Raw genomic sequence first — 54838 nt, 5'->3', positions numbered from 1 at the left:
GGGCTGCGGCCGAGTAGCGCAGCAGCCGCGGGTCCAGGGGCTTCACGGCGCGCTAGTGGGCGGCCTGCGTGATCACGGCGCGCGTGATGCGCTTCCGGAACACCCAGTACGTCCACGCCTGGTACGCGAGGATCAGCGGCAGGGCGAAGCCCGCGGCCCACGTCATGATCGTGAGCGTGTACGGCGACGACGACGCGTTCTCCAGCGTCAGGCCGTTCGCGGGGTCGTTCGAGGCCGGCATCACGAACGGGTGCAGCGCCGCGAACAGGCTGGCGACGGCCAGCGCGATGGTCGCCGCCACGAGCCCGAAGGCCCACCGCTCGCGTCCTCGCGCGTTGGCGAGGTACGACGCGACGAGCGCGACGGCCGCGAGGGCCGAGACGAGCCCCGACAGCGCCGACCCGTGCGCGAGCGTCGTCCAGAGGAGGAAGGCGGCCGCGATCACGATGGTCGCCGCCCCGACCCGCATGGACAGCAGGCGGGCGCGCGCCCGGATCGGCCCGTCCGTCTTGAGCGCCGCGAACTGGAGGCCGTTGACGAGGAACAGCGACAGCGTGGTGAGCCCGCCGAGGAGCGCGTACGGGTTCAGCAGGTCGAGGGTGGACCCCGTGTAGTCGTGGTCCGCGTCCATCGGCACGCCGCGCACCACGTTGGCGAACACGACCCCCCAGAGGAACGACGGCACGACGGAGCCGACGACGATCATCAGGTCGAAGGACCCGCGCCAGCGGTCCGAGGCGCCCTGGTGCCGGTACTCGAACGAGACGCCGCGGAGGATGAGCGTGATGAGGATCGCGAGCAGCAGCAGGTAGGAGCCGCTGAACAGCGTCGCGTACCACTCGGGGAACGCCGCGAACAGCGCGGCACCCGCGACGATGAGCCACGTCTCGTTGAGGTCCCACACGGGCCCGATGGTGTTGATGAGCACGCGCCGGTCGGTGTCGTCCTTCGCGAGGAACGGCAGGCTCATGCCCACCCCGAAGTCGAAGCCGTCGAGCACGAAGTAGCCGACGAAGAGGAAGGCGATGACGCCGAACCAGAGGAGGGGGAGGTCCATGGTCAGTACACGCTCGCTTCCCGCACGAGCTCGCCCGTCTCCGGGTCGGGCGCCTGCTCCGGCTCCGGTCCCCGCTGGGCGGCCTTCAGGATGAGCCGGAGCTCCACCACCGCGAGCGAGCCGTAGACGAGGGTGAAGGCGATGAGCGAGATGAGCACTTGGACCCCGGTGACGTTCGGGGACACCGCGGACGCGGTCTGCAGCAGGCTGAACACGATCCAGGGCTGGCGGCCCATCTCGGTGAAGATCCACCCGACGGTCATGGCGAGCAGCGGCAGCGGGGCCGCCCAGATGGCGACCCGCCACATCCACGGCCGCGTGATGGCCCGGCCGCGGCGCGTGAGCCACAGGCCCGCGACCGCCACGCCGATGGCGGCCATGCCGAAGCCGATCATCCAGCGGAACGCCCAGTAGGTGACCCAGATGGTGGGCGTGTAGTCGCCGGGGCCGTAGCTCGCGACGTACTGCGCCTGCAGGTCGTTGATGCCCTCGACCGTGCCGTCGAGCGTGTGGGTCGAGAGGAACGAGAGCAGGTACGGGATGCGGATGGAGAACAGCTCGCTCGAGCCGTCCGGCGTCCCCCAGGTGAAGACGGAGAACGACGCGGCGGCGCCCGAGGACGTGTCGTAGTGCGCCTCCGCCGCGGCCATCTTCATGGGCTGCGTCTGCACCATCGCGAGGCCGAGCTGGTCGCCGGAGAGGATGGTCAGCGCGCCCGACACGACCATGAACCACATGCCGAAGCGCATCGCCGGCATCATCGTGTCGAGGTGCTGGTTGCGGGACAGGTGCCAGGCGGCGACGGAGATGATGACCGCGGCCGCGCACATGAAGCTCGCGAAGATCGTGTGCGGGAACGCGGCGAGGGCGACCTTGTTGGTGAGCAGCGCCCAGATGTCGGTGAGCTCCGCCCTTCCCCGCTCCTCGTCGATGCGGTAGCCCACCGGGTTCTGCATGAAGGCGTTCGCGGCGAGGATGAAGTACGCCGAGAGGATCGACGCGATCGACACCACCCAGATGGTCGCCAGGTGGAGGCGCTTCGGCAGCTTGTCCCAGCCGAAGATCCACAGGCCGATGAAGGAGGCCTCCAGGAAGAAGGCGAGGAGGCCCTCGAGCGCGAGCGGCGCACCGAAGACGTCGCCGACGAAGCGGCTGTACTCCGACCAGTTCATGCCGAACTGGAACTCCTGCACGATGCCGGTGACGGTGCCCATGGCGAAGTTGATGAGGAAGATCCGGCCGAGGAAGCGCGTGAGCCGCAGGTAGTGCTGCCGACCCGTGCGCACCCACGCCGTCTGGTAGATCGCGCAGACGAAGGCCATGCCGATCGTGAGCGGGACGAAGAGGAAGTGGTAGACGGTCGTCAGGCCGAACTGCCAGCGGGAGAGGACGAGCGGGTCCAGCAGCTCGTTCACCGGGGGGCCCCGCTCGCGCCGGCGCCCGGGCGGCGGCTGTCGGGATGCGGGTGTTCGACGGGGGCGGGGTGCGGTGTCATGGCGACCGGCTGCGCTTCCTGTGGAGGGCGGATCGTGCGGTTCGAGGCTCCATCGCGACGCCTCCATTCTACGACTTGTAGACGATCCGCGCGAGTGCCCGCCGACGATCCGCGGCGCTTCCCCGCCGGGTCGCGGCGCTTCCCCGCCGGGTCGCGTTGGCCGGGAGGCGGGATGCGCGACACCGGTCGTTCACCTGGTCGGGTGACGCTCGGGGCACGCACCGGATCGGCGTCGACCCGGTGCGCCCGCCACCCGCGGAGCCGCCCGCCGGCCCCGTCGCCCGCCGGCCGCCCGGATCCCCCGGACCGCCGCACCCGCACCGCGCACGTCGACCGAAGGGCCGCCGCCATGACCTCCTCCGCACCCGCCTCCCCGGCCTCCGACCTCGGCCCACGACCCGCGGGGGCCGCGCCCGCGTCCCCGTCGGGCCAGCCGGCCTCCGGCGCTCCCGCGTCCGCCTTCGTCGGCCTCCTCGCCGCCGACGGCGCTCGGCTCACCGGGCGGGTCGCCGAGGCCGCGGACCGACTCGACGCGGGGATCCCGGCGGCGCGCTTCGACGCCCGCACCGCGTCCGTCGAGGACGCCCTCGTCGTCGCCCTGGCGCTCGTGGCGGGCGGCCTCGACGTGCGCGACGCCGCGCAGCACGCCGCGGCCGGGGATCCCGCGCCCGTCATCCAGTCGCTGCACTCCCTCGCCGGCCGCGGCGGCGTGGAGCCCTACCTCCTCCGCAACGGCCTGACCGTCGAGCAGTTCCACGCCCTCCGGGACGCCGTCGTCGCCGTCGGCGGCCGCGAGCTCGACGAGTCGCACGACTGACGCGCGCCCCTCTTTCTGGGGCCATCCCCCGGTGTCCGCATTATGGGGGACCCGGGTAGGGTTCATATCGAGCGCACGGCCCTTACCCCCCCCCTTGGGCCAGGTGCTCGCAACCCGACGAGCCCGTCCGTCCACCCCCCCGGACTGGACGGCTCCCGGACCACGGCGATCTCCCCGTCCCCCCGAAGGGCCGAGGTCACCGGAGAGGCCCGGCACCCGTGGCGTTCCCGCGCCCCGTGCCGGGCCTCTCGACCGTCCGCCCCGTGCCGTCCGAGCGTGCCGGGCCTCTCGACCGTCCGCGCCTCCCGCCGTCGTCTACGCGTGCCGGGCCCCTCGACCGTCCGCGCCTCCCGCCGTCGTCTACGCGTGCCGGGCCCCTCGACGGTCTACCGCTCGTCTCAGTCGCGCTCCGCCTCCACGGCCGTCGCGTCGTCGACGAGCGGCAGGTGCAGGATCGCGAGGTCCAGCGACCGCCCGAACTTCCAGCCGATGCCGGGCAGGAGCCCCACCTGGCGGAAGCCCAGGCGCTCGTGCAGCCGGATGGATCCCGCGTTCCCCGCCTCGATGTCCGCGAAGACCGCGTGCTTGCCGGCCTGCCGCGCGTGCTCGACGACCGCCTCCACGAGCGCCCGGCCGATGCCCCGGCCGTGGAACGCGTCGCGCACGTACACCGAGTCCTCCACGGAGAACCGGTAGCCGGACATCCGCCGCCACGGCCCGTAGGTGCCGTAGCCCGCGAACTCGCCTTCGACCTCCGCGACGAGGATCGGGTCGCCCGCCTCCGTCGTCTCCCGGAACCACGACTCGCGCTCCGCGCGGTCCACCGGCTCGTCGGTCCAGAGCGCCGTGGAGCGGAGGATGGCGTCGTTGCGGATCGCGAGCAGGTCGTCGATGTCGCGGGGCTCGGCGGGGCGGATCCTCATCCCGGAAGGCTATCGGCCGCGGTCGGGCGGACCCGGCCGGTGCGGCAGGATCGACGCATGGACTGCACCATCTCCCGGGTCGACTGGGACGACGAGGACGCGACCCTCCTCCGCGCCGCCCAGCGCGTCGAGCTCGACGTCCGCTACGGCGGCGACACCGAGCCCGGCACGAAGCCGACCGCCGCCGACGTGGCCGCGTTCCTCGTGGCCCGCGACGCGACCGGCGCTCCCGTCGGCTGCGGCGGGATCCGGCTGCTCGGCGAGCGCTCCCCCGGCGTCCCGTGGGCGGAGCTGAAGCGCATGTACGTCGTGCCGTCGGCGCGCGGCACCGGGGTGGCCACCGCCCTCCTGCGCGCCCTCGAGGCGGCGGCCCGCGACCTCGGGGTGGTCGACCTGGTGCTCGAGACCGGATCCGAGCAGCCGGACGCCATGCGGTTCTACCGCCGCGAGGGCTGGGCGGAGATCCCCCGCTTCGGCGCCTACGCCGACTCCGAGGGCTCGCGCTGCTACGGGCTGACGCTCGCGTGATCCGGCGGCTGCGGCTCCTCGCCCTCTCCTCCCACCCGGGACCCACCGCCACCGTCACGGTGCTGGCGGCCGGTCTCGCCGTCGCCCTCGGCTACGGGGCGGGGCGCGTGGTCGCGGTCGCGGTCGCGGTGCTCCTCGGGCAGCTGTCCATCGGGCTCTCCAACGACTGGATCGACGCCGAGCGCGACCGCAGCGTCGCCCGCGCCGACAAGCCCGTCGCGCGCGGGGAGGTCACGGTCGGCCAGGTGCGGGCGGCGGCGCTCGGCACCGCGGCGGCGTGCCTGGTCGCGTCCGCCGCGCTCGGCCCGGCGTTCCTCCTCGCGCACGTCGTGCTCGTGGGATCCGGGTGGGCCTACAACGCGGGCCTCAAGCGCACGGCCCTCAGCGTGGTCCCGTTCCTCGTCGCCTTCGGCATCCTGCCGACGGTCGTGGCGCTGGGCGCGGAGGATCCGGTGCCGGCGGCCGCGTGGGCGGTGGCCACCGGGGCGGTGCTCGGCGTCTCCATCCACTTCACCAACGTGCTGCCCGACCTCGACGACGACGCCCGCACGGGCGTCCGCGGACTCCCGCACCGCCTCGGCCGGGTGCCCTCGGGGCTCGTCGCGTTCGGGGCGCTCGCCCTCGGCGCGGTCGTCGCGGCCGCCGGGCCGGTGATCGCGGATCCGGCGCACGCCGTCACCCCGCTCGCCGTGGCGGGTCTCGTCGTCACGCTCGGCATCGCGGCGGCGGGCGCGGTGCGCGTCGTCACCCGGCCGCCCGGCCGCCTGCTGTTCCAGCTCATCATGGCGGCGTCGCTGCTGCTCGTCGCCCAGGTCGCGGTGAACGCCACCCGCCTCACCTGACGCGCGCGGCCCTGTCCCGCCCCATGGCGTAGACGGAGGCGAGCGCCCCCGCGGCGGGCGAGGCGAGCACGGCGCGGAGCCCCGCATCGCGGACGCGCCGCGTGAGACCGCGCACCGGCCGGCCGAGCGCCGTGTTGATCTCGGACTGCACGGCCGCACGCCGCGCGCTCGCCCGGCGGTCCCGTTCCCAGGCCGCGACCCGGCGCCTGTCGAGGAGGCCGCCACGGTGCCGGACGGCGTCCACGAGGAGGGGCGCGAGGGCGTCGGCGTCGAGCCAGCCGAGGTTCATCCCCTGCCCGCCGATGGGGCTGATCTCGTGGGCGGCGTCCCCGATCAGCAGGGCGCGCCCGGAGGCCATGCGCCGCGCGAGCCGCCGACGGACGCCGAACGCGCTGACGGTCTCGAGCGTCGCCGGGTCCACCGTGTGCCCGGTGCGGTCGCGGACGATGCGGGCGAGGTCCTCCGCGGTGCCCGGAGCGCCCTGCCCGTCGCGGATCCCGACGACCCAGCGGCGCCGGAGGCCCGGCAGCGGGAACGACTCGACGACGCCGTCCGGGTGCAGCGTGACCACCGCGTCGTCCCCCGAGCCCGTGGCGTCCGGGGCGTCGCCCATGAGGAAGCGGTCCGGCAGGTCGCGCCCGTCGACCCCGATCCCGAGGAGCCCGCGCACCGGGCCGCGCGTGCCGTCCGCCCCGACGACCACGGCCGCGGACACCTCGACGGCCGCGCCGTCGCCGTCCCAGCCCGTCGCGCGGACCCGCCCGCCCGGGGCGTCGACGGGGTCGGCGTCGAGGCCCGTGAGCGTCACGCCCCGGTGGACGGCCCCCGGTGCGAGCTCGGCGAGGCGTCGGGCCAGGATCGCCTCGGTGCGCCACTGCGGCAGCGCGGCCACGTACGGATGCGCGGTGGACACCCGGTCGAACGCGACCCGCCCGAGCTCCCGGTCGCGCCCGCGGGCGATCCCGCGCCGGACGAGCACGGCCTCGGCGACCACCTCGTCGGCCACGCCCAGGCGGGCGAACGCGGCGAGCGACGGCGCGTGGATCCCGATGGCGCGCGACAGCGCCGCCGGACGCCCCCGCGCCTCCCACACGCGCACGTCGAGCCCGGCCTGCGCGAGGAGCGCCGCGAGGTGGATCCCCACGGGGCCGCCGCCCACGACCAGGACGTCGACGCGGCTCACGGGCGCGCGCGCCCGGCGGCGGGGTCGCGCACGAGCAGCACCCGGAAGGGCACGGCGCCCTCGACGCGCCACCCGGGCGGCACGCGCAGGGCGAGCTCCGCGGGGGTCCAGCTGCGGCGGATGGAGCGGAGCCCGTCGACGTGCACGAAGGACCCGCGCGCGACGAGCCGGGACGCCGGACCGTAGACCGCGTAGGCGAGACGGCCCCGCGCGATGTCGTTGTGCAGCGCCCTCGGGGCGAGGGCGGCGGAGTCGGCGAGGAGGGCGTCGAGCGCGTCGTCGTCGAGGTGGTGCAGCACGTGGTTGCTCGTCACGAGGTCGAACCGGCGGCCGTCCGCCACGAGGTCCGCGCTCGACGCCGCGACGAAGGTCACATCTGGATCCGCCGGTCGGGCGCGCGCGAACGCGGTCGCCCGGGGGTCCGGGTCGATGCCGGTGACGGTCAGCCGCAGCCCGTCGCGCCGCGCCCACCGCGCGAGCGCGAGCGGCACGTCGCCCCCGCCCGAGCCGATGTCGAGGAGCGCGGTGTCCCGCTCCGCCGACAGCGTCGGGCGGATCCGCGACCGGTACACGCCCCGCCACCCCGCCACCACGCGGTTCACCGACCCGAACCGCGCGTAGGTCCGCGCGAGGGCGTCGGGGTCGCAGTCCGGGTCGTCCATGAGCTCGGTGAGCTCCGCGTCGCGGCGGGAGAGGTCCATCAGGCGGTCCGGCGCGTCATCAGCGCCGTCTCGACCGTGAGGCCGGGGCCGAACGCCATGGCGCACACGCGGCCCGTGCCCGGTCCCTCGACGGGCGCGGCGTCGCGCTCGACGAGCCGCTCCGCCGCGACGCCCGGCACGTCGGCCGGCGGCGTGGCGTGCAGGATCCTCCGCAGCACGAACAGCACCGTGGCGCTCGACATGTTGCCGACCTCGGCGAGCGTCGACCGCGACGGCTCCAGCTGAGCGGGCGTGAGAGAGAGCCGGTCCTCGACGCGGTCGAGGATGCTCCGCCCGCCCGGGTGGATCGCCCACCGCTCGATGCCCGCCGGCGCGACGCCGGCCAGCTCGGGGACCTGGGCCCACAGCGGCTCGAGCGCGCCGGTGATGTGGTCGTCGATGATCCGCGGCACGTAGCTGGAGAGGATCATGTCGAAGCCCTGGTCGCCGATGGTCCACGCCATGTCCTCCTCGCCGACGGGCGTGAGGACGGTCTCGAACGCGTCGAGGTCGAGCACGGTGGACCCCGCCGGGGCGGTCCGCGCCGTCACGACCACGGCGGCGGCGCCGTCGCCGAACACCGACGACGCGACGATGGTGTCGGCGTCGCCCGAGGAGTGCAGGTGCAGCGAGCACAGCTCGACGCACACGACGAGGACGACGGCGTCCTCGTCGGCGGCGCAGAACTGGGAGGCCATGCGGAGCGCGGGGAAGGCGCCGTAGCAGCCCATGAACCCGAGGTGGAAGCGCTGGGTGGAGGCGCGGAGGCCGAGCCCGCGCACCACGTCGTAGTCGGGACCGGGCGCGTAGAACCCGGTGCAGGACACGGTGACCACGTGGGTGACGTCGTCAGCCTCGATGCCCGCGGCCTCGGCGACGGCACCGCGCGCCGCCTCGAGCAGCAGCGGGCGCGCCGCGCGGATGTACGCGTCGTTGCGGGCGCCGGTTCCCGGGGTCAGGATCCGGCCGCTCGCGCGGTCGTAGAAGACGGGCTCGGCCGCATCGGCGTCCGCGGGGAGGGACGAGTCGGTCGCGGCACCCTCGGCCATGCCGGGGGCCGTGCCGAGCTCCCGGATCACCGTGCGGCGCGTGGTGATTCCGGACGCCCCGAACGCCGCGGACACCAGCCGGGTGCCCAGGCGCCCGAGCTCCGGCTGGCTGCCGAAGAGGTCCCGCACGCCGTCCTGCGGGAGCACGGTCGGCGGCACCGCCGTGGCGATGGAGCGGATCGAGGCGGTCAGCGTCGGCCGCCGGACACGACGGCGGCGCCCACCGCGAGCACGACGGCGACGGCGCCCGCGCCGATCGACGCGGCGAGGGCGGGGTCCTTGCGGGTGAACTCCCGCGTGCGCCGCGAGACGTCGTCGGCGGTGGAGCGGACGCGCGCGGTGACGTCATCGCGGACGGCCCGGGCGCGGCCGGCAGCGTCGGCCTTCAGCTCGGAGGCGCGGGCGGGCACGTCGAGGGCGGTCTCGAGCTCGCGGACGGTGCGGGCGAGCTCGTCGCGTCCGGCCTGGATGTCGCGCTTCAGCTCCTCGGGGCTCCGCTTGGGGGCGGGCGGGATGTTCGCGCCCTCGCCGCGCGGCGCGGACTCGGCGACCGTCTTGTGCTTGCGCACCTCGCGGGCCACGGTGGTCACGGCGCCGAGGACGCTCACCTCGCCGGTCGGGGACTTCTTCTTCGCCATGCGCGGGCTCCTTCGTCGGTCGGACAGCGGTAGGTCCATCATGCTCCGTCCGCCCGGGCGGGCTGCGACGGCGCGAGGGGCCGGCGCTCGCGCGACGGCCCCTCGCGGGTGTCCCGGGCGTCGCCGCCCGGCCGGCTCCCCTTAGAAGAGGGCCTTGTCCTTCAGCCAGTCGGCGGCGATGGCGGCGGGCTCCGCCTTCTCGTCGCCCTGGTTGCGGCGGTTCATCTCGGTGAGGTCCTCGGTGGTCAGCGCGGCCGACACCTCGTCGAGGATCGCCGTGACGTCCGGGTTCATCTTCGCCGTGTTGACGAGCGGCACGACGTTCTGCGCCTTGATGAGGTTCTCCGGGTCCTCCAAGGTGACGAACCCGTTGTCGAGGATCGACGGGGTGGTGGAGTAGATGTTCGCGATCTGCACCTGGCCGTCGAGGAGCGCCTTGACGGTGTTGGGGCCGCCCTGGTCCTCGATGGTGACGAGGGTCGCGTCGATGCCGTAGACGTCGGTGAGGCCGGGGATGCCGTACTCGCGCTCGCCCAGGACGGCGCCGCCGCCGACGTTGATGGCGCCCTTGTCCGCGAGGTCCGCGAGGCTGGTCACGCCGTTCGTCTCGGAGTACTCCTTGGTGACGTTGTAGGAGTCCTTGTCCTCGGCGGGCGACTCGTCGAGCACCTCGAAGCCGTCGGGCAGGGCGTCGCCGAGCGCGGAGTAGACGTCGTCGCTGGACGTGGCCGTGGACTCCGCGTCGTAGGCGGAGAGCAGGTTGCCCGTGTACTCGGGGATGAGGTCGATGGACCCCTCCTCGAGCGCCTTGAGGTAGACCTCGCGCTCGCCGATCTGCAGGTTGCGGGTGACCTTCACGTCGTTGGCCTCGAGGGCCTGGGCGTAGATCTCGGCGAGGATGACGTTCTCGCCGAACGCGGCGGAGCCGACGGAGATGGTGTCGCTCGGGGCGGTCGAGGCCGCCTCGCCCGAGGTGTCGAGGGGGTCGCCGGACGCGCAGCCGGCGAGGGCCATCGCGGTGCCCAGCGCGACGGTGCCGACGAGGAGCCGGCGGGAGATGCTGTGGGACATTGCTGTGTTCCTTTCAGGAGGTGGTGCTGACCGCCGGCCTCGACGAGGTCCGGGCGGAGTCGGGGGTGCGTCCGGCGGCGGCGACGACGCCCCGCGGGATCACGAGGCGCTGCACGACGGCGAAGACGCCGTCGACGACGAGCGCGAGGGCGGTGACGAGGATCGCGCCGCTGAGCATGAGCGGGAAGTTCCGCGTCGTGAGGCCGGTGAAGATGTACGGCCCGAGGCCGCCGAGGCCGAGGTAGGCCCCGAGCGTGACGGTGCTGATGACCTGCAGGGTCGACGCCCGGAACCCGCTGATGATGAGCGGCAGCGCGAGCGGGATCTCGACGCGGCCGAGGATCTGCCACTCGGTGAGCCCCACCGCGCGCGCCGCGTCGATCGTGGCCCGGTCGACGGCGAGCACGCCGGCGTAGACGCCCGCCAGGAGCGGCGGGATGCCGAGGATCGCGAAGGTGACGATGGGCCCGGTGAGCCCGATCCCGAAGTACAGCCCGAGGAGGACGAGCACGCCGAGCGTCGGCAGGGCGCGGAGACCGCCGGACAGGCCCACCGCGACGTTCCGGCCGCGGCCGGTGTGCCCGATGTAGAGCCCCGCGGGGACGGCGACCACGGAGGCCAGCGCGATGGCGAGGAACGTGTACCAGAGGTGGTCGCGTAGCCCGAGGGCGTAGCCGCCCGTCCCGGTCCACCGGGAGGGGTCGAGGAGGAGCTGGAAGGCCTCGGCGAACTGGTTCACAGGGAGCTCCCTCGGGCCACGAGCGCGCGGCGGCGGGCGCGACGCCCGCGCGGGGTGGAGGCGACGGACGACCAGGGCATCAGGAGCCGGCCGGCCAGGAGCAGCAGCAGGTCGAACGCCAGCGCGATGAGCAGGATGCCGACCACGCCGGTGAGGATCTCCGTGTAGAACGAGCGGCGGTACCCGTTGAGGATGATCGTCCCGAGGCTCTGGATGCCGGTCAGCGCGCCGACGGTCACCATGCTCACCGTGCTGACGGAGATGACCCGGAGCCCCGCGAGGAGCACGGGCCCCGCGAGCGGCAGCTCCACGCGCCAGAAGCGGGCCCAGCCGGAGTACCCCATGGCCGTGGCGGACTGCTTGACGTCCTCGGGGACGGCCGCCAGCGCGTCCGACGTGATGCGCACGAGGAGCGCGAGGGCGTAGACGGTGAGCGCGACGACGACGTTCCGGGGGTCGATGATCGTCGTGCCGATGATGGCCGGGATGGCGATGAGCAGCGGCAGCGACGGGATCGTGTACAGGATGCCGCCGAGCGTGAGCAGCGGCCCGCGGACCGGCCGGTAGCGGTTCGCCAGCCAGCCGAACGGGAGCGAGAGCAGGAGCCCGATGAGGATGGGCGGGGCGGCCAGCGCGATGTGCGCGACGGCCAGGTCGAGCACCGTCTGGATGTTCGTGAGGACCCAGTTCACGCGGGTCCCGCACCCTGCGCCGGAGCACCGGGGGCGTGCGCGGCCCCCGCCTCGGTCGCGGCGGCTGCGGACGCCCGGGCGGTGCGCTCCGCGTCGTCGAGGACGCCGACCAGCCGGCCGTCGCGGTCGACGAGGACGCGGCCCGTGCCGGTGTCCTCGAGGTGGAGCGCGCGCTTGCCCTTGTCGGCGCCCACGAAGTCGCGCACGAAGTCGTTCGCGGGGTTCGAGAGGATCTCCTGCGGCGTGCCCTGCTGGGCGATGCGGCCGCCCTTCTCGAGGATCACGACCTGGTCGCCGAGCAGGAACGCCTCGTCGATGTCGTGCGTCACGAAGACGACGGTCTTGTCGAGCTGCGTGCGCAGTCGGATGAGCTCCTGCTGCAGGTCGTCGCGCACGAGCGGGTCGACGGCGCCGAACGGCTCGTCCATGAGGAGGATGTTCGGGTCGACCGCCAGGCCGCGGGCGACGCCCACGCGCTGCTGCTGGCCGCCGGAGAGCTGCGACGGGTAGCGGTCGGCCATCGAGCGGTCGAGGCCCACCGTGTCCATGAGCGCGAGGGCGTCCTCGCGGGCCTTCCGCTTGTCGACGCCCGTGAGGCGCGGGACGGTCGCGATGTTGTCGACGACCTTGCGGTGCGGCAGCAGGCCGGAGTTCTGCATGACGTAGCCGATGCTGCGCCGCAGCTTCACGGCGTCCTGCGTGGCGATGTCCGTGCCGTCGATCTCGATGCGGCCGGACGAGGGGTCGACCATCCGGTTGATCATGCGCATGAGGGTGGTCTTGCCGCAGCCGGAGGAGCCGACGAGGACCGTTGTGGTCTGCGAGGGGACGACGAGGCTGAAGTCCTCGATCGCGAGAGTGCCGTCCGGGTACTGCTTGCGGACGTGGTGGAACTCGATCATGGGTGGCTCATTCCTCGTAGGCACTACGAATCGACACTTGCCAGGCACACCAGGGAACCACGTCGCCCGCAGATCGTTCGTACCCGCACGATGGATGACGCCACTTCGTAACATCTGGGCCCTTCCGCGGATAGTGCGCGGGAGGGCGCCCGCGCACGGCGGCGTCGGGCGTCTCGGCCAGGATGGAGGGCATGACGCGCATCCTCGCCCGGGCCACCGACACCGCCGACCTCGTGGACCTGCTCGACGTCGACCACGCCGGCGCGGACGTCCCCGCCCCGTCCTGGCGCATCGCGCCCGGACAGCGCGTGGCGGTCGTCGTCGACACGCTCCCGCGCCGCGCGGAGGGCGACACGGAGGACCAGGTGCCCGTCCGACGCCTGGAGTCCGCGCGCCTCGGGCTCGTCCCTGCGGGATCCCCGGGCCCGGATCAGGGCCCGCCGCTCGCCGAGGTGCCCGCGGAGTCGCTCGCGTCCCGCCCGGAGCTGCTGCAGGCACTCGTGTCGCGGCGCGCGGCCGTCCCCGTCTCGGGCTACTACGAGTGGCACGAGACGGACGACGGCCTCCGCACCCCGTACCTCGTCGGGGCCGGCGACGGCGTGGTCCTGCTGGCCGCGCTGTACGAGTGGTGGCGCGACCCGGCGCGGGCCGCCGACGACCCGGCCCGCTGGGTCCTCAGCTGCGCGGTCCTCACCCGCCCGTCGGCCGGCACGGTGGAGGCTCTCGCCGAGCGCATGCCCGTCGTGCTGTCGCCCGACGTGGTCGAGGAGTGGCTCGACCCCACGGCCGAGGGGACGCCCGACCTGCTGCGCGCCGTCGCCGCCCAGGCGGAGGACGTGGTCGAGGAGCTCGCCATGGACGAGGTGGGCCCCGGGATCGACCAGGGCGCGCCCGACACCGCCGAGCTCGCCCGGCCGGTGTGAGGCCCGCGCCGGGCACGGCGTCCGGCGCCTGCCCGGGTCTGGTTGACTGAGGCCGTGGCCCCCTCCTCGAAGAAGAAGAAGAAGCACGCGACCCGCACGCTCCTCGAGTCGCCGGCCGCCGCACCCGTGCTGCACCGCGCGGCGCGCATCGAGGACCGCATCCACGAGATCCGGGAGGGGCGGGCCCGCAAGCGCGGCCTGCACCCGACCGTCATCCCCTACGCGGGGTACGGATCCGTGCGCTGGGTGCGCGTGCTCTGCCGCGTCCTCCTCACCGACCCGAAGAGCAAGCGCGCCCTGGCCGGCGACAAGGTCGTCCGCGGCTGGCGCAGCTTCACGAGCGTGCCGCTCACCGACGTCGACGTCGTGGTGGAGATCGACGGCACCGAGCACCACGTCCGGGCGGACCGCGGCGGGGTCGTCGACACCGTCGTGGAGGCGAGCCTGACGAGCGGATGGCACACCATCCGCATCCGGTCGGAGGGGTCGGAGACCGTCGAGGCGCCCGTGTTCATCGTGGGCGACGACGTGCGCACCGGGATCCTCAGCGACATCGACGACACGGTCATGGTCACGGCGCTCCCCCGTCCGTTCCTCGCCGCCTGGAACACCTTCGTCCTCGACGAGCACGCGCGCACGCCCACGCCCGGCATGGCCGTGCTCTACGAGCGGCTGCGGGTGCGGCACGCCGGCGCGCCCGTGCTCTACCTGTCCACCGGCGCGTGGAACGTGGCGCCCACGCTCACCCGGTTCCTGTCGCGGAACCTGTACCCGCCGGGCCCGATCCTCCTCACCGACTGGGGTCCCACCGTCGACCGGTGGTTCCGCAGCGGCATGGAGCACAAGCGGCTCAACCTGGAGCGGCTCGCCGAGGAGTTCCCGCGCGTGCGATGGATCCTCGCCGGCGACGACGGCCAGCACGACGAGCTCCTGTACGGCGAGATGACGGAACGGCACCCCGACAACGTCAAGGTCGTGCTCATCCGCCAGCTCAGCGCCGGCGAGGCCGTCCTCGCGGGCGGCCGCGCCAAGGCGGAGCGCCGCGCGCTCGACAGCTCCGTGCCGTGGGTCTACGCCCCGGACGGCGCGAGCCTCCTCGCGCAGCTGGACGACCTGGGCCTCGCCGACGACTCGGGGACGCGCATCGGGTCGTAGCCGCGCTACCGGACGCACGAGGGCCCCGCAGGACGCGTCCTGCGGGGCCCTCGTGCGTGCGCGGGGGGATCAGACGGCGTCGGTGAGCGCCTGGAACTCGTCGTCCGTGAGCTCGATGCCCGCGGCGGCGATGTTGTCCTCGACGTGCGCGAGCGACTTCGTGCCGGGGATGGGCAGCATGACGGGCGAGCGGCGGAGGAGCCACGCGAGCGCGAGCTGCGACGGGGTGGCGTCGTGCTGCTGCGCGAGCGCGTCGAGCGGGCCGCCGTCCTTCGCGAGCTCGCCGGTCGCGAGCGGGAACCACGGGATGAACGCGATGCCCTCCGCCTCGGCGTAGTCGAGCAGCGGCTCGGCGTCGCGCTTCGCGAGGTTGAAGAGGTTCTGCACGGACACGATCTCGGCGATCTCGCGGGCAGCCCTCACGTCCTCCACCTGGACCTCGGACAGGCCGATGTGGCGGATCTTGCCCTCGGTCTGCAGCTCCTTCAGCACGCCGATCTGGTCGGCGAGCGGGACGGCCGGGTCGATGCGGTGCAGCTGGTACAGGTCGATCCGCTCGAGCCCCAGGTGGCGGAGGCTCAGCTCGGCCTGCTGGCGCAGGTACTCGGGACGGCCGACGGGACGCCAGTCGCCCGGGCCGGGACGCGTGAGCCCGCCCTTGGTGGCGACGACCACGTCGTCCGCGTAGGGGTGGAGCGCCTCCTTGAGGAGCTCCTCGGCGACGAACGGGCCGTAGGAGTCGGCGGTGTCGAAGAACGTGACGCCCAGCTCGGCAGCGCGGCGGATGACGCGGACGGCCTCCTGCGGGTCGGCGGGGGCGCCCCAGACGCCGTCGCCCGTGAGCTGCATGGTGCCGTAGCCCAGCCGGACGACGGGCAGGTCGCCGCCGATGGAGAACGTGCCGGAGGCGCCGGCGGGGCGCGTGGTGGTGTCGGTCATGTGGACCCTCCTCGGGTGTCGACGACGAGGCCGGCGTCTGCCGTCCTCGGGACTCCAGGGTCAACGCGCGCGTCCGCCGATCCATGCCCGACGGACGGGATGCGCACCCGACCCTCAGCCTCCGGTCGAGGGTGAGGTGGATCCGCCCGCTCCCCTCCCGGATGTCGGCACCCGTTCCTACACTCGAGGAAGAGGTTCGAACACCCGTTCGAACGACGAGGCGCGGCCGGCGCGACGACGGGAGGAGCGGAATGATGCGGATCGACGAGGACGTGGAGGTCGAGCTCTCCGGGGACGGCTCGCCGCTGCGGTTCACCTGGCGGGGCGTGGTCTACGGGGTGGTCAGCTCGCCCGAGCGGTGGATCGCGCGGGTCGACTGGTGGCAGCGCACGGGCCGCGCGCCCCGCGGCGCGAGCGCCCACCTGCTGGAGATGCGGATGTGGCGCGTCGAGGCCGTGCCGCTCACCACCGGCGCGCGCCGGGTGGACGGCTCGTTCGACCTGAGCGTCGACACGCGCGGCAGGTGGTCCCTCGTGACGGCGTCGGACGACGAGCTCGACACGCGGCTGTTCGCCTGACCGCGCAGCCGCGCGCGCGGCCGGGCGCCGGCCGCGGGACGTCGCACGGCGACGCACGGCGGTCCTCGGGGAATAGCACGGCGCGCCCGCGCCTTCACCCTTGCGGCGCCGCACGCGGCGCTCCCCGCACGCGATCACCCGGACCGCGGCGCACGGAGGAGGACCCGCATGGCGGCACTCGAGTGGCTGTTCGACGCGCAGCTCCGCATCGGCGACCAGACGGTGCTCTGGCGCGAGATCGTCGGCAACCTCTTCGGCCTCGCCAGCGCGCTCGGCGGCATGCGCCGGAAGGTCTGGGCGTGGCCCGTCGGCATCGTCGGCAACGTGCTGCTGTTCACCGTGTTCCTCGGCGCCGTGTTCGGCACGCCCAACCCCGTCAACCTGCTCGGCCAGGCGGGACGCCAGGTCATGTTCATCGCCGTGTCCGTCTACGGCTGGCACCGCTGGCGCCAGGCCCGGCACGGCGGCGCGCCGGTCGTCCCGCAGTGGGCCTCGGGCCGGCAGCGGGTCCTGCTGGTGGTGGCACTGGTGGGCGGGACCGCGATCCTCACGCCCGTCTTCCGCGCCCTCGGCTCCTACGAGCCCGTCTGGGCCGACGCCTGGATCTTCGTCGGCTCGCTCCTCGCGACGTACGGCATGGCCAAGGGCTGGGTCGAGTTCTGGCTGATCTGGGTGGCCGTCGACCTCGTGGGCGTGCCGCTGCTCGTGAGCGCGGGCTACTACGCGTCCGCCTTCATGTACGTCTTCTACGGCGCCTTCACCCTCGTGGGCTTCTTCGTCTGGATGCGGGCGCGCGGCGGCGACGCCCCCGCGGTGGAGACCGCCTTCCCGGATCCGCGCGTCGTCGAGGCGCCGACCGACCGGTAGGCCGGGATCGCGCGGCCGCGGATCAGCCCTGGCCGTTGGAGCAGGTGTTCTGCGCCGCGGTCTGCCCGGTGATGCTCGCGTCGAGGACCTCCGAGGTGGAGGACGGCGTCGGCGTCGGCGTCGAGCCGTCCGTCGGGGGCTCCTCCGTCGCGGGCGGCGTGGTCGCGCCGTCGGCGGGGACGCTGCCGGACTCGTCGGACGGCGCGGCCTGGCCGAGGGAGAAGTCCGCGTCCGAGGCGAGCAGGCTCACCAGCTGCGCGGCGGCCGCCTCGTCGGGCTGCACGCGGCCGTTGGCGAGCACCGTGCCCGGGTACTGCAGGAACACGACGTCGTCGAGCGGGATGTCCTTGAAGGTGAGCGCCACCGAGACGAGCGTGTCGAGGTCCGCGAGCGAGGTGGACAGCTGCATGTTGTCGACCACGGCGCGCGCGATGCCGTAGAGCTTCGCCGGGTTCGTCAGCGTGTCCGTGCTCTTGATGGTCCGCACGAGCGCGCTGAGGAACACCTGCTGGTTGCCGATCCGCGAGATGTCGCTGCCGTCGCCCACGCCGTAGCGGGTGCGGAGGAACTGCACGGCGTCCTTGCCCTTGAGGCTGTGGAGGCCCGGGTCCAGCGACAGGTCGGTCTTGGGGTCGTAGATGCCGTTGGCCACGCACACCTCGACGCCGCCCACGGCGTTGGACATCTCGACCACGCCGTTGAACTGCACGACGCCGCCGTACGGGATGTCGAGGCCCGTGAGGCCCTCGACCATGCGCACGGTGCAGTCGAAGCCGCCGCGGGACAGCGACTCGTTGAGCTGGGCGCGCGTCGAGGCCGCGTACTGGGTGCCGTCGGGACCCTCGCAGGCGGGGATCGGGACGAGCATGTCGCGCGGGAACGAGACGACCGTGGCACGGGTGCTGTCCTCGCTGATGTGGAGCAGCATCGTCACGTCGTTGAGCGTCGCCGTGCCCACGTCCGCCGCCGCGCCGTACCCGTCGCCCTGGCCCTCGCGGCTGTCGCTGCCGACGATGAGGATGTTCGCGCCGCCGTCGATGCCGCCGAGCGACGGCGGAAGGGACTGCCCGCCGGAGATGTCGACCTGGTTCGCGGCGACGGTGCGGGAGAGGTCCCAGGCCGCGATGGCGACGACGGAGACCGTCGCGACGAGCGAGACCGCGGCGACCGCGGCGACGGCCTTCGCCACCGCGCGTCCGGCGCTCGGGGCGCGGAGTCGTCCGTGGCGGGCGATGCCGCTGACGCGGGCCCGATCGGCGCGGGTCCTCTGGGGGGCATGCTGCATGGTGGGTCTCTCGTCGCCGGGCGGGGAGGCTCGGGCGTGGCCGCCCGGATCCCCACAGGGTAACCGAGGCCGGTGGAGCGTCTCCTCGGCACGCGGCCGGATGCGCTAGGAGCCTGCCGCACCCGCCGGGGCGCCGTCCCGGTGGCCGGCGCGGAGGTGCGCGTCGAGGAACGCGTCGATGCGGCGCCACGCGTCCGCCGCGGAGGCGGGCTCGGGTCCCATGCCGACGGCCCGCAGCACGGGACGCAGCGCGCGCGGACCCGTCTCGGCGTCGTTGAGGAACGCGTGACCGGCGTCCGGGTACTCGCGCACGTCGTGCGGGATCCCGTGCACGGCGAGGGCGGCCTCGAGCCGGTCGGCGGATCCCGCCAGCTGCCGGTCGCGCCCGCCGTAGCTGGCGACGATCGGGCAGGCGCCGTCGAGCACGCCGTCGAGGTCCTCCGGGAGCATGCCGTAGTTGACGCTCGACGCGTCGAAGCCGCGGGAGGCCGCCGCGAGGGCGAAGCCGCCGCCCATGCAGAAGCCGATGACGCCCACGCGGCCGGTGCAGTCGGACCGGCCGACGAGCAGCCGGCGGGCGGACTCGACGTCGACGAACGCGCGCCCCTCCCCCGCCGCGAGCGTGCGGAACGTGGACGCCAGGCAGCGGCGCGCGCCGCCGGCGGAGAAGAGGTCGGGCATGAGCGCGAGGAACCCGGCCTCCGCCAGTCGCTCGGCCTGGCGGCGCATGACCGCGGTCACGCCGAACGCCTCGTGCACGACCACGACCGCCGGCCACGGCCCCTCGCCCTCGGGCACGGCGAGCACGCCGTGGAGGCCTGGGGACGCCCCGGGGCCGGCGGCGGGCAGCGGGATATCGGTGAGCGTCACGGGCATGCCCTCACGCTAGGGCGCGACCGGGCCGCAGCCCCGGCGGGGCCACGACCCCCAGCGAGCCGTCAGGCGACCCCGGCCGCCTCGTCCCGCGCGGGTCCGCGCGGGTCCGCGCCGATCAGCGCCAGGCGGTCGGGCCCACGGAGCCGGCGCGGTACTCGGCCATGGGCACGCGGTCGCCCTTCCAGGCGCGCATGACGGGCGCGACGATGCGCCAGCAGCGCTCGGCCACGTCGCCGCGGACCGACAGGCGCGGATCGCCCGCGAGGATGCCGTCGAGCACCTCGCCGTACGGCGTGAGCTCCGGCTGCGCGAACTGCGTGCGGAACGTGGCCTGGGTGAGCGTGAAGGGCTCCCCCGTGCCGTCCATGGTGACCTCGAGCGAGATGCTGTCGGGCTTCAGGTCGATGACGAGCCGATCGGGCCGGGCGGACCCGTGGAGCCCCCGGGGCAGGTGCGCCACGGGCTTGAACGTGACGACGATGCGCTTGGACGACTCCTTGAGGGCCTTGCCGGAGCGCAGGCGGAAGGGGACGCCGGCCCAGCGCGCGTTCGCGATGCCGAAGGTGACCTCGGCGAGCGTCTCCGTCTGGTTCGCGGGATCCACCCCCTCCTCCTTGGCGTAGGCGGGGACCTTGGCGCCCTCGACCGAGCCCGCGGTGTAGCGGGCGCGGCGGCTGTGGGCCACGGGGTCGCCGTCCCACACCTCCGTGGCGCGGAGGACCGAGGCGATGTTCGAGCGCAGGTCGTCCGGGTCGATGCTGGCGGGCGGCTCCATGGCGAACACCGCGAGCACCTGCAGCAGGTGGCTCTGGATCATGTCGACGAGCGCGCCCGACTTGTCGTAGTACGCGGCGCGGCCCTCAAGCGCCAGGGTCTCGTCGTAGAGGATCTCGACCTTCTCGATGTCGCGCGCGCTCCACACCGACTCGAAGAACCGGTTGGCGAAGCGCAGCGAGACGAGGTTGAGCACGGTGGAGAGGCCGAGGAAGTGGTCGGTGCGGTGGATGCGGTCCTCCGGCACGAGCTTCAGCAGCTGTCGGTTCAGCTGGGCCGCGCTCCGGCTGTTCGACCCGAACGGCTTCTCGAGCGCCAGCGTCGTGCCCTCCGGCAGGTCGATCCTCTCCAGCTGCTCGCACACCTTGATGGAGATGGCCGGCGGGAGCGCGAAGTAGAGGGCGGGGGCACCCTCGCACGCCTCCAGGATGCGCTTCAGGTCGTCGAGGTCGGTGGGGTCGGCCTGGACGTACCTGGTGGACGAGACGATGCCCGCCGCCCGGCGCCCCGTGGCGTCCACGGAGTCGAACGCGGCCTTGACCGTGCCCGTCCACTCCTCCGGCGTCCGCTCGCTCCGGCCGGTGCCGATGAGCTGGATGCGGCGCCCCCGATCGCTCGCCACGAGGCTGCCGAGACCCGGCAGGAGGAGGCGTTCCGTGAGGTCGCCGCTGGCGCCGAGGATGACGAGGGTGGAGGGTTCGCTGGTCATCCTCCGAGACTACGGGTCGCGACCGCGCGGGAGCCGACCTAGACTGGGCGAGTCGAACATCCGTTCGAACGCCGCGTCCGGGGAGGACGCGAGGGGACACCGCCGGGAGGTGCGCGTGAGCTTCACCCACCTGCACGTCGCGTCCGCCTTCTCCGCCCACTTCGGCACCACGGCGCCCGAGGCGCTGGTCGACCGGGTCGCCGAGCGCGGCGCGTCGGCCGCGGCCGTCACCGACCGGGACGGGCTCTACGGGGCCGTCCGCCACATCCGTCGCTCCATCGCGGCCGGCGTCTCCCCCGTGGTCGGCGCGGAGCTCGGCCTCACGGGCGAGCACCCGGGCCGCGTCACCGTGCTCGCCCACGGCGGCGTCCAGGGGCAGGGCTGGGCGGCGCTCAGCCGTCTCATCAGCGCGAGCCACGGACGCGGGACGGCGCGGAGCACCGCCCGCAGCGCGCAGGCGGGGATCCCGCGCAGCCGTCCGCCCGCGTTCCTCCTCGGCGAGGACGGGCCCGTCGGCACGGTCATGCTGGGGCCGGACTCCGACGTCGGCCGCGCCGTCGCGGCGGGCGACCACGCGCTCGCGTCCCGCCACCTGGCCGAGTGGTCACGGCTCCTGCCCGGCGCGGTCGTCGTCGAGGTGGTGTGCCACTACACGGAGCCCGGCGAGTCCGCGAGCCTCCGCCACGCCGCGCGGATGATGGAGCTCGCCGAGGCCCACCGCGTCCCCGCGGTGCTCACCAACGCCGTCCGCTACCTGGAGCCCGACGACGCCCTCACGGGCGACGTGCTCGACGCCGCGGGCACGCTCCGGCCGCTCGGATCGTTCCGCCTCCAGCCCAACGGCCAGGCGTGGCTCAAGCCGCCGGCCGAGATGCAGGGCATCGCGCGGGAGATCGCGGGCGCGTCGTCGCTCGACCGGCGGGCGGGCGAGGCGCTCCTGCGCGCCACCGAGGAGCTCGCCGACCGCTGCCGCCTCGACCCGGACTCGGACCTCGCCTGGCGGAAGCCGAAGCTCCCGGAGAAGTCGGTCATCGGCGTCACGGGCGACCCGGACGAGGCGCTCTGGCGGAAGGCGGAGGCGGGCGTCACCGAGAGGTTCGGGCACGTCGACGAGTCGATGCGGCAGCGCGTGCTCGCCCGCATGCGCACCGAGCTGCAGACCATCACGGGCTTCGGCTTCGCCACCTACTTCCTCACCGTCGCCGACGTGTGCTCCCTCATGCGCGACATGGGCGTGCGCAACCAGGCGCGGGGATCCGGCGCCGGCAGCCTCGTCAACTACCTCCTGCGCATCTCCAACGTCGACCCGCTCGAGCACGACCTCCTCTTCGAGCGCTTCCTCGGCAAGGTGCGCTCGACGCTGCCCGACATCGACATCGACGTGGAGTCCGCCCGGCGGCACGAGGTGTACCACCGGGTGTTCGAGAGGTACGGCAGCAACCGGGTCACGCTGCTGTCGATGCAGAACACCTACCGGGCGCGCGGCGCCGCGCGCGACGCGGGGCTCGCGCTCGACCTCGACGAGCAGCAGATCGACTTCATCGCCAAGAACATCTGGCGCTTCAACGCGCGGGAGTTCCGCGAGGTGCTCGAGACGAAGCCGGAGCTCAAGCCCATCGCCGACCTCGTGCGCGACAACCCGAGCATCGACCTGCTGGTCGATCTCACGGAGCGGCTCGACCGCCTCCCCCGGCACATCTCCATGCACCCGTGCGGCGTGATCCTCGGCGACTCCGACCTCCTCAGCACGAGCCCCGTGCAGCCGAGCGGCATGGGCCTGCCCATGAGCCAGTTCGACAAGGACGACATCGACGACATGGGGCTCCTGAAGCTCGACATCCTGGGCGTCCGGATGCAGAGCACGATGGCCTACGCGCTGGAGGAGATCCACCGCGTCCACGGCACGCGCTCGGCCGTCGCGGGCGGCGTCCCGGTGGACGCGCGCTACGTGCACCGCGACGGGCGCATCGAGCTCGACGAGATCCCGCACGACGACGAGGAGACGTTCCAGGCCATCCGCACCACCCATACGCTCGGGATGTTCCAGATCGAGTCGCCCGGGCAGCGGGAGCTCATCGGCAAGATGCAGCCCGACGTGTACGAGGACCTCATCGCCGACATCTCGCTGTTCCGGCCGGGTCCCATGAAGGGCAACATGGTCGCGCCGTTCCTCGACACGAAGCACGGCATCACCCGGCCCGACTACCTGCACCCCCGGTTCGCGCCGTTCCTCGCGCCCACCTTCGGCGTGGTCATCTACCACGAGCAGGTCATCCGGATCTTCGCGGACTGCATGCAGGTCTCCCTCGCCGAGGCCGACGAGCTCCGCCGCAACATGGAGCGGCAGGACACCGTGGTCGAGGCCGCCTTCCGGGAGCGCACGGCCCGGCACGTGGACGGGCGCACGGGAGTGCGCCCGTTCTCGGACGCCGACGTCGAGCGCATCTGGAAGGCGCTGAAGGGCTTCGGGTCGTTCGGGTTCTGCAAGGCGCACGGCGCGGCCTTCGCGCTGCCCACCTGGCAGAGCGCGTGGCTGAAGACCCACTACCCGGCCGAGTTCCTCGCGGGGATCCTCACCCACGACCCCGGCATGTACCCCAAGCGCCTGCTCCTCACCGAGGCCCGGCGCATGGGGGTGCCCGTGCTGCCGCTCGACGTGAACCTGTCGCGGGGCGTATACCGCGTGGAGCGCGTGGAGGGCGAGGCGACCACGGGACGCACGCGGATCGGCGAGCTGGGGATCCGGCTGTCGCTGCAGGACGTGCACGGCATGAGCGCGGCCGAGATGGAGCGCATCGAGCGGGGGCAGCCGTACGACTCCATCACCGACTTCTACGCGAAGGCGCAGCCGTCGCGCGCGCTCCTCGAGCGGCTGGCGGCGGTGGGCGCGCTCGACTCGCTCGCGACGTCCGCCGACGACCTCGCCGCCCGCGGGCCGGCGTCCCGCGGCGACGTCATGGCGTTCGTCCGGCGGCTCACGGCGCGCGCGGCGCGGCCCGCGGATCCGGCGGGGCAGCTGCCGCTGTTCGTCGACGACCGCGACCTCATCCCGCGCGGCTCGCCCGACCCGGACGGCCGCGAGCGGGTCGTGGCCGAGCTCGACATCCTGCAGATGGAGGTCACCGAGCACGTGCTGGAGAGCTACCGGCCGATGCTCGACGAGCTCGGGGTCGTCCCGGCGGGCGACCTGCTGGGGATGCGCAGCGGATCCGAGGTGGTCGTCGCGGGGATCCGCATCGCCACCCAGACCCCGCCCATGCGCAGCGGCAAGCGCGTGGTGTTCATCAGCCTCGACGACGGCACCGGCTGCTCCGACTCCACCTTCTTCGACGAGGCGCAGCAGAGGGCGGGGCCCATGCTGTTCGGCACGCGCCTGCTCGTCATCCGGGGGCGCACGCGGCGCACGGGCGAGCGCGGCGTCTCCATCCAGGCGGAGGACGCGTGGGACCTGAAGGAGATGTGGGCACGCTGGCAGGACGCCCGTCGGCAGCGCGCGGCCGCGGGCGGCGGCGACGGCGTCGAGGGCGACGAGGCCCGGGTCGCCTGACCGGTCCCGCTCCGGGATGATGGAGGCACCCGAGACCGCCGCCGGAGGCCGCACGTGCGCATCACCACGACCGTCCGCACCACCACGCGGATCCCGTTCGTCCAGGTGGTCAAGACCTCGGTCGCCGCGGTCATCGCGTGGTTCGCCTGCATCGCCCTGCTGCCCGCGCAGCTGCCCATCTTCGCGACCATCGCCGCGCTGCTGGTCGTGCAGCCGAGCATCAACCAGACCTTCGGGAAGGCGGTCGAGCGGAGCCTGGGCGTCATCACCGGGGTGGTGCTCGCGCTGGTCCTCGGCCTCGCGTTCGGCACCTCGAGCGGGGTGGTGCTCGCCGCGGTCGTCGTGGCGGTGCTCGTGGGATGGGTCTTCCGGCTGACGCCCGGGTCGAGCACGCAGATCCCGATCAGCGCCATGCTCGTGCTCGCGATCGGCCAGCTCTCGCCGGTCTACGCGGTCGACCGCATCGTGGAGACGATCCTCGGCGCCGCCATCGGCGTCGTCGTCAACCTCGCGATCGCGCCGCCCGTGCTGCACGAGGCGAGCCGACGCGCCGTGGTGGGCCTCGCGGGCGACTGCGCTGCCGCCCTCGACCGCCTGGCCGGCGCGCTGGCGGAGCCCGTCGACCGGGAGGAGCTGCACCGCATGCTGGTCGTCGCCCGCGAGCTGCGGCCGCGGCACACGCAGGCCGTCGCCGAGGTCGACCGGGGGCTCGAGAGCCTGACGCTCAACCCGCTCCGACGGCGGCACCGGACGCTCCTGGAGGCCGACCGGGAGCTGCTCGCGACGCTCACCGTGCTGGTGAACCGGATCGTCGGCATGACCCGCGCCGTGCACGACCGCTACGACCCGTCCCTCGCCGAGGAGCCGGTGGTGCGCGGCATCGCGACCGAGCTCACGCGGGCCGCCCACGACGTCCGACTCCTGGCCGAGCACGCCGTCCCCGTCGAGGGCGGGGCCGGCGCGCCCCCGCACGAGGAGCCGGCCCTCACCGCGCCCCTCGTGGTGCTGCAGCCGAGCGAGGAGCACTGGATCCTCATCGGCTCGCTCCTGGAGGACATCCGCCGCATCCGCTCGGAGATCATCGGCGGAGCGGAGTGACGCGGGCGCTCCCCGGCTACAGCCCCCTCGAGCTCGACCCGGATCCCCGCGCGTCGGGCCTGGTGCCGGGCACCACGCCGACGGGCCTCGGCACCGTGCGCCACCACCACGCGGAGCGCCGCCGCTCCGACACGGCGACCGTGATGCTGCACGGGGCCGCCGGGTCCTGGACCACGTGGACGCCCCTGCTCCGCACCGCCCGGGAGGCGGGCGCGCCCTTCTCGGACGTGGTGGCGATCGACCTGCCGGGCTGGGGCGGCTCCGAGCTCGACGCGACGGACGAGGAGGCCACCGTCGACGCCATCGCCGACGCCGTCCGCGCGGTGGTCGACGGCCTCGGCTACGCGCGCTGGCGCCTCGTCGGGCACTCGATGGGCGGCTTCATCGCCCTGCACCTGGCGGCCCGGGAACCGGGTCGCGCGGTCTCCGTGGAGCTCGTCTCCCCCACCACGTACTCGGTCATCGAGAGCGTCGCGCATCCCGTCCGCGCGTTCCGCGTCATCCCCGGCTTCACGATGATGCTCGGCGTGATGCGCACGATGCGCCGCCTCGGGCGCCCGGGCACGGCGCTCATCCGCGGGGTCGGCCGCGTCCGGCTCATGCGGCCCGTCGCCCTGCCGCTCTTCGCGCACGGCTGGCGCGTGCGCGCCTCCGTCGTCGCGGCCATCGCGACCGAGGCCCGCCCGCGCGCGTTCTCCCTCGCCGCGGAGGTCACGCGCGGCTACGACGCCGACGGGCTCTGGGCGCGCATCGCCTGCCCGGTCGTCGCCGTGCGCGGCGACGACGACGTCTTCGTCTCCCCGGCCGACCTCGGGCTCCTCGCGCGCGCGATCCCCGCGCTCCGGTCGTCCGTCGTCCCGGACGCCGGGCACTTCGCGCACGTCGAGCGCCCCACCGAGACGCTGCGCGCGCTCGGCCGCCTCGGCTGAGCCGGGCCGCGGGAACGACGACGCCCCCTGTACCGGAGGACAGGGGGCGTCGGATCCGCGGAGCGCGGACGGGGCGGGGCCGGGGCCCCGCGGGGTGGCTAGGCCGCGGGGGTCGCGAGGACCGCCTGGATGTCCAGCGTGATGGTGACCTTCTCGCCGAGCAGCACGCCGCCGGTCTCGAGGGCCGCGTTGTAGGTGAGGCCGAAGTCCTCGCGGTTGACGACCGTGGTCGCCGTCGCGCCGAACTTCGTGTTTCCGTACGCGTCCTTGCCGAAGCCGCCGAACTCGACGTCGAAGGTGACGGGCTTGGTGACGCCGCGCATCGTGAAGTCGCCGTCGATCTTCGCGTCGCCGTCCGCATCCACGCGCACGGCGGTGGAGACGAAGTCGATGGTGGGGTTGTTCTCGGCGTCGAAGAAGTCGTTGGTGCGGAGGTGCTGGTCGCGGTTCGGCTCGTTGGTGTCGATCGAGACGATGGTCGCGTGGGCCTTCACCGAGCTCTGCTCGGGGGTGGCGCCGGTGACGATCTCGGCGTCGAAGTCCTTGAACGTGCCCTTGACCTTGCTGATCATGATGTGGCGGATGCTGAACCCGACCGAGCTGTGGGTCTTGTCCATGGTCCAGGTGCCGGCGATGTATCCGGGGACGGTGGTGGTGTCGCTCATGTTCGTGCCTCTCGTACGGGGTCATGGGTCGGGCCGACGGCCTCGAGGGTATGCAAGCGCATGGATCCGTGATCCATTCCCGATTCATTTGCGAGTTCACGTACTTTTCGGGCGGCGTCGTCCGGCGCGTACCGTGGCGGGATGCGCGCGATCACCTTCCCCGCCCCCGGCGGCCCCGACGTCCTCTCCCTCACCGAGCTCCCCGACCCGGTCGCCGGGCCCGGCGAGGTCCTGATCCGCGTGGCCGCCACGGGCGTCAACCACGCCGACCTCAGCCAGCGCGAGGGCGCGTACCCGCCGCCCGCGGGCGCGCCGACGCACCTCGGCCTCGAGGTGTCGGGCACCGTGGCCGCCGTGGGCGCGGGCGCGACGCGCTGGGGCGTCGGCGACCGCGTGTGCGCCCTGCTCGCGGGCGGCGGGTACGCGGAGCTCGTCGCCGTCGACGAGCGCCACGTCCTGCCGGTGCCCGACGGGCTCGACCTCGTGGAGGCGGCCGGCCTGCCCGAGGTGGTGGCGACCGTGTGGTCGAACGTCGTGCTCGACGCCCGGCTGCAGCCGGGCGAGACCCTCCTCGTCCACGGCGGGTCGAGCGGCATCGGCACCATGGCGATCCAGCTGGCGACGCGCCTCGGCGCCCGCGTGGCCGTGACCGCCGGCAGCCCGGCGAAGCTCGAGGCGTGCCGCGCGCTCGGCGCCGGCATCCTCATCGACTACCGCCAGGAGGACTTCGTCGCGGCGCTCCTCGCGGCGACCGACGGGCACGGCGCCGACGTCGTGCTCGACGCGATCGGCGGCGACTACGTCGACCGCGACATCCGGGCGCTCGCCCGCGACGGGCGGATCATGGTGATCGGCGCGCAGAGCGGGGCCCCGACGAGCATCGCGCTCGGACAGCTGATGGCGCGTCGCGGGCGCGTCTGGGGCACGACGCTCCGCGCTCGGGACGCCGACGACAAGGCGCGGATCATCGACGCGATCCGCGCGGACGTATGGCCGGCGGTCGCCGACGGCTCCGTGCGCCCGGTCGTCGACCGGGTCTACCCGCTCGCCGACGCGGCGGACGCCCACGCCCGCGTGGCGTCCTCGGCGCACGTCGGGAAGGTGCTGCTCGCGGTCCCGGCCGCCGACGCCGCGCTCGTCAGCGGTGGTACTCCGTCATGACGGGCTCCTGCCGGGGGTAGTCGATGGAGGGCACGGCGCGGTAGATCACGTTGGTCGCCATCCCCTCGCACGGGTCGACGGGGACCTCGAGGTGCGGGACCCGCGGGCTCCGGTGCGTGGGCTCCCGCAGCTCCTCGCCCACGTGCTCGCAGGTCTCCATCCGCCAGAAGCCGGAGGCCAGGCCCCTGCCCTCCTGCATGGCGCGCTGGATGAAGGCGTCCTTCGCCGCGCAGGTGGTGCTCCCCTCCTTCCGCACCTTCACGACGTACGCCTCGGTGACCGCGCCGTTCGGCATGATCCGGTAGCCCCCGCAGACGCGGTACCCCGCCTGCGCCGCGGCGGGCGCCGCGGGGACGAGCGCGGCCGTCACCGGCAGCACGGCGAGGACCAGCGCGAGGCCGAGGGCGCGACCGGTCCGCCGGGCGGGGGCGGTGATCGGGATGGTGCGCGGTGCGGGCATGGTCGTCCTGTCGGGTGGCGGGGCGGTCGGGCGGCGGGGCTCCGACGGCACCGACCGGGGCGGTCGATGCGCGGGGGCCCGGACATCCTGGCGGTACCGGACCCCGGCGCGCGGCGGTTCTCCCCACCGCTCAGGCGGCTCCGCCCGAGGGCTCCCGTCCGGCCACGGGCTCCGCGGGGGTCCCCGCCCCGCGCCGGGAGCGGATCCCGACGAGCGAGACCAGCCCGCCCGCGATGAGCAGCGCCGCGGTGACGAGCACGACCCGGTGGAAGGCGGCGACGTCGAGCACGGGGCCGGCGACGACGCCGATGGCGGCGATGGCGACGAGGCCGGCCACGCGGCTGACGGCGTTGTTGACGGCCGACGCGATGCCGGCCTGCGCCGACGGCACGGCCTCGAGGATCGTCGCCGTGAGCGGGGCGACCGTCATCGACAGGCCCAGGCCGAACACGAGGATGCCGGGGAGCAGCTGCCCCCGGTAGTCGACGGGCTCGTCGACGCGGAGCATGAGCAGGTAGCCCGCTCCCGCCACGATCGGCCCGACGCCCATGAGCAGGCGCGGCCCGATGCGTCCCGCCAGCGCGCCGAAGCGCGTCGACAGCAGCAGCATGATCACCGTCGTGGGCACCAGCGCGAACCCGGCGGACGTGGCCGAGAGGCCGCCGGTCTGCTGGAGGAACACGGCGATGACGAAGCCGCCGAGCGACAGCGCCCCGTAGATGCCGACCGTCGCGATGTTGCCGACGAGGAAGTCCCGCTCGCGGAAGAGGGAGAGCGGCAGCATCGGGTGCGGGGTCCGCCGCTCCCGCACGACGAAGAGCACCAGGCACGCGACCCCGACGACGAGGCTCCCCACCACGAGCGGATGCCCGAGGCCCAGCCGGGACTGCTCGATGAGCGCGAAGACCGGCCCGCCGATGCCGAGGGCGCCGAGCACCGCGCCCGGCGCGTCCACGCGGGTGCCGTCCGCGACCGGGGCATCGTGCGGCAGCCGGGCCAGGAGGACCAGGGTCACGGCGATGGGCAGCACGTTGATCCCGAAGACGAGCCGCCAGTCGAGCGCGTCCACCAGCACGCCGCCGAGGACGGGGCCGACCAGCATGGCGGTGCCCGTCCACGCCGTCCACGAGCCGATGGCGCGCGCCTGCGCCGGGCCCCGGAAGGCCTGCGCGATGAGCGCCAGCGAGCTCGGCACGAGGAGGGCCCCGGCCGCACCCTGGGCGGCGCGCGCCGCGATGAGGATCCCCGCCGTCGGGGCGACCGCGCAGACGAGGGACGTCACGCCGAAGCCGACGAGTCCCCAGCGGAGCACCCGCACGCGGCCGAAGGCGTCCGACAGGGAGCCGGCGAGGAGGATCAGGGCCCCGAGCGTGATGAGGTACGCGTCCACCACCCACTGCTGCACGACGAGTCCGCCGCCGAGGTCGTCGCCGATGGCGGGGAGCGCGACGTTCACGACGGTGCCGTCGAGGAACGCGACGAAGGACGCGAGGACCGCCACCACCAGCACGGTGCGCCCGCGGCCGTCCGCCGGGTCCCCGGACCTCCCCTCCGCCGGGCCGTCGGGACGGGCGGACGGGGCGGCGGCACGGGGCATGCGCTCAGTATGCGCCGTGGCGGTGCCGGGTCAGGAGGGCGGGTCGCCCGGGGATCCCGCGCGGTCGATCGCGGCCTCCACGCGCCGCAGCACGTCCTCGTCGCCCATGATCCGGAAGTGGCCGGACGCCGCGACGCGCTCGTCGACGGCGCCCTCGAGCGCGCTCCCGCCGGGGATGTGCGGGTCGAACCGCGCGAAGACGCTCGTGATGCGCGCGTTGACCTCGCGCGAGCGGCCGAGCTCCACGAGCGCGGCGTTCCGCGGCGAGAAGTCGCGGATGCTGCGGACCGGGAACAGGCGCGCGTAGGAGGAGCCGAGGAACGGCGCGTTGATCGCCACCATCGCCCGGATCCGCCGGTCGGGGTCCCCGAACGCCATCAGGTGCTTGCCGATGAGCCCGCCCTTGCTGTGCGCGACGATCACGACGTCGTGGATGTCCTCGGCCTCGAGGTAGGCGCGGGCGCGCCGCGACATCTCCGCGACCCGACCCGTGTTCGCGCCCAGCGCGCCGACGACGTGCACGCCGTGGCCGCGCGCGTGCAGCCGGCGGATGATCGGCAGCATGAACTGCCAGCGCTCGTAGACGCCCGGCAGCACGAGGATCGTCGGCCGGTCGTCACGGCCGTCCTCGAACGCGTGCGCGTCGTCGCGCGACAGGGTCGCCGCGACCTGCCAGCGGAGGACGTAGGCGTAGTCGAGCGCCCAGTCCCACGCCTTCCGGAGCGCCGACAGCGGGGCGGGGGCGCCGGGTCCGTCGGGGGTCACCGCTCCATCCTGCCCGGGGCGGATCGGGGTGGGCGGGTCGGTCGCGCTCCGCGGACCGGCCGGGTCAGCCGACGCGGGCATGCTCGACGATGGCCCGGGCGACGCCCACGGGATCCGTGAACATGACGACATGCGGTCCGTTCGCGACCTGCAGGCTGCCGCGCGGGATCGCGGAGGCGAGGGCGCGCGCGAAGGAGCGGTCGACGACGGCGTCGCGGTGCCCGACGATCACGAGGGTGCGGGCGCGGATGCGGCCGGCGCGCTCCTCGACGCGGTCGCCGATGAGGTGCGGCAGCTGCCGGAGGTAGTAGCGGATGCCGCAGCGCAGGAAGTAGTCGCCGAGCACCACCGCGTTCGACAGCAGCGGCTCCCGCAGCGTGTCGTGCGCGAGGGCGAGCCCGGCGCGGACGACGCCGCGCTTGCGGGGGTCGAGCGTCGGCGCGATGAGCACGATGCGGTCGGCGATCCCCGGCTGGTCGACGGCGAGCCGGGCGACGATCTGCGACCCCATCGAGTGGCCCACGACCACGGGGTCGACGAGGCCGTGCATGCGCACCACCTCCGCGACGACGGCCGCGTGGTCGGCGAGCGTCACGTCGCGCCGCACGCGCGGCGACTCGCCGTAGCCGGGCAGGTCGACGGCGTACACGTCGCCGTGCTCGGCGAGGAGGGCGGCGACCGGGTGGAAGTAGCGGGACGAGACGCCGATCCCGTGGACGAGGACGAAGGACGGGCGGGGCGGCACGGTGCCCACGCTCCCCGCGCTCCCCGCGGGCCCCGCCGACCCGACGCCCGCCGGGGCGGACGACCGGGTGCGCCCGGCGTTGGCGCCCGGGGAGCGGAACACCTTGATCGCGACGCGGAAGCCGAGCACCGTCCGGCGCTCGAGGTCGTGGTCCACGGGGATGGCCCGGGACCCGTAGCGACGGGAGAGGAGGAGCCAGCGCGGCGGCGACGACTCGGTGCGGTGCACGTCCCCCGGTCGCCGGACGCGGGTGAGCCGGGCGAGGGGGGAGCGCATCCTCAGCACCCTAGCGGGCCGCCGCCGGGGGTCCGCCGTGGCCGCGACCGCGCGCGCCCGGGCGATGGGAAGATGGACACCCGCCCACCCCGAGGAGACCCGATGAGCCCCGACTGGTCGAGGACCACCCTCGCCGACCTGCCCCTCCGCGACGGCCTCCGCGGCGAGGAGCCGTACGGCGCCCCGCAGCTCGACGTGCCCGTGCTCCTCAACGTCAACGAGAACCCGTACCCGCTGCCGGACGAGGTGGCCCGCGCCATCAGCCAGGCGGTGCTCGAGGCCGCCGGCGGCCTCAACCGCTACCCGGACCGCGAGTTCCTCGAGCTCCGCACCGAGCTCGCCGACTACCTCACCGCCGACAGCGGGCTCCCGCTCGGGCCGGAGAACGTGTGGGCGGCCAACGGGTCCAACGAGGTCCTGCAGCAGGTCCTCCAGGCGTTCGGCGGCACCGACCGCGTCGCGCTCTCCTTCGCGCCGCACTACGCGATGTACCCCGAGTACGCGCGCAACACCCTGACGACGTGGGTGTCGGGCCGCCGCCAGGAGGACTTCACGCTCGACCTGGCGGACGTGACCGCGCTCGTGGAGCAGCACCGGCCCGCCGTCGTCTTCCTCACCTCGCCCAACAACCCCACGGGCACGGCGCTCACCACGCGCGAGATCGAGCACGTCCTGTCGGTGGCGCCGGGCGTGGTCGTGATCGACGAGGCCTACGCCGAGTTCCGGCGCGCGGGCGTGCCCACGGCGGTCTCGCTGCTGCCGGACCACCCGCGGCTCATCGTGTCGCGCACCATGAGCAAGGCGTTCGCGTTCGCGGGCGGGCGGCTCGGGTACCTGGCGGCGTCGCCCGCCGTGGTCGACGCGCTCCGCATCGTCCGCCTGCCGTACCACCTCTCGCGCATCACGCAGGTGAGCGCGACGGCGGCCCTCCGCCACAGCGGCGTGCTCCTGGCGCAGGTCGCGTCCCTCCGCGCGGAGCGGGACGCCCTCGTCGACTGGCTCCGCGGACGCGGCTTCGAGGTCGCGCCGTCGGATGCCAACTTCGTGCTCTTCGGGCGCTTCCCCGACCGCCACGCGGTCTGGCAGGGCCTGCTCGACCGCGGCGTGCTGATCCGCGAGACCGGACCGGAGGGCTGGCTGCGCGTCTCGGTCGGCACGCCCGAGGAGACGGCGGCGTTCCGCGACGCCCTCGACGACGTGCTCGGGACGCCGCGCGACGCCTGACCGGTCGACCGCGGGACCTCGGCATCGCGGCGACGGCTGCCGGCCCGCGGCCGCGCGCGAGTCAGGGCCGGAAGCGGATCCCGGTCGCGTCCTCGGCGGCGGCCCACAGCTGCTCCGCCACGGCGGCCGAGCGCGCGTGCTGCGCGACGAAGGCGGGCGCCGGCGTGCCCCGCAGCTCGGACGGCCCGGACGGCCCCCAGGAGGACCCGCCCGTGACGCCATCCGCGACGGCCGCGTGGACGACGGGCCAGGCACCGGCGTCCTTGCCCTGGACGAGCACGCGGGCGGGAGCGGCGACGCGTCGGCGGGCGGCGGCGGCCCCCGTCGCCCGTGCGCCCGGATCCTGCGGCGGAGTCAGCGCGTCGACCGCGTACCCGGGATGCGCCGAGACGGCGATCCGGTCCGATCCCGCGGCGCGCCAGCGGCGGTCGAGCTCGGCGGCGAGCATCATGCACGCGGTCTTCGAGCGCCCGTAGCGGACGAGCGCCGGCATGCGGCCCTCCCCCGCCAGGTCGCCGAGGTCGAGGGGCGAGAATCGGTGCGCGAGGGAGCCGAGCATCACGACCCGTCCCCCGGCGCGCAGGCGCGGCGCGAGCCCGGCGACGAGCGCGAGGTGCCCGAGGGCGTTGGTGCCCATCATCTCCTCGAAGCCGTCGACCGTCGTCCGGCGGTGCCGGGCGCGGCCCCCCGCGGGGGTGACGCCGGCGTTGGCCACGATGGCGTCGAGGTCCTCGCGGACGGCGGAGACGCACGCGTCCACGCCGTCGAGGCGGGCGAGGTCGAGCGGCACGACCTCGACGTCCGCCCCCGGGACGCGCGCCTGGACGGCCCTGGCGGCGGCGTCCCCGCGCTCGGCCGAGCGGCACGCGAGGAGCACCCGGGCCCCCGCGGCGGCGAGCTGCACGGACGTCCAGAAGCCGACGCCGCCGTTGGCGCCCGTGACGAGCGCGGTCCGCCCGGCGAGGTCCGGCAGCGCCGGCGCCCCTGCCGCCCCCGTGGCGCCGGTCGCTCCGGCGCTCACGAGAGCGTGCCCACGCGGGTCACGCGCACGACGGCCTCGCCGGCCTCGTTCGACGCGTCGAGGTCGACGACCGCCTCGATCCCCCAGTCGTGGTCGCCCTCGGGGTCGTGCAGCGCCTGGCGCACCCGCCACTCGGTCGCGTGCTCGGTGATGGTCACGAGCGCCTGGCTGCGCGCGTCGCCGTCCGTGAGGATGCGATCGTACTCGCCGAAGTAGGCGTCGAGCGCGTCGCCCCAGGCGTCCGCGTCGAAGCCGGACTGCGCGTCCAGCTCGCCGAGGGCGGCCAGGTCCTCCCGCGCCGCCAGCTGCACGCGGCGGAACATCTCGTTGCGCACGAGGATCCGGAAGGCCCGCGTGTTCGCCGTGAGCAGCTTCGGCGCGGGCGGCAGCACGGGCGCGTCGCCGGGCGCGGTGGTCGGGTGCGACAGCTCCTCCCACTCGTCCAGGAGGCTCGAGTCGACCTGGCGCACGAGCTCGCCGAGCCACTCGATGACGTCGAGCAGCTCCTCGGTCTTCGCCTCGTCCGGGATGGTCTGGCGCAGCGCCCGGAACGCGTCCGAGAGGTAGCGCAGCACCAGCCCCTCGGAGCGCATGAGCCCGTAGAACGAGATCAGCTCGCTGAAGCTCATCGCGCGCTCGTACATGTCGCGGACCACCGACTTGGGGCTGAGCGCGAAGTCGCCGATCCACGGCTGGCTCGCCGCGTACGTCGTGAACGACTGGTCGAGCAGCTCCTCGAGCGGCTTCGGGTGCGTGACGGACTCGAGCAGCTCCATGCGCTCGTCGTACTCGATGCCGTCCGCCTTCATCGCCTGCACGGCCTCGCCGCGGGCCCTGAACTGCTGCTGGGCGAGGATCGGCCGCGGGTCGTCGAGCGTCGCCTCGACCACGCTCACCATGTCGAGCGCGTAGGTCGGGGACTCGCGGTCCAGGATCTCGAACACCGCGACCGCGAACGGCGACAGCGGCTGGTTGAGCGCGAAGTCGGCCTGCAGGTCGACCGTGAGGGTGATGCGCGTGGGCCCGCCGTGGGGGTCCGCCTCCTGCTCGACGATGCCCGCGGTGCGCAGGGTCCGGTAGATCGCGAGGGCGCGGCGGGCGAGCGCGAGCTGGCGGATCCGCGGCTCGTGGTTGTCCTCGACGAGAGCCCGCATGCTCTGGAAGACGTCGCCGCCGCGCGCGATGACGTTGAGCATCATCGCGTGACTCACCTGCATGCTCGAGGTCAGGCGCTCCGGCTCGGCGTCGATGAGCTTGCGGAAGCTCGGCTCGCCCCAGGACACGAAGCCCTCGGGCGCCTTCTTGCGCACGAGCTTGCGGCGCTTCTTCACGTCGTCGCCCGCGCGCTCCAGCATCTTCAGGTTCTCGGTCTCGTGCTCGGGCGCCTGCGCCACCACGGTGCCGGCGGTGTCGTAGCCGGCCCGGCCCGCGCGGCCTGCGATCTGGTGGAACTCGCGGGCGTTCAGCTGCCGCATCCGGGTGCCGTCGTACTTGGTGAGGCCGGTGAACAGCACCGTGCGGATGGGGACGTTGATGCCGACGCCGAGCGTGTCCGTGCCGCAGATGACCCGGAGGAGGCCCTGCTGCGCGAGCTGCTCCACGAGCCGCCGGTACTTGGGCAGCATGCCCGCGTGGTGGACGCCGATCCCCGCGCGCACGAGCCGCGAGAGGGTCTTCCCGAAGGCCGTGCTGAAGCGGAACGCGCCGATCAGCTCGGCGATCTCGTCGCGCTGCTCGCGCGTGACGATCCTGATGCTGGACAGGGCCTGCGCCCGCTCCAGGGCCGCCGCCTGCGCGAAGTGCACGATGTAGACGGGCGCCTGCTTCGTGTCGAGGAGCTCCTCGACGGTCTCCTGCACGGGCGTCACCGCGTAGTGGAAGGAGAGGGGGACGGGACGCTCGATGCCCGTGATCCGGGCGGTCGGGCGGCCGGTGCGCCGCGTGAGGTCGTCGGCGAGGTCGGTCACGTCGCCGAGGGTCGCCGACATGAGCACGAACTGCGCGTGCGGGAGCAGCAGGAGCGGCACCTGCCACGCCCAGCCGCGCTGCGGATCCGCGTAGAAGTGGAACTCGTCCATCACGACCTGGTCGACGGGGGTGTCCGCGCCGCCGCGGAGCGCGCGGTTCGCGAGGATCTCGGCCGTGCAGCAGATGATCGGCGCGTCCGGGTTCACCGACGAGTCGCCCGTGACCATGCCCACCTGCGCCGCGCCGAAGAGCTCGACCAGCGCGAAGAACTTCTCGGAGACGAGCGCCTTGATGGGCGCCGTGTAGTACGAGCGGCGGCCGCGGGCGAGCGCCGCGAAGTGCGCGGCGACCGCGACGAGCGACTTCCCCGTCCCGGTCGGCGTCGAGAGGATGAGGTGGGCGCCGGACGCGATCTCGAGGGCCGCCTCGTCCTGCGCCGGGTACAGCTCGATGCCCCGCCCGAGCGCCCAGTCCGCGAACGCGTCGTAGATCGCGTCGTCGGTGGCCCCGTCCACGGCGAGGCGCGCCGCCTCCTCGGTGAGCGTGGGGGCGAGGGCGGTGTCGGGCATGATGCGTCCATCCTCCCCTACCCGTCCACGGGCGGCGTCGCGCCCGGCCGCCACCCGGCCGCGCACCGTCACGGCGGCCGCCGCGGGTTCTCCACAGGACGCAGGGCGGGCCGGGTGGCAGCGCCTAGGTTCGCCGGATGCCGTCCCTCCCGCTCGACCCGCGCCCGGAGCGCGCTCCCGCCGACCGCACGGACGCCGCTCCCGACGGCCGCGTCGCGGGAGCGGCGCCCGCTCACCGCGTCACGGAGCACGCGCCCGTGGACCCGGATGCCGAGCGGGCGCGGCGGCGGGACCGCCGCACGGGGATCGTCGCGCTCGTCGTCGCCAGCGTCGTGCTCTGGGCCCTCATCGCCGCCGCGGTCGCGTTCGCCGTCACCCGCTGACGGCCCGCGACGCGGGCCGCCCTCCCCCGGAGGTCTCCGCACCGCCCGGGTATGATCTCCTGTGCCCTCCGACGCCCTGCCCGACGACCCCGCCCCGATCGTCGAACCCGCCCTCCCCGTCGATCCCGCCGCTCCGGCCACGGGCGCCACCGGCGCCATCGACCCCGCCGACCTCGCCATCACGCTCCGCGTCCTCGGCTCCCTCGCCGACATCGACGAGGAGCACCCCGACTTCGTCGCCGTGCGCCGCGCCACCGCGTCCATGTTCAAGTCGGTGAAGAAGGCCCGGCGGCTGGAGAAGCGCGAGGCCGTCGCCACCGCCGACCGCGCCGTCGTCGCCGCCACCGCGACGGGCGCTCCCGACCGCATCGACGACGAGACCCGCGGCATCCCGCTCGCCATCACCACGGCCGCCCCCTCCGCCGGCACGCTGCTCCGCTCGCGTCCCTGCTACATCTGCAAGCAGCACTACACGCAGGTCGACGCGTTCTACCACCAGCTCTGCCCCGACTGCGCCCGCGTCAACCACGCCAAGCGCGAGGCGCGCACCGACCTCACCGGCATGCGCGCGCTGCTCACCGGCGGCCGCGCGAAGATCGGCATGCACATCGCCCTGCGGCTCCTCCGCGACGGCGCGCACACCACCATCACCACGCGGTTCCCCCGCGACGCCGTGCGCCGGTTCGCCGGACTGCCGGACGCGCACGAGTGGGTGCACCGCCTCCGCGTCGTCGGGCTCGACCTCCGCGACCCGGCCCAGGTCATCGGCCTCGCCGACGCGGTCGCCGCCGCCGGGCCCCTCGACATCCTCATCAACAACGCGGCGCAGACCGTGCGCCGCTCCCCCGGCTCCTACGCGCCCCTCTCGGAGGCGGAGGCCGCGCCCCTGCCCGACGGCCCGATCCCGGAGCTCCTCACGTTCGGGCACACGGCCGACGCGCACCCCGCGGCCCTCGCCGCCAGCGTCGCCGCGCACCCCATCCTCTCCACCGCCACGGGCATCACGGCAGCCGAGGTCACCGAGCTCGCCATGACGGCCGGATCCTCGTCCCTGGCGCGCCTCGCGGCCGGGACGGCCATCGACGCGGGCGGCCTCGTGCCGGACCTGCACGACGCGAACAGCTGGACGCAGGTGGTGCACGAGGTGGATCCGCTGGAGATGCTCGAGGTGCAGCTCGCCAACGTGACGGCGCCGTTCCTGCTCGTCAGCCGCCTCCGCCCCGCCATGGCGGCGTCGACGGCACGGCGCAAGTACGTGGTCAACGTCAGCGCCATGGAGGGCCAGTTCGCCCGCGCGTACAAGGGCCCCGGCCACCCGCACACCAACATGGCGAAGGCGGCGCTGAACATGATGACGCGCACGTCGGCCCGCGAGATGCGGGAGACCGACGGGATCCTCATGACGAGCGTCGACACCGGCTGGATCACCGACGAGCGCCCCCACCCCACGAAGGTCCGCCTCGCCGAGGAGGGCTTCCACGCCCCGCTCGACCTCGTCGACGGCGCCGCGCGCGTGTACGACCCCATCGTCATGGGCCAGGCGGGCGAGGACATCTCCGGGGTGTTCCTGAAGGACTACCGCGTCGCCGAGTGGTGACGCTCCCCGCGCCGCGCGGGGACGACGAGAGGCCCGGACCCGCGCTGCGGTGTCCGGGCCTCTCGGCGTGGGGCGGCTACTCGACGGCGTCGAGGTCGCTCTCGAGCAGCGCCGCGAGCTCGTCGAGCGCGGCGTCGGCCCCGTCGCCCTCGGCGGTGAGCACGACCTGGTCGCCGTTGGCGGCGCCGAGGCTCATGAGGGACAGGATGCTCGTCGCGTCGAGCGGCGTGCCGCCCGGCTTGCTGATCCGGACGGGCATCCCCTGGCGCCGGACGGCCTCGATGAACAGGGACGCGGGTCGTGCGTGCAGGCCCACGCGGCTGCCGATGGTGGCGGTGCGCTCGGTCATGGACGTTCTCCTTCTGGTGGGGCGGATGGGACGGGGACGTGATCGATCGGGGACGTGATCCGGAGGGAGCCGTCCGACGGGCGGCCGTCAGGCGGCGACGGGGACGCCCTGGTCGACGGGCGCGGTGGCGACCGCCTCGGGCCGCTTCGCCGTGAAGCGCTTGAGCAGCACCACGAGGAACGCGGAGACGACCGTGCCGACGGCGACCGAGGCCAGGAACCCGAGGAACGTGCCGTTCATCGCGAAGAGCACGAAGACGCCGCCGTGCGGGGCCTGCGAGACGACGCCGAGGCCCATGACCATGGCGCCCGTGATGCCGCCGCCCACGATGCTCGCGGGGATGACGCGCAGCGGGTCGACCGCGGCGAACGGGATGGCGCCCTCCGAGATGAACGCGGCGCCGAGGAGCCACGCGGCCTTGCCGTTCTCGCGCTCCGCCGGGCTGAACAGCCGGCGGTCGATGACGGTGGAGGCGAGCGCCAGGGCGAGCGGGGGCACCATGCCGGCGGCCATGACCGCGGCCATGATCTGCCAGGGCGCCTGGTTGTCGAGCGCCCCGGCGCCGAGGCCGGCGACGGCGAAGGAGTACGCGACCTTGTTGATGGGGCCGCCGAGGTCGATGCACATCATGACGCCGAGGATGATCCCCAGCAGGATCGCGGAGGCGCCGGTGAGGCCCGAGAGGAAGTCGTTCAGGCCGCGCGTGAGTGCGGCGATGGGGCCGCCGAGGACCATGACCATGAGGCCGGACGCGACGATGGAGGCGAGCAGCGGGATGATCACGACGGGCATGAGGCCCCGCAGCCAGCGCGGCACGTCGATGCGGCCGATGGCGTAGGCGATGCCGCCCGCGAGGAGGCCGCCCACCAGGCCGCCGAGGAAGCCGGCGCCCATGATCACGGAGATGGACCCCGCGACGAAGCCCGGCGCGATGCCCGGCCGGTCGGCGATGGCGTAGGCGATGTACCCGGCGAGGGCGGGCACGAGGAACGCCATCGAAGCGCCGCCGATGACGAAGGCCACGGCGCCGAGGTACTGGGCGAGGCCGCCCGCCGGGAGGTCGGCGAGCGAGTTCTGCAGCACGACGTCGGACGCGGTCTCGGTGATGCGGTAGCCGCCGAGCAGGAACCCGAGCGCGATGAGGAGGCCGCCGCCCGCGACGAACGGGATCATGTAGCTGACGCCCGTGAGGAGCCAGCGCTTGAGCCGCGCGCCGACGCTCTGCGACGACTGCGGCGAGGCCTGCTCGGATCCGGCCGTCGCGCCGACCGCGCCCGGCACGCGCGGTGCGCTCGGGTCCTTCGCGGCCGCGACGGCCTCGGCGACCATCTGGTCGGGCTGGTCGATGCCGCGCTTGACGGGCGACTGGATGACGGGCTTGCCGGCGAAGCGCGCGCGGTCGCGCACGTCCACGTCGACGGCGAAGATGACGGCGGTCGCGCGGGCGATGATCGCGGGATCGACGGGCGTGACGGAGGAGGACCCCTGCGTCTCGACGTGGAGCTCCACGCCTGCGCGCTTCGCCGCGGCCACGAGCGAGTCGGCGGCCATGTAGGTGTGCGCGATGCCGGTGGGGCACGCGGTCACCGCGATGAGCACGGGAGCGTCGGCCGCGGGTGCGGTCGCGGCGGTCCCCGCGGATCCGGCCGCGGCCGACGGCGCCGTCGTCGGGGCCGTCGACGCGGGGGCGCCGGTCGAGGAGGCCGGCTCGTCCACGAGCGCGCCCTCCACGAGGGAGACGACCTGCTCCTCGGAGTTCGCGGTGCGGAGCGCCTCCACGAACTCCGGCTTGATGAGCGAGCGCGCGAGGCGCGACAGCAGCACGAGGTGCTCCTGGTCGGCGCCGTCCGGTGCGGCGATGAAGAAGACGAGGTCGGCGGGGCCGTCCGGCGCGCCGAAGTCGACGGCGGGTGCCGGACGGGCCATGACGAGCGTGGCCTCCGTGACGGCGGCGGAGCGGCAGTGCGGGATCGCGAGCCCCCCGCCCATGCCGGTCCCGGTCTTCGACTCGCGGTCCCAGGCGTCGGCGAAGAGGGCGTCGGCGTCGGTGGCGCGGCCCTCGGCGACGACGCGCTCGGCCAGCGTGCGGACGGCGTGCTCGCGGTCGGCGCCGAGGTCGGCGTCGAGGAGCACGAGGCGGTTCGTGATGAGCGATGGCATGTTCTTCTCCAGGTGGGGCGGGTCAGCGATCGGCGGCGATCGGGAGGAGCGGCAGGACGGTGACGCTGTCCGGCCGGGTCTGGTCGGGGGACGGCATGGTGCTCCCCGGCAGGGAGGCGGCGGCGGAGCCGTGGGCGGCGGCCTGCGCGAGCCGCCCCTCGGGTCCGGCGCCGCGGTGGTCGGCCAGCAGGTAGCCCGCGAGCGACGAGTCGCCCGCGCCCACGGTGCTCACGGGCACGATCGGCGGCATGGTGGCGAGCCACCCTCCGTCGGCCGTGGTGAGGACGGCACCGCGTGCGCCGAGGGTCGCGAGGACCGCCCGGCAGCCGCGGGAGACGAGGTCCCGGGACGCGTCGTGCGCGAGGCGCGGATCGGCCTCGAGCGCGTCCGGGTCGGGGAGGCCCACCAGCTCGGCGAGCTCCTCGGCGTTGGGCTTCACGAGGTCGACGACGGCGCTCGATGCGACGAGCGCCGCCATGGGCGCGCCCGAGGAGTCGACGGCGATGCGCGGCGCGCGGTCCCCGAGCTCGGCGCGGACGGCGTGCACCACGCGCGCGGCGAAGTCGTCGTCGAGCCCGGGCGGCAGGGAGCCGGCGATCACGAGCCAGCTCGCCGACCTGGCGTGCTGGATCACGAGGGCGACGAGCGCGTCGGCCTCGGCGGGCGACAGCGCGGGCCCCGGCTCGTTGACCTTCGTCGTCGTGCCGTCGGGCTCGGTGAGGGTGACGTTCTGGCGGACGCGGCCGTCGATGTCGAGGTGGTCGAGCGGGATGCGCTCGGCGGCCAGGGCCACGAGCATCGGGTCGTCGAGGCGCCCGGGCAGGAGCGCGAGGGTCGCGAGGCCCGACGCGATGAGCGCGCGGGAGACGTTCACGCCCTTGCCGCCCGGCTGCTCCGTGACCGCGCGGGCGCGCTGCACGGCACCGCGCTCGAGCGCCCCGGCGAGGTCGATGGTGCGGTCGAGGCTCGGGTTGGCGGTGAGGGTGAGGATCACGCGACCATCACCTCCACCTCGGCGCGGGCGAGCGCGTCCCGGAGCGGCGCGTCGGGCGCCTGGTCGGTGACGAGCGTGTCGAGGTCGTCGAGGGCCGCGAAGCCGACGAGCGCCTCCTCCCCCGCCTTCGACGCGTCCACCAGGGCGACGGCCCGGCGGGATCCTCGGGTCAGGGCGGTCTTCACGGCGGCCTCCTCCTCGTCGGGCGTGCTCAGGCCGAACTCCGCGTGGATGCCGTTCGCGCCGATGAAGGCGATGTCCGGCCGCAGGCGCGACAGCTGTCCGAGGGTCGCGGGCCCGACCGCGGCGCTCGTGATGCCGCGGAGCCGGCCGCCGAGCAGCTGCACCTCCACGGCGGGGTTCCGGCTGACGGTCTGCGCGACGACCATCGAGTGGGTGACGACGACGAGCGTGCGGCCGACGACGTCGGGCGTCCACTCGGCGAGCCGGTCGGCGACGAGGCTCGTCGTCGTGCCCGCGTCGAGCGCGATGGACCCCTGGAAGGTCGCGGGGATGAGGCGCATGGCGGCGTCGGCGATGCGGGCCTTGGCGGCCGTGTTGCGCGTGCCGCGCGCGTCGAGGCTCTCCTCGGCGCGCGTGGAGCGGTTCGCGCGGACGGCGCCGCCGTGCACGCGGCGGAGCACGCCGCGCGTCTCCAGCTGGGCGAGGTCGCGGCGGACGGTCTCGGTGGTCACGTCGAACTCGCGGGCAAGGCCCACCACCGCGACACGGCCGGTGCGCTCGAGGAGGGCGACCACCCTGTCCTGGCGTTCCTCGGCGTACATGGGCGGTCTCCTTCGACTCCGTGGGGCACGTGCGCCTCGCGTCCTCGCACTGTAGCCCGCATGCGCAGGAGAAGCAACACGTTCCCACAAGGAGCCACACGATCGCAGACGAGCGGGTCCTCCGCGGATCGGCGTCGGTCAGCGCCCGAGCGCGGCGGCCTCCTCGCGCAGCACGTCCGCGACGGCGTCCGCCTCCCAGGCGAGCCCCGCGGCGTTCGGGTGCAGCGGCACGGAGCCCGCGCTCCCGCCGAGGCCGGCGACGTACGCCTCCCCCGCGTCGCCGGCGCACGCGCCGTGCGCGGCCGTCGGGGTCTCCTGGTCGACGTAGCGCGCACCGGCGTCCCCGGCGGCCCGGGCGATCGCGTCGTCGAGCGCGCGCTGGATCCCCGCCAGCCACACCGCGTCCCTGTCCGTGAGGAGCACCTGCCCGTTCACGGTCGCGCCCGCGGTCGCGCTCAGGCAGCCCTCCGCCGGGAGGGCGTCGGGACCGGACAGCACGGTCAGGTAGCCGAGCGCGACGATGCGGGCGCCGGGCGCGGCGGCGCGGATCCGGGCGAACGCGTCGTCGAGGCGGGCCGAGACCTCGCCGTCGATGCGGGCGCGGACGGCGTCGGTCCCGCCCGCGGGCGCGAGCTGGTCGACGCACGTGGTGCCGCCGGCGGCCACCGGGCCCTCCGGGTCCCGCGCCAGGCAGCCGCCCACGAGCGCCGGGAAGCCGAGGTCGTTGCCCCCGAGCCGCACGAGCACGACGTCGGCGCCGCCGGCCAGCGCGTCGAGCTGCGCGGGTACCGTCTGCCCGCCGCGCTCCCGCGGCGCCGTGAGGTCCGCCGTCGTGGCCCCGTCGCAGGCCGCGTCCACCAGCTCGGCGCCGACGGCCGCCGCGGCGACGCGGACGGACGCGGCCACGGTCCGGCCGCAGACCCCGGGGTCGCCGGGTACGGGCTCCGCCGGGCCCGTGCCGGTCGAGTACGAGTCGCCGAGGGACACGATGCGCAGCGGCTCCGCCGTCTCGGTCGGCTCCACCGGGCCCGGACCCGAGCAGCCGCCCACGATGAGGAGCAGCCCCGTCAGGAGCGCCCCCAGCACGGCCCCGCGGCGAGGCACCGCGGGCCGTCGTGACCAGGCCCGGGACGCGGTCCGGCGGTTCGCGGGAGCGGGGGCGTCGTCGGCGTGGTCCATCCCGTCGACCCTACGCGAGGGCCGTGGGCGGATCCCTGGACGGGAGGAGCCGGATCAGTCCTCGGCGCCGCGTCGGCGGACGTAGACGACCACGGCCACGATGAGCCCGACCAGGAGGCCGGCGGCCAGCGGGAAGAGGAAGCCGCCCGGGCCGATCTGCGTCACGACGCTGCCGTGGTCGATGCGCGTGTCGACGACGCCGGGCACGTCGAGCCCCGGGTAGCCCTCGGTGCCCTGCGCGAAGGAGGTGATGAGGAGCGTGACGATGACCGCCGCGCCCACCACGAACGCGGCGAGGAACCCCAGTACCGCGGATCCGACCACCGATGCGCGGTGCGGGTCGGTGGCGTGCGTCCGGTGCAGGGTGGCGTGCGACATTGTGGAGCTCCAGGGGTCGATGACCTGGGCCACGGTACCCGCGTCCTCCAAGTGGAGGACAGTCCCCCGATCGGGGAGCGCGTGCGCGGCACCCCGCGAGGACCCGGCGGGGCTGTCAAGGCCCTTGGCGCCTCCGGGTCGTCGGGCGTCGGGTGGAGGGACGTCCACGACGAGATGGAGGCACTCCCATGACCGACCTCACGACCGAACGGCGCACCTGGGCCGAGCTGCTCCGACGACCCGGGCCCTGGATCCAGGTGCACGTCGACGACTCCGTCGACACGGCCGATCCCCCGCAGGTGCTCGAGACCCGGCGGCGGAGCGTCGTCGACCGGCTCGCCCGCGACGGCGCGTCCGACGAGGACCTCGCGCTGGTCTCGTCGGCGCTCGCGCACGAGCCCGCGCCCGGCGGCCCGCGCACCCGCATCGTCCTCGTCGAGGGCGGCGAGCTGGTCCTCGACGAGTCGATCCCCGGCATCCCCACCGAGCCCGAGTCCGTGGGCGTCGTCCCGGTCCCCGACCTCGTGCCCCTCCTGGAGCGCGAGCCCGAGCGCATCGCCTACGTGGTCGTGGAGACCAGCCGGGATGGCGGCGAGGTGCGCGTCCTGAGGGCGGGCGCGGACCAGCTCGTCGACGAGCGCTCCGTCGAGGGCCGGACCGACACGCTGCACGCGGTGCAGACGGGCGGGTGGCGCCAGGACCGGCTGCAGCACCACGCGGAGGAGATCTGGCGCCAGACGCAGGGCGAGCTCGCCGAGCGCGTCGACGAGGTCGTCCGGCGGCACCGGCCGCGCCTCCTCGTCGTCGCCGGCGACATCCGGGCCCGCCAGCTGCTCGAGGGGGAGCTCGGAGCGGAGGCCCGGGCGATCCTGGCGGTGGAGCCGACGAACACGCGCGCCGACGGCGCCGACGGCCGGGCCCTCGAGGACCGGACGCGGACGGAGCTGCAGCGGATCCTGGCGGCGGGCGAGCGCGACGTCCTCGACCGCGTGGCCCAGCACGAGGGCCGCGGCGACGGCTGGGCGGAGACGCGGGTGGGTGCCGTCGTGCGCGCCCTCGCGAGCGCCCAGGTCGACACCCTCGTGCTCGACGCCGACGCGCTCCGCGACCAGCGCCTGCTGGCGCTCGGCGACGCCCCGTGGATCGCGGCCGCCCCGGAGGACGCGCTCGGCGCCGAGGTCCTGGGGCACGTCCCGGCGCACGTCGCGCTCACCCGGGCCGCGCTGCTGACCGACGCGCGCATCGTCCTCGCGGACTCGACCACGGCGCCCGACGGCCCGGACGCGATCGGCCTGCCCGGCGGCGCGTCCGACGCCGCCCTCCTGCGCTGGCCCGAGGGCCCGGCGGTACCGGGGACGGGCACGACCGCGTGAACGCCGTCCCCGACCCCGCACGCCGCGCACCCACCATCGACACGAGCCCCGAGGAGGCACCATGACCGACGCACCCGCCCACGACGACCTGCCCCTGCCCGACTTCGACCACATCCCGCTCGCGACGCTCCCGCAGCGGCTCCTGCCCCTGGACGAGCGGCAGCTCCTGCTGCTCGTCGCCTACGAGGGCGCGCACGGGGACCGCCTCCCGGTGATGCAGGTGCTCGAACGGCGCCTCGAGGCGCTGCGCGGCGGCGCCGAGCCCGCCGGCCGCGTCCCGGAGACCATGCCCGAGGTCGCGCAGGGCGGTCACGTGCCGCAGGTCACGCCGGCGACGAGCGGACCGCCCGTGAACCCGCCGTCGCACGGCGACCCGACGAACCCCGCGCAGCCCCGCTGAGCCACGCAGGGCCCGCGAACGGGAAGAGCCCCGCCCCTCCGTGAGGAGGAGCGGGGCTCGAGGGTGGATCTGAGGGGATTCGAACCCCTGACCCCCTGCATGCCATGCAGGTGCGCTACCAACTGCGCCACAGACCCGTTCTCCGCTTCCCTGCGGAAGCGACTCGTCTACATTACTACACATTCCGACCGCCCCATGACCAGGGCATCCTCCCCGCTCATCCCGGCGCGTCCCGCCGCGCGGATCCGGGCGGACGGGGCCGTGACCGGGCGCGGGGCGCACGGACGACGGGCCGGGCCGGGCGCCTCAGGGGCGCGTCGGCCGGCCCGGGCCGGGGCCGATCAGGATGCGGACGGGCTCGGCTCGATCTCGAGCTCGACCACGGGGCAGTCCTTCCAGAGGCGCTCCAGCGAGTAGTACATGCGGTCCTCCTCGGTGAAGACGTGGGCGACGACGTCGCCGAAGTCGAGGAGGATCCAGCGGCCCTCGCTCTTCCCCTCGCGGCGCAGCGGCTTGGCGCCGGCCTCGATCATCTTGTCCTCGATCTCGTCGGCGACCGCCTGCGCGTTCCGCTCGTTGCGGGCCGAGGCGATGAGGAAGACGTCGGTGAGGGGCAGGGGCCCGGAGACGTCGAGCGCGACCAGGTCGATGGCCTGCTTGGAGTCGGCGGCGGATGCGGCGACCTTGAGCAGGTCGAGGGCGCGGGGAGAAGCGGTCACAGAGTCCTTCCGGGACGGGTGGGGTGGTGCAGGGGTTCAGAATACATTCGTCATGAACGCGACGATGACGAGGCCCGCGCCGATGACGGCGACTCCCCCGGCCGTGACGGCCGCGACGACGGGCGCGGTGAAGCGCTTGCGGGGCGGCGGCTGCACGACGGCGCGCGTCGAGGTATGGGTGCTGACCGCCCGGCTCGCGCGGACGGGCTCCGAGTCGGAGCCGCCCGGGGCGTGGTCGTGGTCGTCGCCCTGCTCGAGGATCCGGTCCATGTCGGCCGTGTCGAAGCGGTCCGGGTGGGTGCCCATGGACCCCAGGCTGCGGGGCAGGTCGATCGACCCGGTGATGATGATCTCGCCCGTGCTGTTCAGCGCCTGCTGCATGTCGCCGGCGTGCGGCACGGTCGGGAGGATGAAGTGGTTGCCGGTGTGCGGCTGGTCCTCGTCGACCTGGTCCTGCACCGACCAGTGGCCGGTCGGCGGCGTGAACGGCGTTCGTGCGTCGGCGGCGGATCCGGTCGGCTCGGCCGCGCGGTCCCCGGGGTCGACGCCCTCGAGGTCCTCGGCCGCGGCGGACGCGCGGGTGCCGAACGCGGGCTCGAGCGACGGGGCCGCGGCGCCGGTCGTCCACGACGCGGGCTCGAGGGAGGGGGCCGGCCGCGGGTCCTCGTCCCGGCTCGGCGTGTGCGCGGCCAGCGGCGGCACCGTCGGCTGCTCCCCCGAGGCGTCGACGTCGCGGCCGGCGGCGTCGCCCGAGGGCACGATGGGCGCGAAGGGCCACGCGGAGGGGGTCTCGGCGGACGGCGTCGCCGCCGCGGGGGTCACGGCGGACGGCGTCGCACCGTCCGAGGTCTCCCGGGCATCGCGGTCGGCGTCGACGTCCCCGGCGGGGGCCGCCTCGACCGCAGCCGTGTCCTGCCCGGGGACGGCATCCGCATCGGCGTCGGCATCGACGTCGGCGGCGCGGCGGTAGGCGCTGCCGTAGGGCGCGCGCGGGCGGGGCGCGGTCCGCGACCCGCGGCCGTAGCGGGCGTACGGCGGCACGGATGCGCCGGATCCGGCGGGGGGCGCGTCGTCGACGGCCACGGCGTCGCGGGAGCCGGTCTCGGCGGCGTCATCGCCGTCGCGATCGGCCGAGGGACCAGCCGGCGTCGCGGACGGGGAGCCCGGTGCGTCCTCGTGCTCGGATCCGCGCTGCTGGCGGGCGGCCTCCTCGGCCTCGCGGATGGCGCGGAGCTGGCGCCGGGTCAGCACCCCGCCCGAGAGGAGGATGGCGGAGGTCTCGGGGCCCACGCCGGTCGGTGCGGGCGCAGGGGCGGCCGCGGGGACCTCGGGCGCGGATCCCCCGACGGACGGATCCGTCGGGGGCGCATCCACCGGGACGCCGGCGACCGCGGCGTCCTCGGACACGGCGTCCTCGGGAGCGGTGCGCTCGGAGGCGGCGTCCTCGGGAGCGGTGGCGCTGGTCGACGCGGCGTCCGACGAGGCCGCGGCGCTGTCATCGGAGGCGGAGGCGGAGGCCGAGCCGGAGCCGGAGGGATCCGACGTCTGCACGGCGGCCTCGGGAGGATCCGTGGGGGCCTCCTGGCCGACCGGGGCGTCGTCCGCCTCGTCGATGCCGAGCGCGAGGGCACGGGCCCGCTCGGCGGCGCGCATCTCGCGGCGGCTGAGACCGAGCGTCTGGGGAGCGGGACCGTCGTCGAACGAGGTCGGCCCGGAGTCGGGCGCGTCGTGGGAGGGGGTCATTGCGGGCTCCGATACAGGTGGTGCTTGGAGATGTACTGGACGACCCCGTCGGGGACGAGGTACCACACGGGGAAGCCCCGTCCGACTCGGCTCCGGCAGTCGGTCGAGGAGATGGCCAGCGCCGGCACCTCCAGTAATCTTACGTCGGCGTGCGGGAGGCCGCTCTCGGTGAGGTCGTGGCCGGGACGCGTCACGGCGACGAAGTGCGCGAGGTCCCACAGCTCCGCGACGTCCTTCCACCCGAGGATCTGCTGGATGGCGTCCGCGCCCGTGATGAAGAAGAGCTCCGCGTCCGGGTGCGTGCGCCGGATGTCGCGGAGCGTGTCGATCGTGTAGGTGGTGCCGGCCCGGTCGATGTCGACGCGGCTGACGGTGAACCGCGGGTTCGCCGCGGTCGCGATCACGGTCATGAGGTAGCGGTGCTCGCCGTCGGTGACCGTCTGCTTCTGCCACGGCTGGCCCGTGGGGACGAAGATCACCTCGTCGAGCTGGAGGTGCTGCTGCACCTCGCTCGCGGCCACGAGGTGGCCGTTGTGGATGGGGTCGAACGTGCCGCCCATGACCCCGATGCGGAGGCGCGGGGTCGCGGGTGTCGTCATCTGGCGGGTGCTCGCGCTCAGTGCGCCTGGTCCGCGGTGCCGTGGCCCTGCTCGGCGACGGGGGGCTTGCCCCACTTCTCCGAGTGGCGGTTGCTCACGTCGCGGAAGCTGAACATGACCACGCCGAGGGCGATGAACGCGACCGCGGCGACGGCCGGGAACACCCAGAGCGGAGCGGCGAGCTCCATGGCGTGCTCGGTCTCGGCGAGGATGGTGGTGGTCAGCGCGTGCATGGGATCTCCGTTCGTGGCACGCCCCGTGGTGCGGAGGCGGCGCCTGCCATCCTATCGGCGGCCCCTTCGCGGGGTGCACCCGGCCTGGGCGAGCCGTGGTCCCGGCCCGACCTCCGCCCGGACTCCGTCCGGTCAGCCGCGGACCTGTCCGCTCCCCCGCACGACCCACTTGGTGCTCGTCAGCTCCTGCAGGCCCATGGGTCCCCGCGCGTGCAGCTTCTGCGTGGAGATCCCCACCTCGGCGCCGAAGCCGAACTCGGATCCGTCGGTGAAGCGGGTGGACGCGTTCACCATCACGACGGCCGAGTCCACGGCGGCGAGGAAGCGCTCCGCCACGGCCACGTCGGACGTGACGATGGACTCGGTGTGGTGCGTCGACCAGCGGGAGATGTGCGCCACCGCGTCCTCCACCGAGTCGACGACGCGCACGGCCAGGTCGAGCGAGAGGTACTCGGCGGCCCAGTCCTCCTCCGTGGCGGGCACGGCCGCGGGCCACAGAGCGCGGACGGCGTCGTCGCCGTGCACCGTCACCCCGCGGTCGCGGAGGGCGTCGAGCACGTCGGGGAGGAGGCGCGGCGCGGCGTCCCGGTGGACGAGCAGCGTCTCCATGGCGTTGCAGACGCTCGGGCGGCTGACCTTCGCGTCGACGGCGATGCCGACCGCCATCCGCGCGTCGGCGGAGGCGTCGAGGTAGACGTGCACGACGCCCGCGCCGGTCTCGATCACGGGCACGGTCGACTCCTCGACGACCGTGCGGATGAGCTCGGCGGAGCCGCGCGGCACCAGCACGTCGACCAGTCCCCGCGCGCGCATCAGGCGGGCGGCACCGGCCCGCCCGTGCGCGTCCACGGTCTGCACGGCGTCGGCGGGGAGGCCGGCGCCCTCGAGCGCCGTGCGCATGACGTCGACGAGGACGGCGTTGGTGCCGAGCGCCGCCGAGCCCCCGCGGAGGACGACCGCGTTGCCGCTCTTGAGCGCCAGGGCGGCGATGTCGACGGTCACGTTCGGCCGGGCCTCGTAGATGGCGCCGACCACGCCGAAGGGGACGCGCACCTGGGACAGCAGGAGTCCGTTCGGCAGCGTGCGGCCGCGCACGACGTGGCCGAGCGGGTCGTCGAGCGCGCGGATCCCGGCCACGGCGTCGGCGAGCGAGGCGACGCGGCGCGCGTCCAGGGTCAGACGGTCGAGGAGGCCCGTCGCGAGCCCGGCGGCCCGGCCCGCCTCGAGGTCCCGGGCGTTGGCCGCGACGATGCGGTCGGCGTGCGCGAGCAGGGCGGTGGCGACGGCGTCGAGCGCCGCGTCGCGCTCACCGGAGGTGCGGGCGGCGACGGCGGTGGACGCGGCGCGAGCGGCCTCCAGGATCCGCTCGAGCTCCGCGTCCGGGCCGGGGGTGCCGGTGTGCGCGGTGCGGGCGTCGGGCGCGGCGGGAGCGGTGGAGGCGATCGTGGGCATGGACGGAAGCCTAGCCAGCGGTCCGACGACGGGGTGGACGCGCGGCGTGCGGCGGAGCGCGGCGCCGGTCAGGCGCGGGGGGCGAACCAGGTGCCGACGTGTCCGCCGCCGAGGGCATCCGCGACCTGCGCGGTCGAGGTGAGGAGCACGCCCGTGCCGGCCTCCGTGGCCAGGCGCGCGGCGGCGACCTTGGTGACCGCTCCCCCGGTGCCGACGCCCGTGCCGGTGCTGCCGATCTCGACGCCCGCGAGCTCGTCGCCGAAGTCGACGTGCGCGATGCGGCGCGCGCCCGGCTCCTGGGGCGGACGCGTGTAGAGCGCGTCCACGTCGGAGAGGAGCAGCAGGAGGTCCGCGTCGACCAGCCGCGCGACGAGCGCCGCCAGCCGGTCGTTGTCGCCGAAGCGGATCTCGTGCGTCGCCACCGTGTCGTTCTCGTTGACGATGGGCAGGAGCCGGAGGCCGAGGAGGCGCTCCATGGCGCGCTGCGCGTTCTCGCGGTGGTCCGGCGCGGCCAGGTCGCCGGCGGTGAGGAGCACCTGCCCCGCGACGATGCCGTAGCGGTCGAGGCTCTCCTGGTAGCGGAAGACGAGCACGCTCTGCCCGACTGCCGCGGCCGCCTGCTGCGTCGCGAGGTCCGCCGGGCGGTCGTCGAGGCGGAGGAACGGCATGCCCGTGGCGATCGCGCCCGACGACACCAGGACGACCTCGGCGCCGCGCGCATGGACCGCCGCGATCGCGTCGACGAGGGGACCGATCTGCCCGGCGTTCTCGCCGCTGATGGACGACGAGCCCACCTTCACGACGATGCGGCGGGCCGTGGCGATGCCCGCGCGCGCGGTCGTGCCCATCGCCTACGCCCTCTCGTCCGCGGGGGCGTCCTCGTCGGTCGCGTCGTCGTCCGCCCACAGCCCGGCCTCGCCCTCGCGCACGAGCTGGGCCCGCGCCTCGGCCTTGGCGTCCATGCGGGCGAAGTAGTCCTCGCGACGCGCCTGGTTGGTGCGGCGGTTGAGCGGGTCGACGCGGGCGTCCGCGCCACGCGGGCTCGTGATGAGCTCCGCGGTGGAGGTCAGGGTGGGCTCCCAGTCGAAGACCACGCCGCTGCCCTCGCCGATGACGACGCTGGATCCGGCGACGGCCCCGGCCTTGAACAGCCCGTCCTCGACGCCGAGCTTCGCGAGCCGGTCCGCCAGGTAGCCGACGGCCTCGTCGTTGGTGAAGTCGGTCTGCTGCACCCAGCGCTCCGGCTTCGTGCCGAGCACCCGGTAGATGTCGCCGTAGCTGCCGCCGTCGACGCGGATGGTGAAGGGCTTCTCGTCCACCGCCCGCGGGCGCAGCACGATGCGCGGGGCCTCGGGCTCCTCGGCGGCCTTGGCGCGGGCGTCCTCCACGAGCTCGGCCAGGGCGAAGGACAGCTGGCGCAGGCCCTCGTGGCTGACCGTGGAGATGTCGAACACGCGGTAGCCGCGCGCCTCGAGCTCGGGGCGCACGAGCTCGGCGAGCTCCTGGGCCTCCGGGACATCGATCTTGTTCAGCGCGATGAGCTGGGGGCGCTCGAGCAGCGGCACCTGGCCCGCGGGCACCGGGTACGCGGCGAGCTCGGTGAGGATAATGTCGAGGTCCGAGATCGGGTCCCGTCCGGGATCGAGCGTCGCGCAGTCCAGGACGTGCAGCAGCGCGGAGCAGCGCTCGACGTGGCGGAGGAACTCGAGACCGAGGCCCTTGCCCTCGCTCGCGCCCTCGATGAGCCCGGGCACGTCGGCGACGGTGTACCGGGAGTCCGCCACCTCGACCACGCCGAGGTTCGGGTGCAGGGTCGTGAACGGGTAGTCGGCGATCTTCGGCTTCGCGGCGGAGATGGACGCGACGAGGCTCGACTTGCCCGCGGACGGGTAGCCGACGAGCGCCACGTCGGCGACGACCTTCAGCTCGAGGACGACGTCGCCCTCGTAGCCCTGCGTGCCGAGGAGCGCGAAGCCGGGGGCCTTGCGCTTGGTGGTGGCGAGCGACGCGTTGCCGAGCCCGCCCTGCCCGGCCTCGGCCGCGACGAAGCGCATGCCGGGCGTGGCCATGTCGGCGAGCTCCTGGCCGTCGGCGTCCTTGACGACCGTCCCGACGGGCACGGGGAGCTCGAGGGTCTCGCCCAGCGTGCCGTGGCGGTGGTCGCCCATGCCGGGGCCGCCGTTCCGGGAGGAGCGGTGCGGGCCGCGGTGGTAGGCCAGCAGGGTCGTGACCTGCGGATCGGCGACGAGGACGATGTCCCCGCCGTTGCCGCCGTTGCCGCCATCGGGGCCGGCGAGGGGCTTGAACTTCTCGCGGCGGACAGAGACGCAGCCGTTGCCGCCGTTTCCCGCCCGCAGGTGGAGGGTCACGGTGTCGACGAATGTCGCCATGTCTGTCGCTCGTTTCTTCTCGGGGTGTCTCCTGCGGAACGCACGCAAGGGCGGGCCGAGGCCCGCCCTTGAGGTGCTGCGCGGCAGAGCCGCTGCAGGATCGTGCTGTCGGCCTGCGCTAGGCCGGGACGACGATGTTGACGACCTTGCGGCCGCCCTTGACGCCGAACTCCACCGAGCCGGCGGAGAGGGCGAACAGCGTGTCGTCGCCGCCACGGCCGACGTTGACGCCGGGGTGGAAGTGCGTGCCGCGCTGGCGGACGATGATCTCGCCGGCGCCGACGACCTGGCCGCCGAAGCGCTTCACGCCGAGGCGCTGGGCGTTCGAGTCACGGCCGTTGCGGGTAGAGCTCGCGCCCTTCTTGTGTGCCATCTGCTTCTCCCTGCGTTCTCGTGCTAGTTGATCTCGGTGACCTGGACGCGCGTGAGGTCCTGGCGGTGCCCCTGGCGCTTCTTGTACCCGGTCTTGTTCTTGAACTTCTGGATGACGATCTTGGGACCGCGGAGGTCGTTCAGGATCTCGGCGCTGACGGTGACGTCGGCGAGCTTCGCGGCGTCCGTGGTGATGGTGTCGCCGTCGACGAGCAGGACCGCGGGGAGCACGACCTTGCCGCTCTGCTGGTTCTTGACCCGGTCCATCGTGACGATGGTCCCGACCTCGACCTTCTCCTGCCGACCGCCGGCGCGCACAACTGCGTAAACCACTTTTCCGTACCTGTTTTCTCTCGCGGGCTTGACTCACTGGGGACATGACGCCCTGTGGCCCGAATCATTGGAGGAAGTCTGCATGCAGGCGCACGACCTCGGGGGTCGGCGCATGCCAGCGACTCACGTTACCGGAACGCCGGACAGGGGTCAAACCGCGGACCCCCGGCGTCCTCCATGGATCATACGCGAGCATCCGGGTGCATCGCCGCACGCGCGCCGGGCGCGTCGCGACGCGGACCGACGCGGGATCCGACGCGGCGGGCTCCTGCCTATGCTCGCAGGATGACCGTGCTCCTCGACCGACCCGCGTGGCCCGCGCACGGCACGCTGTGGGCGCACCTGGTGAGCGACGCGTCGCTCGACGAGCTGCACGCCTTCGCGCGCGCCGCCGGGATCCCGGAGCGGAGCTTCGACCGCGACCACTACGACGTGCCGGAGGCGCGGCACGCGGAGCTGGTGGCGCGCGGCGCCCTCCCCGTGTCGAACCGGGACCTGGTGCGGAGGCTGCAGGCCAGCGGGCTGCGCGTCACCCAGCGCGAGCGCAGGGCGCCCGAGGCCTGACGGCCGTCCGCACGGCGCACGACGAGGGGCCCGGAGCATGCGCTCCGGGCCCCTCGTCGTGGGGGGG

The 54838-nt window shown here is 74.5% G+C and carries 55 protein-coding genes and 1 tRNA gene (1 of these 56 cut by a window edge); 17 read left to right on the top strand and 39 right to left on the bottom strand.

The features are described 5' to 3' along the window. The 3 genes in view from cydD to AC07VC_RS08560 are tightly spaced (at most 6 nt apart) and all read right to left on the bottom strand, a layout consistent with a single transcriptional unit that may run on beyond the window. On the bottom strand, nt 1-46 hold the beginning of the coding sequence (gene cydD, locus AC07VC_RS08570) for a thiol reductant ABC exporter subunit CydD (RefSeq protein WP_494675768.1). The gene continues 1808 nt to the left of window position 1, outside the view; only the first 46 of its 1854 coding nucleotides appear in the window; its start codon is at nt 44-46; its stop codon lies off the left edge, out of view. Between the two features lie 6 nt (nt 47-52). Continuing rightward, nucleotides 53-1057 (bottom strand): cytochrome d ubiquinol oxidase subunit II, encoded by a 1005-nt coding sequence (gene cydB, locus AC07VC_RS08565; RefSeq protein ID WP_494675767.1) that lies wholly within the window; start codon nt 1055-1057, stop codon nt 53-55. A 2-nt stretch (nt 1058-1059) separates the two neighbouring features. Next, the gene (locus tag AC07VC_RS08560) at nt 1060-2472 is read right to left on the bottom strand and encodes a cytochrome ubiquinol oxidase subunit I (RefSeq protein ID WP_494675766.1); all 1413 of its coding nucleotides are present in this window, start codon (nt 2470-2472) and stop codon (nt 1060-1062) included. Between the two features lie 429 nt (nt 2473-2901). Here AC07VC_RS08560 and AC07VC_RS08555 point away from each other — a divergent pair, with 429 nt between their 5' ends. Then, complete coding sequence (locus AC07VC_RS08555; RefSeq protein ID WP_494675765.1) at nt 2902-3369, top strand: hypothetical protein; 468 nt, start codon at nt 2902-2904, stop codon at nt 3367-3369. Nucleotides 3370-3767: 398 nt separating this feature from the next. On the opposite strand, the gene AC07VC_RS08550 is transcribed toward AC07VC_RS08555, so the two are convergent. Further along, the gene (locus AC07VC_RS08550) at nt 3768-4292 is read right to left on the bottom strand and encodes a GNAT family N-acetyltransferase (RefSeq protein WP_494675764.1); all 525 of its coding nucleotides are present in this window, start codon (nt 4290-4292) and stop codon (nt 3768-3770) included. A 57-nt stretch (nt 4293-4349) separates the two neighbouring features. Here AC07VC_RS08550 and AC07VC_RS08545 point away from each other — a divergent pair, with 57 nt between their 5' ends. Both AC07VC_RS08545 and AC07VC_RS08540 read left to right on the top strand, forming a co-directional pair. Beyond that, nucleotides 4350-4820: a GNAT family N-acetyltransferase gene (locus tag AC07VC_RS08545; protein WP_494675763.1), complete on the top strand. Its 471-nt coding sequence runs from the start codon at nt 4350-4352 to the stop codon at nt 4818-4820. Next, nucleotides 4817-5662, top strand: coding sequence for a UbiA family prenyltransferase (locus AC07VC_RS08540; RefSeq protein ID WP_494675762.1), 846 nt, complete (start codon nt 4817-4819; stop codon nt 5660-5662). Before AC07VC_RS08545 ends, AC07VC_RS08540 begins: the two co-directional genes overlap by 4 nt. Here AC07VC_RS08540 and AC07VC_RS08535 read toward each other — a convergent pair. The 8 genes from AC07VC_RS08535 to AC07VC_RS08500 all read right to left on the bottom strand — a co-directional run bounded on the left by AC07VC_RS08535 (nt 5655) and on the right by AC07VC_RS08500 (nt 12637). Continuing rightward, complete coding sequence (locus tag AC07VC_RS08535) at nt 5655-6845, bottom strand: FAD-dependent oxidoreductase (protein ID WP_494675761.1); 1191 nt, start codon at nt 6843-6845, stop codon at nt 5655-5657. The two genes, AC07VC_RS08540 and AC07VC_RS08535, sit on opposite strands and share 8 nt — an antisense overlap. Next, complete coding sequence (locus AC07VC_RS08530) at nt 6842-7546, bottom strand: class I SAM-dependent methyltransferase (protein ID WP_494675760.1); 705 nt, start codon at nt 7544-7546, stop codon at nt 6842-6844. The genes AC07VC_RS08535 and AC07VC_RS08530 overlap by 4 nt, the downstream gene beginning before the upstream one ends. Continuing rightward, on the bottom strand, nt 7546-8787 hold the full coding sequence (locus AC07VC_RS08525) for a type III polyketide synthase (protein ID WP_494676563.1): 1242 nt from the start codon (nt 8785-8787) through the stop codon (nt 7546-7548). The genes AC07VC_RS08530 and AC07VC_RS08525 overlap by 1 nt, the downstream gene beginning before the upstream one ends. Then, nucleotides 8784-9233 carry a DUF3618 domain-containing protein gene (locus AC07VC_RS08520; protein WP_494675759.1) on the bottom strand — a complete coding sequence of 150 codons (450 nt, stop codon included), beginning with the start codon at nt 9231-9233 and terminating at the stop codon, nt 8784-8786. Before AC07VC_RS08520 ends, AC07VC_RS08525 begins: the two co-directional genes overlap by 4 nt. A 141-nt stretch (nt 9234-9374) precedes the next feature. After that, on the bottom strand, nt 9375-10304 hold the full coding sequence (locus tag AC07VC_RS08515; protein WP_317229154.1) for an ABC transporter substrate-binding protein: 930 nt from the start codon (nt 10302-10304) through the stop codon (nt 9375-9377). A 13-nt stretch (nt 10305-10317) separates the two neighbouring features. Beyond that, nucleotides 10318-11043 carry an ABC transporter permease gene (locus AC07VC_RS08510; RefSeq protein ID WP_317229153.1) on the bottom strand — a complete coding sequence of 242 codons (726 nt, stop codon included), beginning with the start codon at nt 11041-11043 and terminating at the stop codon, nt 10318-10320. Continuing rightward, nucleotides 11040-11735: an ABC transporter permease gene (locus AC07VC_RS08505; RefSeq protein WP_494675758.1), complete on the bottom strand. Its 696-nt coding sequence runs from the start codon at nt 11733-11735 to the stop codon at nt 11040-11042. Before AC07VC_RS08505 ends, AC07VC_RS08510 begins: the two co-directional genes overlap by 4 nt. Continuing rightward, complete coding sequence (locus tag AC07VC_RS08500) at nt 11732-12637, bottom strand: ABC transporter ATP-binding protein (protein ID WP_494675757.1); 906 nt, start codon at nt 12635-12637, stop codon at nt 11732-11734. Before AC07VC_RS08500 ends, AC07VC_RS08505 begins: the two co-directional genes overlap by 4 nt. Nucleotides 12638-12828: 191 nt before the next feature. Here AC07VC_RS08500 and AC07VC_RS08495 point away from each other — a divergent pair, with 191 nt between their 5' ends. Next, entirely contained in the window at nt 12829-13560 is a 732-nt protein-coding gene (locus tag AC07VC_RS08495) for an SOS response-associated peptidase (RefSeq protein ID WP_317229150.1), read from the top strand. Nucleotides 13561-13614: 54 nt separating this feature from the next. Beyond that, nucleotides 13615-14715 (top strand): App1 family protein phosphatidate phosphatase, encoded by a 1101-nt coding sequence (locus AC07VC_RS08490; protein ID WP_317229149.1) that lies wholly within the window; start codon nt 13615-13617, stop codon nt 14713-14715. 69 nt (nt 14716-14784) lie between these two features. Here AC07VC_RS08490 and AC07VC_RS08485 read toward each other — a convergent pair whose 3' ends face one another. Next, a complete protein-coding gene (locus AC07VC_RS08485; RefSeq protein WP_494675756.1) occupies nt 14785-15654 on the bottom strand; it encodes an aldo/keto reductase in 870 nt (289 codons plus the stop codon). A 254-nt stretch (nt 15655-15908) separates the two neighbouring features. On the opposite strand from AC07VC_RS08485, the gene AC07VC_RS08480 reads away from it, so the two are divergent. Further along, nucleotides 15909-16232, top strand: coding sequence for a DUF6504 family protein (locus AC07VC_RS08480; RefSeq protein ID WP_494675755.1), 324 nt, complete (start codon nt 15909-15911; stop codon nt 16230-16232). A gap of 168 nt (nt 16233-16400) precedes the next feature. Further along, nucleotides 16401-17099, top strand: coding sequence for a nicotinamide riboside transporter PnuC (gene pnuC, locus AC07VC_RS08475; protein ID WP_317229147.1), 699 nt, complete (start codon nt 16401-16403; stop codon nt 17097-17099). Nucleotides 17100-17121: 22 nt separating this feature from the next. Here the strand turns inward: pnuC and AC07VC_RS08470 are convergent, their stop codons facing one another. From AC07VC_RS08470 to AC07VC_RS08460, 3 genes are all read right to left on the bottom strand, one after another. Then, nucleotides 17122-18384: an LCP family protein gene (locus AC07VC_RS08470; protein ID WP_317229146.1), complete on the bottom strand. Its 1263-nt coding sequence runs from the start codon at nt 18382-18384 to the stop codon at nt 17122-17124. Nucleotides 18385-18489: 105 nt separating this feature from the next. Then, nucleotides 18490-19260 (bottom strand): dienelactone hydrolase family protein, encoded by a 771-nt coding sequence (locus tag AC07VC_RS08465; protein WP_494675754.1) that lies wholly within the window; start codon nt 19258-19260, stop codon nt 18490-18492. A gap of 115 nt (nt 19261-19375) precedes the next feature. After that, nucleotides 19376-20743: a glucose-6-phosphate dehydrogenase gene (locus AC07VC_RS08460; protein ID WP_317229144.1), complete on the bottom strand. Its 1368-nt coding sequence runs from the start codon at nt 20741-20743 to the stop codon at nt 19376-19378. A gap of 115 nt (nt 20744-20858) precedes the next feature. Here AC07VC_RS08460 and AC07VC_RS08455 point away from each other — a divergent pair, with 115 nt between their 5' ends. From AC07VC_RS08455 to AC07VC_RS08445, 3 genes are read left to right on the top strand one after another with little or no spacing between them, the layout of a single operon-like run. Beyond that, nucleotides 20859-24290, top strand: coding sequence for a DNA polymerase III subunit alpha (locus AC07VC_RS08455; protein WP_494675753.1), 3432 nt, complete (start codon nt 20859-20861; stop codon nt 24288-24290). Nucleotides 24291-24344: 54 nt separating this feature from the next. Continuing rightward, nucleotides 24345-25388 (top strand): FUSC family protein, encoded by a 1044-nt coding sequence (locus tag AC07VC_RS08450; protein WP_494675752.1) that lies wholly within the window; start codon nt 24345-24347, stop codon nt 25386-25388. Further along, nucleotides 25385-26317, top strand: a complete 933-nt coding sequence (locus AC07VC_RS08445) for an alpha/beta fold hydrolase (RefSeq protein ID WP_494675751.1) — start codon at nt 25385-25387, stop codon at nt 26315-26317. The genes AC07VC_RS08450 and AC07VC_RS08445 overlap by 4 nt, the downstream gene beginning before the upstream one ends. 98 nt (nt 26318-26415) lie before the next feature. Here the strand turns inward: AC07VC_RS08445 and AC07VC_RS08440 are convergent, their stop codons facing one another. Then, the gene (locus tag AC07VC_RS08440; protein WP_494675750.1) at nt 26416-26982 is read right to left on the bottom strand and encodes a YceI family protein; all 567 of its coding nucleotides are present in this window, start codon (nt 26980-26982) and stop codon (nt 26416-26418) included. Between the two features lie 141 nt (nt 26983-27123). On the opposite strand from AC07VC_RS08440, the gene AC07VC_RS08435 reads away from it, so the two are divergent. Further along, nucleotides 27124-28143, top strand: coding sequence for an NAD(P)H-quinone oxidoreductase (locus tag AC07VC_RS08435; RefSeq protein WP_494675749.1), 1020 nt, complete (start codon nt 27124-27126; stop codon nt 28141-28143). Here AC07VC_RS08435 and AC07VC_RS08430 read toward each other — a convergent pair. The 4 genes from AC07VC_RS08430 to AC07VC_RS08415 all read right to left on the bottom strand — a co-directional run bounded on the left by AC07VC_RS08430 (nt 28121) and on the right by AC07VC_RS08415 (nt 31986). Further along, a complete protein-coding gene (locus AC07VC_RS08430) occupies nt 28121-28603 on the bottom strand; it encodes a hypothetical protein (protein ID WP_317229138.1) in 483 nt (160 codons plus the stop codon). The two genes, AC07VC_RS08435 and AC07VC_RS08430, sit on opposite strands and share 23 nt — an antisense overlap. A 130-nt stretch (nt 28604-28733) precedes the next feature. Then, nucleotides 28734-30200 carry an MFS transporter gene (locus AC07VC_RS08425; protein ID WP_494675748.1) on the bottom strand — a complete coding sequence of 489 codons (1467 nt, stop codon included), beginning with the start codon at nt 30198-30200 and terminating at the stop codon, nt 28734-28736. A gap of 30 nt (nt 30201-30230) precedes the next feature. Continuing rightward, nucleotides 30231-30965 carry an esterase/lipase family protein gene (locus AC07VC_RS08420; protein ID WP_494675747.1) on the bottom strand — a complete coding sequence of 245 codons (735 nt, stop codon included), beginning with the start codon at nt 30963-30965 and terminating at the stop codon, nt 30231-30233. A 64-nt stretch (nt 30966-31029) separates the two neighbouring features. Then, nucleotides 31030-31986, bottom strand: a complete 957-nt coding sequence (locus tag AC07VC_RS08415) for an alpha/beta fold hydrolase (RefSeq protein WP_494675746.1) — start codon at nt 31984-31986, stop codon at nt 31030-31032. Between the two features lie 102 nt (nt 31987-32088). On the opposite strand from AC07VC_RS08415, the gene AC07VC_RS08410 reads away from it, so the two are divergent. Then, nucleotides 32089-33210, top strand: a complete 1122-nt coding sequence (locus tag AC07VC_RS08410; RefSeq protein ID WP_317229134.1) for a histidinol-phosphate transaminase — start codon at nt 32089-32091, stop codon at nt 33208-33210. 61 nt (nt 33211-33271) lie between these two features. On the opposite strand, the gene AC07VC_RS08405 is transcribed toward AC07VC_RS08410, so the two are convergent. Continuing rightward, nucleotides 33272-34231 carry an SDR family NAD(P)-dependent oxidoreductase gene (locus AC07VC_RS08405; RefSeq protein WP_494675745.1) on the bottom strand — a complete coding sequence of 320 codons (960 nt, stop codon included), beginning with the start codon at nt 34229-34231 and terminating at the stop codon, nt 33272-33274. Beyond that, the gene (locus AC07VC_RS08400) at nt 34228-36768 is read right to left on the bottom strand and encodes a DEAD/DEAH box helicase (protein ID WP_494675744.1); all 2541 of its coding nucleotides are present in this window, start codon (nt 36766-36768) and stop codon (nt 34228-34230) included. The genes AC07VC_RS08405 and AC07VC_RS08400 overlap by 4 nt, the downstream gene beginning before the upstream one ends. 137 nt (nt 36769-36905) lie before the next feature. Between AC07VC_RS08400 and AC07VC_RS08395 the strand changes: the two genes are divergently transcribed. Both AC07VC_RS08395 and AC07VC_RS08390 read left to right on the top strand, forming a co-directional pair. After that, the gene (locus tag AC07VC_RS08395) at nt 36906-37151 is read left to right on the top strand and encodes a hypothetical protein (protein WP_317229196.1); all 246 of its coding nucleotides are present in this window, start codon (nt 36906-36908) and stop codon (nt 37149-37151) included. 61 nt (nt 37152-37212) lie between these two features. Then, nucleotides 37213-38748, top strand: coding sequence for an SDR family NAD(P)-dependent oxidoreductase (locus AC07VC_RS08390; protein WP_494675743.1), 1536 nt, complete (start codon nt 37213-37215; stop codon nt 38746-38748). A 76-nt stretch (nt 38749-38824) separates the two neighbouring features. Here the strand turns inward: AC07VC_RS08390 and AC07VC_RS08385 are convergent, their stop codons facing one another. From AC07VC_RS08385 to AC07VC_RS08360, 6 genes are all read right to left on the bottom strand, one after another. After that, nucleotides 38825-39097 carry an HPr family phosphocarrier protein gene (locus AC07VC_RS08385; protein ID WP_104289189.1) on the bottom strand — a complete coding sequence of 91 codons (273 nt, stop codon included), beginning with the start codon at nt 39095-39097 and terminating at the stop codon, nt 38825-38827. An 87-nt stretch (nt 39098-39184) separates the two neighbouring features. After that, on the bottom strand, nt 39185-41257 hold the full coding sequence (locus tag AC07VC_RS08380) for a PTS fructose transporter subunit IIABC (protein WP_494675742.1): 2073 nt from the start codon (nt 41255-41257) through the stop codon (nt 39185-39187). 22 nt (nt 41258-41279) lie between these two features. Continuing rightward, nucleotides 41280-42251 (bottom strand): 1-phosphofructokinase family hexose kinase, encoded by a 972-nt coding sequence (locus AC07VC_RS08375; RefSeq protein WP_494675741.1) that lies wholly within the window; start codon nt 42249-42251, stop codon nt 41280-41282. After that, complete coding sequence (locus AC07VC_RS08370; RefSeq protein WP_494675740.1) at nt 42248-43036, bottom strand: DeoR/GlpR family DNA-binding transcription regulator; 789 nt, start codon at nt 43034-43036, stop codon at nt 42248-42250. The genes AC07VC_RS08375 and AC07VC_RS08370 overlap by 4 nt, the downstream gene beginning before the upstream one ends. Nucleotides 43037-43174: 138 nt before the next feature. Beyond that, on the bottom strand, nt 43175-44215 hold the full coding sequence (locus AC07VC_RS08365; RefSeq protein ID WP_494675739.1) for an SGNH/GDSL hydrolase family protein: 1041 nt from the start codon (nt 44213-44215) through the stop codon (nt 43175-43177). Nucleotides 44216-44269: 54 nt separating this feature from the next. Continuing rightward, nucleotides 44270-44626: a hypothetical protein gene (locus AC07VC_RS08360; protein ID WP_317230962.1), complete on the bottom strand. Its 357-nt coding sequence runs from the start codon at nt 44624-44626 to the stop codon at nt 44270-44272. Between the two features lie 155 nt (nt 44627-44781). Here AC07VC_RS08360 and AC07VC_RS08355 point away from each other — a divergent pair, with 155 nt between their 5' ends. Both AC07VC_RS08355 and AC07VC_RS08350 read left to right on the top strand, forming a co-directional pair. Then, nucleotides 44782-45966: a baeRF2 domain-containing protein gene (locus AC07VC_RS08355; protein WP_494675738.1), complete on the top strand. Its 1185-nt coding sequence runs from the start codon at nt 44782-44784 to the stop codon at nt 45964-45966. Nucleotides 45967-46027: 61 nt separating this feature from the next. After that, nucleotides 46028-46366: a DUF8129 domain-containing protein gene (locus AC07VC_RS08350; RefSeq protein WP_317230960.1), complete on the top strand. Its 339-nt coding sequence runs from the start codon at nt 46028-46030 to the stop codon at nt 46364-46366. Between the two features lie 64 nt (nt 46367-46430). Here AC07VC_RS08350 and AC07VC_RS08345 read toward each other — a convergent pair. From AC07VC_RS08345 to rplU, 10 genes are all read right to left on the bottom strand, one after another. Then, a tRNA-Ala gene (locus AC07VC_RS08345) sits at nt 46431-46503 on the bottom strand. 204 nt (nt 46504-46707) lie between these two features. Then, a complete protein-coding gene (rsfS, locus tag AC07VC_RS08340) occupies nt 46708-47085 on the bottom strand; it encodes a ribosome silencing factor (RefSeq protein ID WP_317230959.1) in 378 nt (125 codons plus the stop codon). Between the two features lie 36 nt (nt 47086-47121). Then, nucleotides 47122-48828 carry a hypothetical protein gene (locus tag AC07VC_RS08335; protein ID WP_494675737.1) on the bottom strand — a complete coding sequence of 569 codons (1707 nt, stop codon included), beginning with the start codon at nt 48826-48828 and terminating at the stop codon, nt 47122-47124. Next, nucleotides 48825-49427, bottom strand: a complete 603-nt coding sequence (gene nadD, locus AC07VC_RS08330; RefSeq protein WP_116055267.1) for a nicotinate-nucleotide adenylyltransferase — start codon at nt 49425-49427, stop codon at nt 48825-48827. Before nadD ends, AC07VC_RS08335 begins: the two co-directional genes overlap by 4 nt. Nucleotides 49428-49444: 17 nt before the next feature. After that, on the bottom strand, nt 49445-49660 hold the full coding sequence (locus tag AC07VC_RS08325; RefSeq protein WP_094130442.1) for a hypothetical protein: 216 nt from the start codon (nt 49658-49660) through the stop codon (nt 49445-49447). A gap of 132 nt (nt 49661-49792) precedes the next feature. Next, nucleotides 49793-51112 (bottom strand): glutamate-5-semialdehyde dehydrogenase, encoded by a 1320-nt coding sequence (locus AC07VC_RS08320; RefSeq protein WP_494675736.1) that lies wholly within the window; start codon nt 51110-51112, stop codon nt 49793-49795. Between the two features lie 68 nt (nt 51113-51180). After that, nucleotides 51181-51960 (bottom strand): glutamate 5-kinase, encoded by a 780-nt coding sequence (proB, locus tag AC07VC_RS08315; RefSeq protein WP_494675735.1) that lies wholly within the window; start codon nt 51958-51960, stop codon nt 51181-51183. A 3-nt stretch (nt 51961-51963) separates the two neighbouring features. Continuing rightward, nucleotides 51964-53502, bottom strand: coding sequence for a GTPase ObgE (gene obgE / locus AC07VC_RS08310; RefSeq protein WP_494675734.1), 1539 nt, complete (start codon nt 53500-53502; stop codon nt 51964-51966). 118 nt (nt 53503-53620) lie between these two features. Further along, nucleotides 53621-53875 (bottom strand): 50S ribosomal protein L27, encoded by a 255-nt coding sequence (gene rpmA / locus AC07VC_RS08305; protein WP_012299161.1) that lies wholly within the window; start codon nt 53873-53875, stop codon nt 53621-53623. 23 nt (nt 53876-53898) lie between these two features. Then, a complete protein-coding gene (rplU, locus tag AC07VC_RS08300) occupies nt 53899-54207 on the bottom strand; it encodes a 50S ribosomal protein L21 (RefSeq protein ID WP_012038175.1) in 309 nt (102 codons plus the stop codon). Nucleotides 54208-54492: 285 nt separating this feature from the next. Between rplU and AC07VC_RS08295 the strand changes: the two genes are divergently transcribed. Further along, the gene (locus AC07VC_RS08295) at nt 54493-54771 is read left to right on the top strand and encodes a DUF4031 domain-containing protein (RefSeq protein ID WP_317230660.1); all 279 of its coding nucleotides are present in this window, start codon (nt 54493-54495) and stop codon (nt 54769-54771) included. The last annotated feature ends 67 nt before the right edge of the window (nt 54772-54838 follow it).

It is taken from the genome of Clavibacter sp. GW821-FHT01D01 (genome assembly GCF_059422605.1).
The sequence above is the reverse complement of the archived record's forward strand: the minus strand, read 5'-3'. Positions and strand labels throughout refer to the sequence as shown.

What these genes read in the sequence shown, in the direction of transcription:
- AC07VC_RS08370 (WP_494675740.1), bottom strand. Translation starts at nt 43,036, where the DNA reads ATGTACGCCGAGGAACGCCAGGACAGGGTGGTCGCCCTCCTCGAGCGC.
- AC07VC_RS08395 (WP_317229196.1), top strand. Translation starts at nt 36,906, where the DNA reads ATGCCGTCCCTCCCGCTCGACCCGCGCCCGGAGCGCGCTCCCGCCGAC.
- AC07VC_RS08325 (WP_094130442.1), bottom strand. Translation starts at nt 49,660, where the DNA reads ATGCACGCGCTGACCACCACCATCCTCGCCGAGACCGAGCACGCCATG.
- AC07VC_RS08495 (WP_317229150.1), top strand. Translation starts at nt 12,829, where the DNA reads ATGACGCGCATCCTCGCCCGGGCCACCGACACCGCCGACCTCGTGGAC.
- AC07VC_RS08435 (WP_494675749.1), top strand. Translation starts at nt 27,124, where the DNA reads ATGCGCGCGATCACCTTCCCCGCCCCCGGCGGCCCCGACGTCCTCTCC.
- AC07VC_RS08530 (WP_494675760.1), bottom strand. Translation starts at nt 7,546, where the DNA reads ATGGACCTCTCCCGCCGCGACGCGGAGCTCACCGAGCTCATGGACGAC.
- AC07VC_RS08430 (WP_317229138.1), bottom strand. Translation starts at nt 28,603, where the DNA reads ATGCCCGCACCGCGCACCATCCCGATCACCGCCCCCGCCCGGCGGACC.
- AC07VC_RS08335 (WP_494675737.1), bottom strand. Translation starts at nt 48,828, where the DNA reads ATGACCCCCTCCCACGACGCGCCCGACTCCGGGCCGACCTCGTTCGAC.
- AC07VC_RS08545 (WP_494675763.1), top strand. Translation starts at nt 4,350, where the DNA reads ATGGACTGCACCATCTCCCGGGTCGACTGGGACGACGAGGACGCGACC.
- proB (WP_494675735.1), bottom strand. Translation starts at nt 51,960, where the DNA reads ATGGGCACGACCGCGCGCGCGGGCATCGCCACGGCCCGCCGCATCGTC.
- AC07VC_RS08520 (WP_494675759.1), bottom strand. Translation starts at nt 9,233, where the DNA reads ATGGCGAAGAAGAAGTCCCCGACCGGCGAGGTGAGCGTCCTCGGCGCC.
- AC07VC_RS08500 (WP_494675757.1), bottom strand. Translation starts at nt 12,637, where the DNA reads ATGATCGAGTTCCACCACGTCCGCAAGCAGTACCCGGACGGCACTCTC.
- AC07VC_RS08400 (WP_494675744.1), bottom strand. Translation starts at nt 36,768, where the DNA reads ATGCCCGACACCGCCCTCGCCCCCACGCTCACCGAGGAGGCGGCGCGC.
- AC07VC_RS08460 (WP_317229144.1), bottom strand. Translation starts at nt 20,743, where the DNA reads ATGACCAGCGAACCCTCCACCCTCGTCATCCTCGGCGCCAGCGGCGAC.
- AC07VC_RS08465 (WP_494675754.1), bottom strand. Translation starts at nt 19,260, where the DNA reads ATGCCCGTGACGCTCACCGATATCCCGCTGCCCGCCGCCGGCCCCGGG.
- pnuC (WP_317229147.1), top strand. Translation starts at nt 16,401, where the DNA reads ATGGCGGCACTCGAGTGGCTGTTCGACGCGCAGCTCCGCATCGGCGAC.
- AC07VC_RS08440 (WP_494675750.1), bottom strand. Translation starts at nt 26,982, where the DNA reads ATGAGCGACACCACCACCGTCCCCGGATACATCGCCGGCACCTGGACC.
- AC07VC_RS08295 (WP_317230660.1), top strand. Translation starts at nt 54,493, where the DNA reads ATGACCGTGCTCCTCGACCGACCCGCGTGGCCCGCGCACGGCACGCTG.
- AC07VC_RS08485 (WP_494675756.1), bottom strand. Translation starts at nt 15,654, where the DNA reads ATGACCGACACCACCACGCGCCCCGCCGGCGCCTCCGGCACGTTCTCC.
- AC07VC_RS08415 (WP_494675746.1), bottom strand. Translation starts at nt 31,986, where the DNA reads ATGCGCTCCCCCCTCGCCCGGCTCACCCGCGTCCGGCGACCGGGGGAC.
- AC07VC_RS08385 (WP_104289189.1), bottom strand. Translation starts at nt 39,097, where the DNA reads ATGACCGAGCGCACCGCCACCATCGGCAGCCGCGTGGGCCTGCACGCA.
- AC07VC_RS08410 (WP_317229134.1), top strand. Translation starts at nt 32,089, where the DNA reads ATGAGCCCCGACTGGTCGAGGACCACCCTCGCCGACCTGCCCCTCCGC.
- AC07VC_RS08350 (WP_317230960.1), top strand. Translation starts at nt 46,028, where the DNA reads ATGACCGACGCACCCGCCCACGACGACCTGCCCCTGCCCGACTTCGAC.
- AC07VC_RS08550 (WP_494675764.1), bottom strand. Translation starts at nt 4,292, where the DNA reads ATGAGGATCCGCCCCGCCGAGCCCCGCGACATCGACGACCTGCTCGCG.
- AC07VC_RS08425 (WP_494675748.1), bottom strand. Translation starts at nt 30,200, where the DNA reads ATGCCCCGTGCCGCCGCCCCGTCCGCCCGTCCCGACGGCCCGGCGGAG.
- AC07VC_RS08355 (WP_494675738.1), top strand. Translation starts at nt 44,782, where the DNA reads ATGACCGACCTCACGACCGAACGGCGCACCTGGGCCGAGCTGCTCCGA.
- AC07VC_RS08470 (WP_317229146.1), bottom strand. Translation starts at nt 18,384, where the DNA reads ATGCAGCATGCCCCCCAGAGGACCCGCGCCGATCGGGCCCGCGTCAGC.
- AC07VC_RS08515 (WP_317229154.1), bottom strand. Translation starts at nt 10,304, where the DNA reads ATGTCCCACAGCATCTCCCGCCGGCTCCTCGTCGGCACCGTCGCGCTG.
- AC07VC_RS08380 (WP_494675742.1), bottom strand. Translation starts at nt 41,257, where the DNA reads ATGCCATCGCTCATCACGAACCGCCTCGTGCTCCTCGACGCCGACCTC.
- cydB (WP_494675767.1), bottom strand. Translation starts at nt 1,057, where the DNA reads ATGGACCTCCCCCTCCTCTGGTTCGGCGTCATCGCCTTCCTCTTCGTC.
- AC07VC_RS08555 (WP_494675765.1), top strand. Translation starts at nt 2,902, where the DNA reads ATGACCTCCTCCGCACCCGCCTCCCCGGCCTCCGACCTCGGCCCACGA.
- rpmA (WP_012299161.1), bottom strand. Translation starts at nt 53,875, where the DNA reads ATGGCACACAAGAAGGGCGCGAGCTCTACCCGCAACGGCCGTGACTCG.
- nadD (WP_116055267.1), bottom strand. Translation starts at nt 49,427, where the DNA reads ATGACGACACCCGCGACCCCGCGCCTCCGCATCGGGGTCATGGGCGGC.
- AC07VC_RS08365 (WP_494675739.1), bottom strand. Translation starts at nt 44,215, where the DNA reads ATGGACCACGCCGACGACGCCCCCGCTCCCGCGAACCGCCGGACCGCG.
- AC07VC_RS08480 (WP_494675755.1), top strand. Translation starts at nt 15,909, where the DNA reads ATGCGGATCGACGAGGACGTGGAGGTCGAGCTCTCCGGGGACGGCTCG.
- obgE (WP_494675734.1), bottom strand. Translation starts at nt 53,502, where the DNA reads ATGGCGACATTCGTCGACACCGTGACCCTCCACCTGCGGGCGGGAAAC.
- AC07VC_RS08320 (WP_494675736.1), bottom strand. Translation starts at nt 51,112, where the DNA reads ATGCCCACGATCGCCTCCACCGCTCCCGCCGCGCCCGACGCCCGCACC.